Below are 55,871 nucleotides of genomic sequence, written 5' to 3'. Positions count from 1 at the left end.
TATCTGCGTGCGGTGCTGGACCCGGATGGGGAGGAACGCGATGAGCAGGCCGATTACGGGCGGCGGTTTTTGAGGGTCCGCCCCGGCAAGGGCGGCGGGCTGGAGGGGGAGTTCTACCTGCCCCGCGAGGCGGCCGCCCGGCTGCGTGCCCTGTTGGACGCCTATGCCAAACCCAGGGCCGAGGGCGATGACCGGTCGTTGCAGGTCCGCCAGGCCGACGCGCTGATCGCGCTGCTGGAGCAGAAGATCGCCGCCGAGCTTCTGGTCCTGGTCAACGCCGAGTCCCTCCCCGCCGATCCCGAGGACGCCACCCCCGCCGACAGCACCCACGCCGACAGCACCCACGCCGACGACACGAGCGACCCCGACACCAGCGACCCCGGCGACACCGGCAACACGGGAAGCGCCGCCGACCCCTGCGACATCGAGGACCCCGGCGACGCCGAGGACACCGGTGCCAGCGAGGACAGCGGTGCCAGCGCCCCTCACGACCCCCGCGACACGGGAAGCGCCGCCGACTCCTGCGACACCGAGGACCCCGGCGACGCCGAGGACAACGACGCCAGCGGTGATTGCGCCCCCCGCGACACCGGCGACACCGGCGACAGCGGCGATACCGAGGTCACCGGCGCCAGCGCCCCCGAAGACACCAGTGCCAGCGACCCCCGCGACACCGGTGACTGCACCCCCGAAGACAACGGTGACTGCGACCCCCGCGACACCGGAACCGCCGACAACCCTGGCGATGCCAGTGCAGAGGCCGGGGCCGGTGCGGCTGTGGACGCCGCTGCCGAGAGTGCCGACCTTGCTGCCGCCAGCCCCTGCGGTAAGGAGGCCGGCGGCTCCGGGGCCGGTCAGCAGCGGGCCGGTGGGCGCGGGCCGCGCGACACCGCGAGTGCCGCCTCTGCCGAGTGCGGCGACGCCGCACCCATAAAGGGCGAGGACTGCGCCCGTGCCGAGGGGCAGAACCGGGCCCCCGCGACGGGGAACGACCGCGCCCTCGCGACAGGGGACGATGGCGCCCTTGCGACGGGGGACGACGGCGCCCTCGCCGAGGCGGAGGACAGCGTCGCCGGTGAGGCGGAAGCCACCGGCCCTGGGTGTCTTGACCAGACGGCCGATGCCGAGTTTCCCGGCGGCGGTGGCGCGCGTCCGCAGGCAGCGCCTCCGCAGGCAGCGCCTCCGCATGCAGTGCAGCCGGATCCTCCTCCCGAGGACGCCGCTGTGCGTCACACCCACGCCGGGCACCGGCCTGCGGGGGACTGCCGGCATGCGCAGGACACGCCTGAGGACCACGACGACGTGCGCTGTGGACAGTCGCCGCCACGGACGCCACCAGGGACGCCACCGGGAGTGTCACCGGGGACGGCACAGGGAGCAGCGTCACCAGGATCGGCACCGGGGGCGTCACCAGGATCGGCACCGGGGACGGCACGGGAGGCGCTCCTCGGGTCGGCGGGGACGCTGCAGGGGGCGCTGCAGGGGGCGGTGCTGGGTGCGGCGCCGGGGTTGTTGCTGGCGACCGGGCAGATGCTGCCGGTCTCCAGCGTGCACCGCCTGGCCCGCACCAGCGCCCTGGTGCGCCTGGTGATGGACGCCGACGGGCAGGTGCTCGACATGGGCCGCAAGGTCCGCCTGGCCACCCCCGCCCAGCGGCGGGCGATCTTCGCCCGCTACGCCACCTGCTGGATCGACGGCTGCCCACTGCCCGCCACGATGTGCCAGATCGACCACGCCGACGACTGGAGCAGCGGCGGCCTGACCGACCTGAAACTGCTCGGCCCGGCCTGCCAGTTCCACAACCGCGACCGCTACCGCCACCCCGGCCGCTACACCCGCCGCAAGGAAGGCACCGACCGCTGGGCCTTCACCTACCACCGCCCCACCCGCATCAGGCCGCTGCGGATCTAGAGCCGTGGATCATCACCGGCTGTCACCGCGCTGCCGCCCAGGGCTCGGCCCTGACGCGGGCGCCCTCGGGGTCGTAGAGCGGCTCGCGGGTGACGGTGGCGCCCACCCAGCCGCCGTTGACGCCTACCTCGACGCGTCCGCCGGGCTCCAGGTCCGGCGACACGTCCAGCGGCAGGTACGCGTACGCGATCGACCGGCCGACCCGGTGGCCGAAGCCGCCGCTGGTCACGCGGGAGACCGGACGGCCGTCCAGCCGGACGGGCTCGCCGCCCAGGCAGACGTCGCGCTCGTCGTCGAGCACCAGGCAGCGCAGCGCCGTACGGGGACGCGGCAGGGCGGCCCGGCGCTCCGGCCGTACGGCGAAGCCGAGCCCGGCCTCCAGCGGGGTGGTCTCGGGTGTGACGTCGAGGCCCCAAACGCGGTAGCCCTTCTCCAGCCGCAGCGAGTCGAGCGCCCGGTAGCCCGCCGGCCGCATGCCGTACGGCAGGCCCGCCTCCATGAGGGAGTCCCACAACGTCAGCCCGTACTCGGACGGGCAGTAGAGCTCCCAGCCGAACTCGCCGACGAACGTGACCCGCTGGGCGAGCACCGGGACGTGCCCCACGCTGATCTCGGCGGCCCGCAGGTATCCGAAGGTCAGGTCGTCGTCCGTCAGCGACGCCAGGATCTCGTACGCGCGAGGCCCCCACAGGCAGTAGCACGCGTAGGCGGAGGTGACGTCGGCGACCGCCAGCCCGTGACGGCGCAGCAGCGCGGCGTCGTGAACCCCGAACGCGGTGCCGGTGACGAGGCGGAAGCGGTCCTCCGCCAGCCGGGTCACGGTCACGTCCGCCTCGATGCCGCCGCGTTCGTTGAGCAGTTGCGTGTAGACCACCGGGTAGACCCCTGCACCGGCCTCTGCACCGGCCTCTGCACCGGCGGGCCGGTCCAGAGCGTTGCCCGCGAGCCGCTCCAGGTCGGCGACAGATCCGGATATTTCCAGCTTGGCGAAGGATGTCTGATCGAACAGCCCGGCGGCGTCCCGCGTCGCCAGGCACTCCTCGCGGATCGCCGGAGACCAGACCCTGCCCGCCCAGCCCCTCGGCCGTCCAGTCCGTACCGTCTCGGCGTCCGAGACGGAACCGCGATACCAGTTGACCCGCTCCCAGCCGGCCTTCTCGCCGAAGGTCGCGCCCAGCGCCTCGTGCCGCACCCAAGCGGGCGAGCGGCGCAGCGGCCGGGCGGCGGTCCGCTCCTCACCGGGATAGACGATGTCGTAGTACTTGCTGTAGGAGTCCAGCGCCCTGGCGCGGGCCCAGCGGGCGGACCGGGCATGCGAGCCGAAACGGCGCACATCCATGCCGAAGACGTCGTACTCGGGAGCGCCCTCGACGATCCACTCGGCCATGACCTTGCCCACGCCGCCGGCCGCGGCAAGTCCGTGCACGCAGAAGCCGGCCGCCACCCACAGCCCGGCGACCCCGGTCTCCCCCAGCAGGAACTCCCCGTCCGGCGTGAACGCCTCCGGTCCGTGCACGACCTTGCGGAAGGCCGCCGGGTCGTCGCCGTCCCCGACCGGCTTCAGTGACGGCACCCGCCGGACCGCCGAGTCCCACGACTCGCGGAACTTCGGCATGTCGGGCGTGAACAGGGTCCGGGGCTCGGCCAAAGGCCGGCCGGTGTCCCAGACCTGCGGGCTCCTGATGTAGCCGCCGACGAGGATGCCGCCGTCCTCCTCACGGAAGTACACGATGTTGTCCGGGTCCCGGACGGTCGGCGTGTCCGCCGGGACACCGGACGCCGGGGTCACCACGTACTGGTGCTTGATCGGCACGATCGGGATGTCGGCCCCGGCCATCCGGCCGACCACCCCGGCCGCCGCCCCCGCCGCGTTGACGACGGTCTCCGTGCGCACGACGTGCTCACCGTCCCCACCGCGCAGCCGTACGGCGGTCACGCGGCCGTCGCGGACGTCGATGCCGGTGACCTCCACGCCGGTGAAGATCCGTACGCCGAGCGTGCGGGCGCCCTCGGCCAGGGCGTGACCGAGCCGGGCCGGGTCGAGCCAGCCGTCCCCGGGCAGCCACAGCGACCCGAGGACGTCGCCCACCTCCAGCAGCGGCAGCCGGTCGAGCGTGCCCTGTGGGTCGAGCAACTCCATGTCGAGGCCGTACGTCTCGGCGGCCCCGGCCTGGCGCAGCAGTTCCTCCATGCGCTCGGGGGTGGTGGCCAGGCGCAGGCCACCCACGCCGTGCCAGCCCGGATCGAGCCCGGTCAGCTCGCGCAACTCGGGGTAGAGACCGGCCGAGTACATGATCATCCGAGTCTGCGTCACAGTGGACCTGAGCTGGCCGACGAAGCCGGCGGAGTGCCAGGTCGTGCCCTCGGTGAGGTCGTGCCGCTCGACCAGGATCACGTCGGTCCAGCCGAGCCGGGCGAGGTGATAGGCGACACTGCATCCGGCCACTCCGCCGCCGATGACGACGGCGTGGGCGTCCGCGGGAAGTTGCGACATCGGTACCGTCCTGTAACACCCGGCCCAGACAATCGGATCAATGGTCTGAAGGTAGACCAAAAGGAGCCGGGCATGCCAGATCCCGTCGCAGACGCAATGGATCTCGTCACGGCCTGGGCCGGGCGGCCGCTGACCTTCACGACGATCAAGGGCGGGCTCAGCCACCACATATCGAGGGTCGACAGCGAGGACGGCGACCGCTGGCTCCTGCGCGTGCTCGACCCGCGCATCGCCGAGACCGGCCTCGGCATCCCGCTCGACCAGGAGATCGCCAACACGGTCGCCGCGGCGTCGTCCAGGGTCGGCCCCCGCGTCGTCCACGTGCTGCCGGGCGCCCTTCTCCTGGAGTACGTCGAGGGGGTCACCCTCGACGCCCCGGCCGTGACCGCGCGGATCGAAGAGGTGGCGGGCGCCTGCCGTCGCCTGCACGCCGGCCCCCGCTTCGGCAACGATTTCTCGATCTTCGACAAGCTCCGCGAGCTCATGGCGCGGTGCCGCACCCACGGCCTGGCCCTTCCCGCCGGGTATGAGGACGTGCTGCCGGTCGTGGCCGGCATGGAGGCGGCGCTGGCCCGGCGACCGCTTCCCACGGTCCCCTGCCACAACGACCTGCTGGCCGAGAACCTGATCGCCGCCGACGACGGCGTCCGCATCGTCGACTACCAGCTCTCCGGCAACAACGACCCCTGTTTCGAGCTGGGGGACGTCGCCGCCGAGTCCGACTTCGACCCCGACCAGGTCGTACGGCTCACGCGCGCCTATTTCGGCGACGACGAGCACGTCCCCCGGGTGCGGCTGAACCTGATCATGTCCAACCTCACCTGGACGCTCTGGTTCGTCGTCCACCAGGGGCTGGTCCGCAACCGTGCCCTGCCCGGATTCGACTACTCCGCCGAGGCCGCCGACAAGTTCGCCCAAGCCGTACGCGACCTCGGAGATCCCAGCTTCGGACGCCTGCTCGACGGCGTCCGGAAACTCCGCACCAGTTAGAGGAGGCCTCAGTGGCGCAAGCCCTCGACGACGACGCCAAACGCCTAGCGGAACTCGGCTACAAGCAGGAACTGGCCCGCACCTGGAGCGGGTTCTCCAACTTCGCGATCTCCTTCTCCATCATCTCGATCCTGGCCGGGTGTTTCACCACCTTCAGTCAGGCGTGGAACAACGGCGGGCCCCTTGCGATCTCCATCGGCTGGCCGCTGATCTCGGCGTTCATTCTGATCATCGGGTTCTGCATGGCGGAGCTGGTCTCCGCGTACCCCACGGCGGGCGGCATCTACTGGTGGGCCGCGAAGCTGGGCGGGCCGGTCCACGGCTGGTTCACCGGATGGCTGAACCTGATCGGCCTGATCGCGGTGACCGCGTCGGTCGACTACGGCTGCGCCACCTTCCTGAACATCGTGATCGGCCGGTTCAGCGACTCCTGGGCCAACGGCGACGCGCTGCGCCAGATCTTCCTGCTGTTCGCGATCGTCCTGGTGCTGCACGCGTTGATCAACATCTTCAGCCACCGCCTGATCTCGCTGCTGCAGAACGTCTCGGTGTGGTGGCACGTGTTCGGCGCGGCGGCCGTCGTGCTGATCCTGATCTTCGGCCCGTCGAAGCACCAGAGCGTGGGCTTCCTGTTCGAGACGTTCAACAACTCCGGCTTCGGCGACGGCGACTCGGGCCCGGCGTTCTGGCTGTACGTGCTGCCGCTGGGCTTCCTGCTCACGCAGTACACGATCACCGGCTTCGACGCCTGCGCCCACGTGTCGGAGGAGACCCACGGCGCCGCCCGCACCGCGGCCAAGGGACTGTGGCAGTCGATCTTCTACTCCGCGATCGGCGGCTGGATCCTGCTGCTGTCGTTCCTGTTCGCGGCCACGAACGTGGACGCCGTCAACGCCGAGGGCGGCTTCGTCGGAGCCATCTTCACCTCGTCGCTGTCGTCCACCCTCGCCACCGTCGTCTTCGGGATCTCGACGATCGGGCAGTTCTTCTGCGGCATGAGCTGCGTGACCTCGATGTCGCGGATGACGTACGCGTTCTCCCGGGACGGCGCGGTGCCGGGCTGGCGGCTGTGGTCGAAGGTCGACCGCAACCGCACGCCGGTCAACGCGATCATCGGTGGTTGCGGGGTCGCGCTGCTGATCACGCTGCCCGCGCTCTACGCGCCCGAGGGCACGGCGACTCCCGTCGCGTTCCTCGCCGTGGTGTCCATCGCGGTGATCGGGCTCTACCTCGCGTTCCTCATCCCGATCTGGCTACGCCTGCGCGCCGGCGACTCCTTCCAGCCCGGGCCGTGGACCCTCGGCCGCAAGTACAAGGCGCTGAGCTGGATCGCCGTGATCGAGATCGCGATCATCTCGATCTACTTCATCCTGCCCATCGCCCCGGCGGGTGTCCCGGGCAACAAGGACTTCACCTGGACGTCGGTGAACTACGCCCCCATCGCCGTCGGCGCCGTACTCATCGGCATCGCCCTGTGGTGGCACCTGTCCGCCAAGCACTGGTTCACCGGGCCCCGCCGTACGGTCGACGACATCGGCGAGCCCGAGCGCGTGGCCTGAGACTCGTAGAGCCCGGAGAAGACTCAGGAGGCCTCGAACGCCTCCGCGACGACTCGGCGGGTCTCCTCCATGGAGGCCCGTCCGAGCTCGTGGGCGATCGAGGTCATCTCCACGTCGGGCATGCCGCAGGGCACCGCGAGGTCCCACGGCGTGAGGTCGCCGTCCACGTTGAGCGCGAAGCCGTGGCTGGTGACCGACCGGCTCGACCGCATGCCGATCGAGACGATCTTCCGCCCGGTGTCCGTGGTCCACACGCCGGTGAGCAGCTCCGACCCCGGCGGGGTGTCGCGCCGCTCGGCCGGGACGCCGAGCTTGCCCAGCGCCTCGACCAACCGCAGCTCGACCTCGCGGATGTAGTCGACCACGCCCTCGCCGTCCCGCAGCTTCACGATGAGGTAGCCGACGAGCTGCCCGGGCCCGTGATAGGTGAGCTGGCCGCCGCGGCCGGTCGGCACCACGGGGATGCCGGCCGACGGGTCGGGCAGGTGGGTCTCCAGCGTCCGCTTGCCGATCGTGAAAACCGGCGGGTGACTGAGCAGCCACAACGTGTCGGGCCGCGCGTCACCCTGCCGTTCCTCGACCAGCGCGGCCATGCGCTCCATGGCCTTCTCGTAGTCGACCAGGTCGTCCTGGACCAGCGTCAGGGGCCGTTGCCGCATAATCGCTCACCTCTCCTGATGTGAGCATAAACGGGCCCGCGCGGCCTCGTGCCGCCTACCTGCGCCCGTACGAGTAGTCGTAGCCGGGCGACGCGGGGGCCGGGGCCTTGGGGAACAGCACCCACATGATGATGTAGGCCACGAACTGCGGGCCCGGCAGCAGGCAGGACAGCAGGAACAGCACCCGCACGACCGTCGGCGACATGCCGTACCGGTCCGCGATCCCTCCACAGACGCCAGCGATGATCTTGTGCTGCCTCGATCGGTACATCGATCGGCTCCTTTCGTCATCCGGTACAACGGACGGCCTCGGAAGCCACGTTCCGCGAGGAACCCTGAGAAAACCCCGATCCGCCGACCCTGACGTGACAGGGGTCTATCCGCGCTGCCAGGGCGCGCTCGGTACGACCAGCGGGCCGCCCGTGACCGGGTCCGGCACGACGACCGACGTGAGCCCGAAGACCTCGCGGACCAGATCGGCGGTGATGATGTCGCGCGGTGCGCCCTGGGCGACGATTCGTCCCGCCTTCATGGCGATGAGGTGGTCGGCGTAGCGGGCGGCCTGGTTGAGGTCGTGCAGGACGACGACGACGGTCCGGCCACGCTCGCGGTTGAGCTGCCGGACCAGGTCCAGCACCTCGACCTGGTGCGCGATGTCGAGGTATGTCGTCGGCTCGTCCAGCAGCAGGAGGCCGGTGTCCTGGGCGAGGGCCATCGCGATCCAGGCCCGCTGTCGCTGGCCGCCGGACAGCTCGTCGACCGGCCGCTCCGCGAGATCGCCGGTCCCGGTGCGGTCCATCGCCTCGCCGACGGCCTTCTCGTCCGCCTCCGTCCACTGCTGCCACCACTTGTGGTGTGGCTGCCGCCCGCGCGTGACGAGCTCGGAGACCGTGATCCCCTCCGGCGGCACCGGGGTCTGCGGCAGCAGCCCGATCTCCTGGGCGACCCGCTTGGTGGGGATGCGGGACAACTCGGCGCCGTCCAGCAGAACCGCGCCGCGCCGCGGCTTGAGCAGCCGGCCCAAGGCGCGCAGGAGAGTGGACTTGCCGCACGCGTTGGGCCCGATGATGACGGTGACCTGCCCGTCCGGGATCTCCAGGTCGAGGCCGTCGACGACCGTGCGGTCCTCGTACGTCAGCACGAGCCCTTCGGCCCTCAGGCGGTTGCCGGTCATGCGGCGCCTCCGAAACGGCTGCGAGTGCGGACGATCAGCCACATCAGGTACGGAGCGCCCACCGCCGCGGTGAGCACGCCGACCGGCAGCTCGATCGGGGAGAACAACTTGCGGGCCAGCAGATCCGCGACGGCCATGATCAGGGCACCGGTCAACGCGGAGCCGGCCAGCGGGATCTGTGCGGTGCGGGTGAGGCGGCGGGCGATCTGCGGGGCGAGCAGCGCGACGAAGTCGACGGGACCTGCCGCGCTCGTCGCCACCGACGCCAGGACGACGCCGAGGGCGGTCAGGCACAGGCGGACCCGGCCGAGCCGTACGCCGAGAGCGGTCGCCGTGTCGTCGTCGAACGACACGGTGCGCTGGGCCCGGGCCGCCCAGAACAGCGCCGGCGTCAGCACGAGCAGAATCGAGGCGAGTGGTAGGGCGTGGTCGTAGCCGCGGCCGTTGAGCGAACCGGTGAGCCAGACCTTGGCCTGCTGGGCCACCAGGTAGTCGCCCTTGGTGAGGAGCAGCTGCGTCAGGGAGCCGAGGGCGACCGAGATGCCGATGCCGATGAGCACGAAGCGGGCGGCGTGCAGTCCCCTGCGCCAGGCGAAGACGTAGACCAGCGAAGCGGCGGCGAGGCCGCCGAGGATCGAGACGTACGGCAGGGTGGTATGCGCGGTGAGGCCGAAGGTCATCGCGGCGACGGTGGCCGCGCCCGCGCCGTGTGTCACGCCGATCACATCCGGGCTGGCGAGCGGGTTGCGGGCCACGGTCTGGATGAGAGCTCCGGCGATGCCGAAGGCGGCGCCGGCCAGCAGGCCGACCACGAGGCGGGGCATCCGCAGGGTGCCGACCACGAACTCGTCGGGGCTCGGCTGCCCCCCTCCGACGGCAGAGGAGAGCACGCGGACGACCTCCACGGGGCTGACGAAGGACTCACCGACGCACAGATAGACCACGGCGGTCACCGCGAGCACCGCACCGAGCACGGCGGCGACGAGGGTCGCCCTGCGGTGCAGCAGGAAGCTGCCCCGCCCCGCGCGCAGGACGGAAAAGCCGGTGGGGCGTGTGGGGCTTTTGGGCACCGTCACGACGCCACCACCGCCCTCCTGCGCACCAGTGCGATCAGGAACGGTACGCCGAGCAGTGCGGTCATGACGGCCACCGGCACCTCCGAGGGCGGGAAGACGATGCGGCCGAGGACGTCCGCGACCAGGATCATCACGGGACCGAGCAGGGCGGCCGCGGGCAGGACCCAGCGGTGGTCCGTGCCGACGAGCACGCGCGCGATGTGGGGGACGGCCAGGCCGGTGAAGGCGATCGGGCCGGCGGCGGCGACCGCGACGCCGGTCAGGACGGTGGCGCCGAGACCTCCGAGGATCCGCAGCAGGGGCACGTTGTGACCGAGCCCTTTGGCCACGTCCTCACCGAGCGCGAGCGCGTCGAGCCCGCGGGCCATCGCGGCGACCAGCAGCAGCCCCGCGAGCAGGAACGGCCAGGTCTGACCGGCGATCTCACCGCTCCGTCCGCTGATCGAGCCGACATGCCAGAACCGGAACTCGTCCAGGGTGCGGGCGTCGGTCGTCGTTATGCCGGAGACGACGGAGGCGAGCAGGGCGTTCATCGCGGTGCCGGCCAGGGCGAGCTTGACCGGGGTGGCGCCGCCACGCCCGCCGCTGGCGATGATGTAGACCGCGACCGCCGCGATTCCCCCGCCCGCGAAGGCGAACCACACGTAACCGGTCAGTGAGTGCACTCCGAGGAACGCGATCGCGCAGACCACGCCCACCGAGGCGCCCTGGCTGACGCCCAGGATGCCGGGCTCGGCGATGGGGTTGCGGGTGACGCCCTGCATGACCGTCCCGGCCACGGCGAGGGCGACGCCGGCCATCACGCCGATGAGGGTGCGGGGCACCCGCAACGACCGTACGACCTGGGCGTCGTCGCTGCCGCCGCCGTGCACCCCACCGTGTATCAGGGCGTCCACCACCACGCTCGGCGCGATCTGGCGGCTGCCCACCGCGAGGCTGAGCAGTACGGCGAGGACCAGCAGCCCGGCGAGGACCAGCAGGAGCGCGCCCCCGGCCGTCGGGCCGATGCGGCGTCGGGTGGCACGGGACATTCGTTCGCTTTCTCGGAGCCGGGGAGGGACCGCGTGCGCCTATCCGGCGAGGTACCTGTCCAGATCCGCGACGACCTCCATGGCGGCGGTGACGCCGAGGCCGAGATACCAGGTCTCGTCCGGGACCTCGTAGGCGTGCCCGGCCTTGACCGCCTTGAGGTTCTTCCAGAGCGGGTTGCCCTGGACCGCGGCCTTGTCGGTGGCCTTCGGATCGCCGTAGACACCGGTGAAGACGACGTCCGCGTCCGCCTGGTCGATGTTCTCCGCGCTCACCTCGGTGGCGAGGTCGGGGATGTTCTGGTTGGCCGGGCGCGGGACGCCGGCGTCCTGGAGGATGGTGCCGATGAAGGAGGCGTTGGCGTAGAGGCGGATCACGCCGTCGGGCAGGAAACGAACCATCGAGACGACAGGCTTGTCGTCACCGAGCTTCGCGCCGAGGGCCTTCACCTTGCGCTCGTACTCCGCGAGTTTCGCCCTGGCCTCCTCGGTCTTGTCCAGGGCGGCCGCGTTGAGGAGGTAGTTCTCCTTCCAGGTGAAGCCGGGACGGATGGAGAACACGGTCGGGGCGATCTTCGAGAGCGCGTCGTACTGGTCGGCGGCGCGCAACTGGCTGCCGAGGATCAGGTCCGGGCGCAGCCCGGCGATCGCCTCCAGGTTGAGGTTGTTGATGGTGCCCACGTGCTTCGGGGTGCCGGCGTCCTGCTTCAGGTAGGACGGCAGTTCGGGAGACCCCTCGCTGGGCGCGAAGCCGACCGGCTTGATGCCCAGTGACACGACGTTGTCGAGCTCTCCGACATCCAGGACGACGACCCGCTGGGGAGGGGCCTTGATCTCGGTCGTGCCCATGGCGTGCGTGAGGGTGCGCGGCCATTCGCCCGGCTTGGCGTCGGTGCCCATCGCGGCGGTCTTCTCCGCGGCCGTGGAGAAATCCTCGCCGCCCTTGGCGACGGCCTTCTTGGCGGCCTCGGCGGCGGGCTTTCCGGCGCCGGAGCCGGTACCAGCGCCGGTACCAGCGCCGGTGCCGGAGGAGGTGCCGCAGGCAGCCAGGGAGAGTGCGACGGCGACGATACCGAGACCGATACCGCGGTGCCGGAGGAACATAGGGGGCTCCCTGCAGTAAAAAATTAGGCAAGCCTTACCTTACAGGAATCTTCCCTGATTCCATCAAGCCCGAAAAGTGTGGTTATGGTCACGGCAGATGTCCGGTGTGCCGGGCCGCCGATTCGGCGGCATCCCACTGGTGATCTTCCTCGGGAAGAGGGCATATAGGGAGGCAAAAGACCGTCCTTGGAGTCTCATATGGATATAGCGACCCTGCAGGCACAGACCCACCTGTACCTGCGCCAGAAGATCACCATGATGGTGAACAGGTACGTCGTCCATGTGGCTCTCCCCGACGGTTCCGAGGGCGAGGCCGTGGCCTTCGCCGAGCAGAAGCGGATGGCCCTCAAGGAGCAGGTGACGCTCTACACCGACGAGTCCCGGCAGGCGACGCTGGCCGGGTTCAAGGCGCGCAAGGTCCTGGACCTCGCCGGTGAGTACGACGTGGTCGACGACGCGGGGAACCCCCTCGGGATGTTCCGCAAGGACTTCGGCCTGTCGCTGCTCCGCTCGACGTGGCACCTCCAGCAGCCGGGACTGCCCACGCTGACCGGCCGGGAGCGGAACCTGGCGGTCGCCCTGTTACGCCGGTTCTCCGACTCGCTGGAGTGGCTGCCCTACCACTTCGACTTCAGCATCGGCGCCTCTATCGCGTTCTCCGTGGACCGCAGGTGGGGCCTGCGCGACCGGTACGCCATCGAGATCCGCGACCCGCGCCTCGACCGCCGCCTGGTCATCGCCATGGCCGTGGCGCTCGACGCCCTGCAGGCCCGGTAGATCTCAGGGGATTACGGCGACAGGTGAGCCTGTTATAGTCAGCGACAAGCCGTATGGTTCTGGCTCCGCGGTCTGGTGACCGCCAGTGAACACCGATGAGAACACTGATGAGCCCATACGCGCATCACATGTATTCCGCGAGCACCTCTCAGCCACCGGCCGAAGCACCACGGGCCGACATCCGCTGAGACGCTGCGCCTGCTCCGGCCGGACCGGCCATTTCCTCCATCAGCATGCACCGGCACATCCAGACCCAAGGAGTTCCATGACCACCACCGCTCTCCGCGTTCCCAAGCCGCGCAGCGTTTCCCGCACCACGCCGGCCCGTACGAAGAACACCCGGACCACCGAGGTCACCGGCCTGCTCGACCGGGCGGGCAGGAACACGGTGATCCGGACGAACGGCTACCTGCCCGGCCCGAAGGACGTGACCGTCCCGGCCGCGCTCGCGGACGCGCTCGACCTGCGCCGCGGCGACCACGTCCGCGGCATCGCCCAGAACGGCACGCTCACCGCCGTCACGGTCGTGAACGGCGGGCCCGTCGACGCGGCAGGGGACACCACGCGGCCTCACTTCGCCGACCTCGTGCCGATCCACCCCGACGAGCGGCTGCGCCTGGAGACGACGCGCAACGTGCTGGCCACGCGGGCCATCGACCTGTTCGCGCCGATCGGCAAGGGCCAGCGCGGCCTGATCGTCGCCCCGCCGAAGGCCGGCAAGACGATGCTTCTCAAGGCCGTTGCGAACGCGATCACGACCAACCACCCCGAATGCCACCTCATGGTCGTCCTGGTGGACGAGCGGCCCGAGGAGGTCACCGACATGCGCGAGTCGGTCCGGGCCGAGGTGATCGCCTCGACCTTCGACCGTGCGCCGCAGGACCACATCGCGGCGGCCGAACTCGCCGTCGAGCGGGCCAAGCGGCTCGTGGAGGCGGGCCGCGACGTCGTCGTGCTCATCGACTCGATCACCCGCCTCGGCCGGGCGTACAACATGGCCGCGCCGAGCGGCGGGCGTGTGCTCACGGGCGGCATGGACGCCCGCGCCCTGCACCAGCCCAAGAAGGTGCTCGGCGCCGCCCGCAACATCGAGGACGGCGGCTCGCTCACGATCCTCGCCACCGCGCTGGTCGAGACCGGCTCGAAGATGGACGACAACCTCTTCGAGGAGCTCAAGAGCACCGGCAACATGGAGCTGAAGCTGAGCCGGAGCCTGGCCGACCGCCGCGTCTTCCCCGCTGTCGACGTCGTCGCCTCCGGCACGCGGCGCGAGGAACTGCTGCTCCACACCGCGGAGCAGCCGCTGGTCTGGCGGCTGCGCCGGGCGTTGCAGGACCACGAGGCGTTCGAGCGCTTCCTCACCTCGATGAAGAACACCGGCTCGAACGCCGAGCTCCTCCTGGCCCTGGCGAAGGGCTAAATCCCGATCGGATGCCAGACGGTCTTGGTCTCCAGGAACGCCGTCATCCGCTCGATGCCGGGGTCGGCGAGCCAGTCCACGCGATCGGCCGGCGGCCGGAGCACCCGCTTGAGGTTCTCCGCGGCCAGTTCCTCACACGTGACGGCCAGCTCGGGGCCGGCGCCCGTCAGGTCGATGCCGTTGACGTCCATGTGGCCCGCCAGCCAGGGGGCGATCTCGGCGGCCGAGCCGGTGAGGATGTTCACCACCCCGCCCGGCAGATCGGAGGTCGCCAGCACCTCGGCCAGCGTGATCGCCGGCAGCGGCGCGCGCTCGGAGGCGACCACCACGCAGGTGTTGCCGGTCACGATCACCGGCGCGATCACGTTCACCAGTCCCAGCAGCGGTGCCGCAGGAGGGGCCACCACCGCGACCACGCCCGTCGGCTCCGGGCTCGACAGGTTGAAGTACGGCCCGGCCACCGGATTGGCCGACCCGAGGACCGCGCCGATCTTGTCGGACCAGCCCGCGTACCAGACCAGCCGGTCCACCGCGGCGTCCACCAGCTCGCCGGCCTTCTTGACCCCCACGCCGTCGGCGTCGCCGATCTCGGCGGCGAACTGGGCGCGGCGGCCCTCCAGCATCTCGGCGATCCGGTACAGGATCTGACCCCTGTTGTACGCGGTGGCGCCCGACCAGCCGGGGAACGCCTTCCGCGCGGCCGAGACCGCGTCCCTGGCGTCCTTGCGGGAGGCCCTGGCCGCGTTGGCGAGGAAGTCGCCCTTGGAGGAGGTCACGACATACGACCTTCCGCTCTCCGAACGCGGGAACGCGCCGCCGATGAACAGCTTGTACGTCTTGCGCACACTCAGGCGTTCGGTGCGCTCACTCATCGAAGGTTCCAATCTCCAGTGGGCGGGCCGGCTGGTAGGTCTGGCCGCACCGGCACACGCCGCCGCGGTGCGCGAACCAGCCGTGCCGTACGGCGAAGCGGGAGGAGCGGCGGCCCCGGGAGAAGCCCTCCCCGGCCCCCGCGCGGGCCCGCCGTACGAGGCGGCGGCGCTGCCCGTCATCGCACCTGCTGAACGACTGGCCGGACGGCCGGCCGGAGTGGTGATCACAGCGCAAGGTAGGCCTCCAGACCGTGCCGCCCGCCCTCGCGGCCGTAGCCCGACTCCTTGTAGCCGCCGAACGGCGAGGTGGGATCGAACCGGTTGAACGTGTTGGACCAGACGACGCCGGCCCGCAGCCGGGACGCCATCCACAGCATGCGCGAGCCCTTCTCGGTCCACACGCCCGCCGACAGCCCGTACGGCGTGTTGTTGGCCTTCTCCACCGCCTCGGCGGGGGTGCGGAAGGTCAGCACCGACAGCACCGGCCCGAAGATCTCCTCCCGGGCGATGCGGTGCGACTGGGCCACGCCGGTGAAGACGGTGGGCGGGAACCAGTAGCCGCGGTCGGGGATCGGGCAGGCGGGCGACCACCGCTCGGCGCCCTCGGCCTCCCCGGCCTCCGACAGCTCGCGGATCTTGGCAAGCTGCTCGGCCGAGTTGATCGCGCCGATGTCGGTGTTCTTGTCCAGCGGGTCGCCGAGCCTGAGCGTGCCGAGCCGCCGCTTGAGCGCCTCCAGCAGGTCGGCGGCGATCGACTCCTGCACCAGCAGCCGCGACCCGGCGCAGCAGACGTGGCCCTGGTTGAAGAAGATGCCGTTGACGATGCCCTCGACGGCCTGGTCCAGCGGCGCGTCCTCGAACACGATGTTGGCGGCCTTGCCGCCGAGCTCCAGCGTGAGCTTCTTGCGGGTCCCCGCGAGGCTCCTGGCGATGAGGCGGCCGACCTCGGTCGAGCCGGTGAAGGCGACCTTGTCCACGCCCGGGTGGTTCACGAGCGCCGCGCCCGTCTCGCCCGCGCCGGTGACGATGTTGACGACCCCCGGCGGCAGGTCGGCCTGGCGGCAGATGTCGGCGAACGCCAGCGCGGTCAGCGGCGTGGTCTCGGCCGGCTTGAGCACGACCGTGTTGCCGCAGGCCAGCGCGGGCGCGATCTTCCAGGCCAGCATGAGCAGCGGGAAGTTCCACGGGATGACCTGCCCGGCCACGCCCAGCGGACGCGGGTCAGGACCGAACCCGGCATAGGCCAGCTTGTCGGCCCAGCCGGCGTAGTAGAAGAAGTGGGCGGCGACCAGCGGGAGGTCCACGTCGCGGGACTCCCTGATCGGCTTGCCGTTGTCGAGCGTCTCCAGGACGGCCAGCTCACGCGCCCGTTCCTGGATGATCCGGGCGATCCGGAACAGGTACTTGGCCCGCTCGGCGCCCGGCATGGCCGACCACACGGGGAACGCCTTGGCCGCGGCCTGCACCGCGCGGTCGACGTCGGCCTCCCCCGCCCACGCGACCTCCGCCAGCACCTCCTCGGTGGCCGGGTTGACGGTCTTGTGGCGCTCCTCGCCCTGCGGCTCGACCCACTCGCCGTTGATGAACAGGCCGTACGACGGCCGGATGTCGACGATGTCCCGCGACTCGGGCGCGGGTGCGTATTCGAACATGGCTCAGTCCAGCCCTCAGTCCAGCGTGAAGTAGTCGGGACCGGCGTACCGGCCGGTGGCCATCTTCTGCCGCTGCATGAGCAGGTCGTTCAGCAGCGAGGAGGCGCCGAGGCGGAACCAGTCGGGGTGCAGCCAGTCCGGCCCGGCGGTCTCGTTGACCAGCACCAGGTACTTGATCGCGTCCTTGGTGGTGCGGATGCCGCCCGCGGGCTTCACGCCCACCTTGCGGCCGGTCGCGGCCAGGAAGTCGCGCACGGCCTCCAGCATGACGAGCGTCACCGGGAGGGTCGCGGCCGGCGAGACCTTGCCGGTCGAGGTCTTGATGAAGTCCGCCCCGGCGATCATCGCGAGCCAGGAGGCCCGCCGCACGTTGTCGTACGTCGCGAGCTCGCCGGTCTCCAGGATCACCTTCAGATGCGCGTCGGCGCAGGCTTCCTTGGTGGCGACGATCTCCTCGTACACCTTGAGGTAGTCGCCGGCGAGGAACGCGCCGCGGTCGATCACCATGTCGATCTCGGCCGCTCCGGCGGCCACGGCGAGGGACGTCTCGGCGACCTTCACCTCCAGGGAGGACCGGCCGCTGGGGAACGACGTGGCGACGGAGGCCACCTTCACGCCGGACCCGGCGAGGGCCTCGACGGCGGTCGCGACCAGATCGGGGTACACGCAGACGGCGGCGACCGGCGGCACCGACGCGTCGGTGGGGTCGGGCCGCACCGCCTTGGCGCACATCGCCCTGACCTTGCCGGGGGTGTCCGCGCCTTCCAGGGTGGTGAGGTCGACCATCCCGATGGCCATGTCGATGGCCTGCTTCTTGGCGGTCGTCTTGATGGATCGCGTGCCCAGCATCGCGGCCCGGGCGTCCGCCCCGACCCGGTCGACCCCGGGCAGTCCGTGCAGGAACGCCCGCAGCGTCGAGGGTGAGGAGGCGACCTCCGCGAGCGGAGTAGTCATAGTTGGCACGAGACCAGCATCCCCGACCAGTCGGAATGATTCCAAACCCGGGGATCCCGGCCTCCCTAAGGCATCGCCTTACCCGCCTTAGAAGCCCTACGCCACCGGGCCATGCCAGAGATAGGGCATCCGCCCGATGTGCCGCACCACGCCTTAGACCGAACCTTGAGGAGTACGGAAAGAGACCCCGAAACAAGGAGACCACGATGGGTCCCGAACTCCACTACCAGGTAATGATCAGCCGGGTTGCCGAGCTCCAGGAGGAGGCCGCCAGCCACCGCCGCGCCCGCCAGGCGCAGGCGGACAGGAAGGCTCAGCAGCGCTCCGGCCAGCGCCGGCTGCGTGCCGCCTTCGGCAAGCTCCGCACCTCATGAGACGCGTACGAAGGCCCGGCCGGACCCTCCCTCCCGGCCGGGCCTTTAAGCCGCCGTGACATGAGGCAGCAAAAATCATGCGAAGCCACGCAAAGGGTCATGACATGCTTGACGACATGACACGCCGGGCGGTGAGCCCCGTCTTCGTCGGGCGGGGCGTGGAGCTTGAAACCCTGGGCGAGGCCTACGACCAGGCCGGAAAGCAGATCACCGCGGCGGTGCTCATCGGCGGCGAGGCGGGCGTGGGGAAGACCCGCCTCGCCGGCCGGTTCGCCGAGCAGGCCGCGCAGGACGGCGCCCACGTGCTCGTCGGGGGCTGCGTGGAGCTGTCCGCCGAGGGCCTGGCCTACGCGCCGTTCACCGCCGCGCTGCGGCAGCTCGTCAGGGAGTGCGGCGCGGCCGAGGTCGCCGCCCTGCTGCCCGACGGCGCCGCCCGCGACCTGGCCAGGCTGCTGCCCGAGTTCGGCGAGCCGAGTGGCGACGGGGAGACCGAGTCGGCCCGCGCCCGGCTGTTCGAGCTGATCCTCGCCCTGCTGGAGCGCCTCGCCGAGCGGCGGCCGGTGGTGCTCGTCATCGAGGACATCCACTGGGCGGACCGCTCCAGCCGGGACCTCATCGCGTTCCTCAGCCGCAACCTCAAGTCGGCTCCCGTCCTGATGGTCATGACGTACCGCTCGGACGAGTTGCACCGCACCCATCCCCTGCGGCCGGTGCTGGCCGAGCTGGGGCGGGTCGACGGCGTGGTCCGGGTGGACCTGCCCCGCTTCACCCAGGACGAGGTCGCCGCGCAGATGGCCGGGATCCTCGGGGTGACCCCCGAGTTCGCCAAGGTGGACCGGGTCTTCGAACGCAGCGGCGGCATCCCGCTGTTCGTGGAGGCGCTGCTCGACTGCGGCGACGAGCGCTCGTTCCCCGACTCGCTGCACGATTTGATCATCGGCTCGGTGGAGCGGCTGCCCGAGGAGACCCAGCGGGTGCTCCGGGTCGCCGCCGCCGGGGGCGTACGCGTCGGGCACGACCTGCTCGCGGCGGTCAGCGGCCTGTCCGACGTGGACCTGGAGGACGCGCTGCGGCCGGCCATCGCGGCCAACGTGCTGCAGGTGGCCGACGGCGGGGCGTACGCGTTCCGGCACGCCCTGATCCGCGAGGCGGTCCACGACGAGTTGCTGCCCGGCGAGCACGCGCGGATGCACGCGCGGTACGCCGAGGAGATCGACCGCGACCGGACCAGGGTGCCCCCGGGCCGGGCGGCCATCGAGATCGCCCATCACTGGTACTCCGCCCGCGACGACCTGTGGGCGCTGATCGCAGCCTGGGAGGCGGCCGAGAAGGCGGCCAAGTCGTTCGCCTACACCGAGCAGATCCAACTGCTCGAACGCGTGCTGACGCTGTGGGACAAGGTCCCCGACGCCGCCGAGCGCATCGGCCACGACCACTGCACGGTGCTGGAGCGGGCCTCGGAGGCGGCCTTCCTCAGCGGCGAGATGGAGCAGAGCCAGAAGTACGTGCGCGGCGCGCTCGCCGAGCTGGACGAGCGCACCTCCCCCGAGCGGGTGGCCGAACTGCTGGTCCGCATGGCCAACGTGAAGGCGCACAAGGGCAAGCCGGGGAGTCTGGAGGACCTGCGGCGTGCCGAGCGGCTGGTCCCTCAGCCGGGCGACGTCCGCGCGCTCGTGCTGACCCGGCTGGGCCAGGGACTGATGTGCGCCGACGGGGTCGCCGAGGGCACCGCGCTCACCGAGGAGGCGCTGCGCATCGCCCGCGAGATGGGCGACGAGGTGCAGGAGGCCGACCTCCTGATCAACCTCGCGCTCGGCCACTCCATCAACGGCGACCTGGAGACCACGTTCGCGACCAACGAGCAGGCGCTGGCGATGGGCACCCGCCTGAACTCGCCCCGCATCATCCTGCGCGCCCTGGCGAACAACGTCGACGCTCTCGACAACCTCGGCCGTTCGGAGGAGGCCGTGGCGCTCGCGCTGGAGGGCGAGAAGCTCGCCCGGCGGTACGGCAGGTTCCGCCACCAGGGCACGTTCATCGCCAACAACCGGGCGGAGGCGCTGGAGTCGCTCGGCCGGTGGGACGAGGCCGTCGAGATCATCGAACGGTCGCTGACGATGGGGCCGACCCTGCGCAACCGGTGGCACATGCTGCGCGTCCGGGCGGACATCGCGATCGCGCGCGGCGAGGAGGACCTGGCGCAGGACATCCTCACCGAGGTCGGCGCCTTCTCCCCGCACCGGGACGAGCAGACGCAGGAGTGGACGAACAACGCCCGCCTGCGTCTCGCGTGGCACCTGCTGCGCGGCGAGCCGCTGGCGGCCCTCGACGTGCTGGAGGCGGCGCTGGACGACCCGCCGCTGGCCCGCAAGGCCATGCTCGCCGGGCGGCTGCTCGCCTCGGTCCGGTACGTCTGCGACGCGGCGGCTCCGGTCGCCCCCGACCGGGTGGCGCATGTGCGGGAGCTGGGCGACCGTCTGGCCGTCAAGTTGGGCGACGGGCCGGTGAACGAGGCGTTCGGGCTGGTCTACCGGGGCGAGTTCGACGCCGCGGCCGAGGCGTGGCGGCGGCTGGGCCGTCCGTACGTCCGGGCCAAGGCGCTGCTGCACGGCGCCATGGCCGCCGCCGCGGGTGGCGACCGCGAGGGGGCCTCGGCGCGCCTGCGTGAGGCCTGCCCGCTCGCGGTCGCGCTGCGCGCCACCCCCCTGGTCACCCAGATCGAGACGCTGGCCCGCCGCGTCGGCTCACCGCTCTCAGACGCCGCGCCGTCCGAGCCCGTACGGCAGGCCGAACTGACCCCCCGCGAGCTGGAGGTGCTGCGCCTGGTGGCGGCCGGGCGCAGCAACCGGGACATCGCGGCCGAGCTGTTCATCTCGGCCAAGACCGTCAGCGTGCACGTGTCGAACATCCTGCCCAAGCTGGGCGTGTCGACCCGCGGCGAGGCCGCCGCCGCAGCCCACCGCCTGTCCCTGCTCGACTAGGCGAGCAGGGGTCAGGCGAACAGGGATCAGGCGAACAGGGGCTCGGCCAGCAGGAGCACACCGAAGACGGCGAACGCCGCGGCCGCGCCGTACTTGATCCACTTCTCGGGCAGGCGCGCGCCGAGGAACCGGCCGACCAGGATGGCCAGCGCGTCGGCGGCGACCATGCCCACGGTCGAACCGACCCACGTGCCGAACCAGCCGTGCTGAGTGGCCAGCGTGATGGTGGCGAGCATGGTCTTGTCGCCCAGCTCGCTGAGGAAGAACGCCACGGCGACGGCGATGAACGCGTTGCGGGTGGTCTTCGCCGCCTTGCCCTTCTCCTCCTCGGTGAGTTCGTCGCCGCGCAGCGTCCACGCCGCGAAGGCGAGGAACGCGAGCCCGGCGATGATCGAGATGGCGGTGGTGGGGAGGGCGTCGCCGACGACCCTGCCGAGGCCGACGCTGACGAGGTGGACGAGCGCGGTCGCGGCGGTGATGCCGGCCAGCACCGGCCCCGTCTTGAACCGGGTCGCGAAGGTCAGGGCCATGAGCTGGCTCTTGTCGCCCAGCTCGGCCACGAAGATGACGACGAGGGAGATCCAGAGGGCTTGCACGGGTCGCCTTCCTAGAGGGGAGGTGCGACCGGGCCGCCGTACGACACCCGGGGAGTTCGGGCACGACTTCGGCCCGGCAGCATGTGATCATGACTGTCGGGCCGAAGGTCTCGTCCGCCACGGGGGCTCCACGACCGGGCGTACGAATCGCCAGTGTGTCGATCAGTGGATTTCGGACTACTCCCCTCCGGTGTTCTCCCAGTCTAAGGGAGCTAAAGACGCGCTCCCACCAGTACGGGCTCGTTGACGAGCCACACCCCGAACTTCTCGTGCACGCCGTCGCGCACCTCGCGGGCCAGCGCCAGCAACTCGGCCGCGCCCGCCTCGCCTGAGGGGTTGGTGAGGGCCAGCGTGTGCTTGGTCGAGATACGGACCCGGCCCTTCTCGTAGCCCTTGGGGAACCCGGCGTTCTCGATCAGCCAGGCCGCCGGCACCTTGACCATGCCGTCGGGCAGGTCCCAGCGCGGGTGGCCGGGGGCCCGCAGCGCCAGGGCCGCCGCCTCCTCCGGGCCGAGCACGGGGTTGGTGAAGAACGACCCCGCGCTGCGCGTGTCCGGGTCGTCGGGGTCGAGGACCATGCCCTTGCCCCGCCGCAGCTCCAGCACCGCCTCCCGCGCGTCGGCCAGCGGCACCCGCGCGCCGATCTCCACGCCGAGCCGGACGGCCAGCTCCCGGTACGCCACGGGCCCCGACAGCGGGGAGCACTCCAGGGCGTAGGTGACGGCCAGCACCATGTGCCGGCCGGGGTCGTGCTTGAACGCGCTGTGCCGGTAGGCGAAGCCGCAGTCGGCCGCCGTGAGGTCCCCCACCTCTCCGGTCATCCGGTCGTACACCCGGACGCCGGCGACGGTCTGCGAGACGTCCTGCCCGTACGCGCCGACGTTCTGGATCGGGGTGGAACCCACCAGCCCGGGAACGCCCGACAGGCACTCGACCCCCGACCAGCCCTCGGCCACGCAGCGGGCGACCAGGGCGTCCCAGTCCTCCCCCGCCTGCACGGTGACCAGCGCACGCCCGTCCTCGACCGTGACGTCCACACCCCGGGTGGCGACGCGCACCACGAGCCCGTCGAACCCGTCGTCGGACACGACCAGATTGCTGCCGCCGCCGAGCACCAGCACGGGCTCGCCCGCACGGTCGGCCTCGGCCACGATCGCGACCAGCTCGTCCTGCGTCTCCGCCTGCGTGAACGCCCGGGCCGGTCCGCCCGTCCGCAGCGTGGTGTACGGGGCGAGCGGCACCCCAGCCAACCGGTCAGCCATCGGTCTCCTCGCACGTCCGGTCCCGGCTCGACGCGGCCGGGAAGGGGACGCCGAGGCGAGCCGCGGACCGTGACAGGCGCAATCCGGAACGTCCCGACGAACAGGATAGTCGGGACCTGCTCTTCGATCCGCGCAGCCGGCGCGGGGCGGTTATCCGCGGTCCTCGCGCTCCGCCTCGGCGATCGACTCGTCGATCCTCGACGTGGCCGAGCTGCCGTCCCACAGGAGCTGGGAGGCGACCATCGACGCCTCCCCCGAGGGGGTCAGCGCGGTCTCGATGGTCCCGCCGGGCGCGACGTCCCGCTCGACCTCGGTGATCTCTTCCCGGCCCGCGGCTCCGGCGGCCTCCCTGGCGTTCTCCACCCGCGGGCGTGGCATCGCGCCGCCGTGGGCGTCGCCGGCCTTGCCGGGGTCCTGGGTCTCCGCGGCGACGCCCGCGACGTCGCCGGTGCGGTCGGCTGCACTGTCTCGCTCGCTCACGATCCGACCGCTACCCAGCACCGCCACGGCCAATCGGGCCCGACCGAGAGAGGCCGGTCAGGAGAGACCCGTCAGGAGAGCTGGACCACCGCGCGAGCCTTGGACAGGACGCGGGCGTCGCCGGACTTCGCGGTCAGCGCGACGACGACGCGCTTGTCCTCGCGCTTGTCCTCGACGATCCCGCTGATCGTGATCGTCGCGCCGTTGTCGTCGTCCGGCACCACGACCATGGACGAGAACCGGACGCCGTACTCGACCACCGCGCCGGGGTCGCCCGCCCAGTCCGTCACGAACCGGCCGCCCTGCGCCATCGTGTACATGCCGTGCGCGATGACGTCGGGCAGGCCGACCGCCTTGGCGTGCCGCTCGTTCCAGTGGATGGGGTTGAAGTCGCCCGAGGCGCCGGCGTACCTCACCAGGTCCACCCGGCGGACCCGGTACTCGACGGCCGGGATCTCCTGGCCGGTCTCCACCTCGTCGTACTTGACCGTCGCCGCCATGATCAGGCCGCCCCTCCCCGCTCCACGATGATGTTGTACGTCCGGCAGACCAGCTCGCCCGAGGTGGTCGAGACGTCGCTGCGCAGGGTCAGGAACTCGTTGCGGCCGACGCTGCGGATCTCCGCGATGGTCGAGGCGCACACCAGCTCGTCGCCCGCGTGGATGGGCCGCTCGTACTCGAACCTCTGCTCGCCGTGCACGACCATCGCGAAGTTCAGCCCGAGGTCGGGGTCGGCGAGCGCGTCACCGGTCCCGAGAAGGCTGAACACGATGGGGAACGTGGGCGGCGCGACGACGTCCGGGTGCCCCGCGGCCACGGCGGCCTGCCTGTCGTGGTAGATCGGGTTGGGGTCGCCGATCGCGGTGGCGAACTCGCTGATCTTCACGCGGCTGACCTCGTAGGGCGCGGACGACTCGTACGTCCGCCCGACGAAATCGCGGTTCAAGGGCATCGGCCGGGCTCCTTCGGATGAGCTGGGTGAGCCGTACCGTAACAGAACGATCGTCGATGGGCGTGCTCCGGACACGACAAACCGGCGCCCCAGGAGGGGAACGCCGGTGTCGGAAGTGCGTGCGGTTCGTGCCGGAACCTAGCGGGTCTCGCGGTGCGCCCGGTGCGTCTTGCAGTTCGGGCAGTACTTCTTCAGCTCAAGCCGATCCGGGTCGTTGCGCCGGTTCTTCCGCGTGATGTAGTTGCGGTGCTTGCACTCCTGGCAGGCCAGCGTGATCTTCGGCCTAACGTCTGCGGCAGCCACGTGGGAGTGCCTTTCTGCGTTCGGGACTACTGGACAACCCACGCCGGGGCCGCCTTCATCGAGGTGACCCGGCAGGGTAGTAGCGGAGGCCGGACTTGAACCGGCGACACAGCGATTATGAGCCGCTTGCTCTGCCTGACTGAGCTACTCCGCCTTGGCCGGAAACTGCATCCGGCCACGCAAGGATACCCGACCTGTACGGCTATTCGCGCATCGGGATCAGCCATGATCGAGGTCGGTCTTCCGGCGAGGACGAGGAGTCCCCACCAAGCCGAAAGCCCCACCCTGCAGCGCTCAGTCAGAAACACTGCTTGGATAGGACTTCCCGACTAGAGCCCCCAAACGGAATCGAACCGTTGACCTTCTCCTTACCATGGAGACGCTCTGCCGACTGAGCTATAGGGGCGGGTCCGCCTGCCGCTCTCGCGCTGCGGACAGGTGTAACCATACACGGCCACGGCGGTGTGTGCGAATTCGAATCTCCTCCGGCGCACGGTTCAGGGGCACGGTTCAGGGCGTCGGCAGCACGCCGGACAGATCGGCCTCGGGACGGTGCCGGACAGGCACGTCGGCGGTGACCGCGTACCGGCTGAAGTAGCCCTTGCCCTTGACCGGGATCACGCTGCTCAGCGTCACCGTGGCGGCGTAGGGCGCGTCCGCGCACTCGGGCAGGCACCAGGTGCCGCTGAGCCTGCCCGCGCCGGTCGCCCGGGTCGGCCCCCAGGTCCGCCAGGTGACCCCGCTCATCGTGCTGAACTCCGAGAGCACGAGGTTCGCCGGCCGCTGCTCGGCCCTGCCCCGCTCGGAGTTCTGGAGGTTGAGCACGTACACCGGCGTCTCGGCCGCCGAGCCCGTGGGCGCCGAGCCGCAGCCGCCGACGGCGACGGCGACGCAGAGCGCGGTGACAGCGACAGACAGGCTGACGGGCACACAGACAGGCAGGCGCATCGATTCCCCCTCGGCACTCTGAGTGCCCAGGCCCCGCCGCTGTTACGCCTGTGACCGGCCTACTTGGCGGCCGTGCGGGCGTCGCCGGCCCTGGCGGGCAGCGGGATCACCTCGCACAGGTCGGCGAGGTCGACATATCGGGCGACCTCCTCGACCGAGAGGCAGTCGGCGACCACCTGACCATGGCGCCGCACCCGCAGCACCTGGCGGTCGCAGCGGTACGCGGGGACGATCTCGTAACCGTCCGGTCCCACCCATCGGCTGTCCATAGGGGAACAAGCTATCGGGTCTTCCCCACGCCTATCTCCCGTCCCATGGGAATCGCCTTAAGTAGGGTCTTAATCGACCCCAAGTGCCGGGCCGCACAGTGAGCGTGACGCACCACCGTTCCCACGTTCACGAAGGGCCCTTCGATGTCCGACACCCCCAACCTGCTGGGCTTCCGCATCGCGCACCGGGCGATGCGCACCGACTCCCGGCGCCTCGCCGACGTCACCGCCGAGATCGCCGCGGGCCGGCGGCCGTGCGGCCCGGAGCGCGCCGCCGCCATCCGCGAGTACGCGACCAAGCTGTGCCGCGGCATCCACCATCACCACAAGGCGGAGGACGACCATCTGTGGCCCCTGCTCGTCCGCTCGGCGGGCGCCGAGATCGACCTGAGCGAGCTGAGCGAGGACCACTCCGAGCTCGACCCGCTGCTGGAGGAGATCCAGGCGGTCGCGGGCGACCCGGCCGAGCTGGCCAAGCCGCTGCGCCGGCTGGCCGACCTGCTCGACGAGCACATCCAGGAGGAGGAGCGGACGATCTTCCCGATCATCATGCGGCACGTCTCCGGCAAGGACTGGGAGGAGATGGAGCAGCATGTGCGCAAGGGCGGCGACGTGCGCTTCGAGCTGCCCAGGATCGAGCAGCACGCGCGGCCGGAGGAGCTGGCGGAGCTGCGCAAGCTGGCCGGGCCCGTCCTGGTCGTCATGCTGGCGCTGATGCGCCGCGCCCACCGCCGCCGCGAGCGGCTCATCTTCGGCGCCGCGTGAGCGCCCGGCGGGCGGCCTCCTCCCAGTGCGGGGAGCCGACCTGCCGGGCGACCTCGGCTGCCCGCAGGTAGTGGGCCTCGGCGTCGCCGGACCGGCCGAGGAACACCGCCAGGTCGCCGAGCGTCCGCGCGACCGGCCCGAGCGTGACCGAGCCCGAGTGCAGGCCGGCCAGCTCGCCGTCGGACGACAGCAGCAGGCGGTAGCACTCCTCGGCCGCCGCCCGGTGGCCGAGCGCGATCGCGTTGTCCGCGCGGAGAGCCATCAGCACCAGCCAGTAGTAGTCCCGGCGCGGAAGGCGTCCGGGCGACCAGACCACGCGGGCCTCCTCCAGACGGCCGGCGCCGACGAGCGCCCGCGTGTACAGCTCGCACAGGTCCTGCGGCTGGCGTTCCCAGAGAGCGGCGAGCTCCTCCACCGACTCGTGGATCCGCCCAGCCGCCAGCTTGACCACGAAGCGGCCGACCGTTCCCACGATCGCGCCGTTGGCGTCGCCGGTGCGGGCCAGCCGCTCCCCGAGCTGCGTGTAGACGCTCTCCGCCCGCTCGAACTCGCCCCTGACCAGCAGGTGCAGGGCGTCGAGGAAGGCGAGGATGCCGAGCGCCAGGCCGAGCTGGCCACTCGTCGACAGCTTCATGGCCTGATCGGCGTGCCGGCGCGCCGTGGTCCAGTCGTTGCGGCTGAGCGCGACCATGAGCAGCGAGAAGTGGCCGAGCGTCTGGTAGCCGAGGAGCCCGGCGGCGGCCGAGGCGGCCAGCAGGTCGTGCCCGAGCGTCTCCAGGTCGTCCCGCCTGTCCGGGGTCAGGCAGACCCAGTAGCGGGCGTTGAGCGCCATGCACCGCAGGCGGAGGTCGCCGAGGCCGTCGGCGATCGCCAGTGCCTCCGCGCTGGCCGCCTCGATGCGTTCCGGGTCGTGTCCTTCCAGCGTGTGGCAGAGGGCGACGAGCATCCGGCAGCGCAGCTTCCCGGCCTCCGCGGGCAGCGACTCCTCGATCGCCGCGGCGAGATCGGCGTCGAGCGCGCGGCCCGGCTGGATGGTCCAGATGACCGGCGCGTCGAGCGAGGACACCGCCCGCGCCACCGCGCCACGGTCACCCATCTGGCGGGCCGTCGCGAGCGCCTTCGTCCGGTTGCCCACCGCCGTGATCACGTCGCCCGCGTGCGCCTGCGCGGACACCAGGCGGCACAGGAGGTCGAGGCGAACGTCCCGGGGCGCGTCGCTCGCCCCTTCGCTCAGCAGGTCGAGCGCGCCCAGCGCGCCCTCCAGCAGCGCCGCCGCCTCCCTGTGCGCGTACAGCGCGGTCGCCTGCCCGGCGGCCCGCGCCGCGTACTCGGCCGCCGTGCGGGCGGTCGCGGTCGTCGCGGCGGCGAGCGCGTGGTGCCCGAGCGCCCCCACGTCGCCCGGGCGCACCCGCTCCAGCGCCGCGAGGACCTTGCCGTGCATGCGCGTACGGCGCAGCCGCGGGATGTCCTCGTACAGCGTCTCGCGGACGAGCACGTGGGCGAACCGGACGCGGCCGGGGCGCGGCTCCTCCAGCAGGCCGGACAGCACGCCGGCCTCCAGGCCGTCGAGCACGGTCTCCTCGTCGGCCCCCGGCATGGCGATCAGCACGTCGGCGTCGGCCTCCCGGCCGAGAACGGCCGCGTTGCGCAGCGTCGTCTGGGCCGTCGCGGGCAGCCGGGCGAGACGCCGGCGGATGAGGTCGCGCACGCCGGGCGGCAGCGCGTGGGCCGCCGACGGGCCGTCCACCGCGAGCAGCCGGGCCGTCTCGGTCACGAACAGCGGGTTGCCCCCGGTCCGCTCGGTGACCGTGCGCACGGTGGCCTCGTCGACCTCCGTGCCGGAGCGGTCCGCGAGCAGGCGGGCCACCTCGCGTTCGCCGAGACCGCCCAGGGTGATGTTCTCCGCCGCCTGCACGGCGAGCGCCGCGCCGGTGGCCGTGAGGTCGTCGCCCGCCTCGGCCGGCCGGTGCGTCAGCAGGACGAGGACAGACGTCCGCGCCAGGCGGCCGGCCAGGTGGCGCAGGAGCTGGAGGGTCTCCTCGTCGGCGCGGTGCACGTCCTCCAGCACGATCAGCAGCGGTCCCGGCACGCCCTCCAGGTAGTCGCCGGCCGCCCGCGCCAGCCAGAACTGGCCCACGGGCGCGGCGTGGTCGGTCAGCAGGGGCGCCAGCCGGGCCGCGGTCCCGGGTTCGGGCGGGCAGGTCGCGGACAGGTCGCGCAGCACCTCGCTCCACGCCCACGCGGGCGGCACGCCGCCGGTCGTCTCGGGGCAGCGGCCGACCACGGTCTGCCAGCCGCCGGCCGCCAGGCGGCGCACGAGCGCGTCGGCCAGCGTGCTCTTGCCCGAGCCCGCCTCGCCGCCGAGCCAGGCGATGCGGAAACCGGCCCTGGCCTGCTCGGCCGCGGCGGCCAGCCGGGACAGCTCCGCCGTACGGCCGACCATGCGGACGGGCTCGGGCTCGGGCTCGGGCTCGGGGTCGGGTGTGGGTGCGGGAGCCGGGACCACAGGGGCCCGGACCACGGGGGCCCGGACGGCAGGGGGCACGTCGAGCGACGCGGCCTGCCCGAGGATGTCCGTCTCCACCGCGCGCAGGGCGGGCCCGGGATCGACGCCGAGCTGGTCGGCCAGCAGGTCGCGGGTCCGGCGCAGGACCGCCAGCGCCTCCCCCTGCCGACCGGCCCGGTAGTAGGCGAGCGCGAGCAGCCGTACGGCGTTCTCGCGCAGGGGATGGGCGGTGAGGTGGCGCTCCAGCTCGGGGACGACCTCGGCGTGGCGGCCGAGCGCGAGCCCGGCCTCGGCGCGATACTCCACGGCGACCGCCCGGAGCTCGTCCAGGTGGACCACCTCGGGAACGGCCCACTCCTCCTCGGTGAACTCCGCGTACGCCGGGCCGGTCCACAGCGCCAGGGCCTCGTCCACGACCTCCAGCGCTCGCGCGGGCCGCCCTTCGGCGAGCAGGCCGGCGGCGGACTCGACCAGCCGGGGGAAGCGCCAGGCGTCCACGTCGCCGGGTTCGAGCGCCAGCCGATAGCCGGGTGGAGCGCTGACCAGCACGCGGGCGGCGGCGCGGGGGGCGCGGCCCGGCTCCAGCACCCGCCGCAGGTTCGAGACGTAGACCTGGAGCGCGCCCAGCGCGCGCGGCGGCGGCTGGCCCCGCCACAGGTCGTCGACGAACCGGTCGGTCGACACCACGTGTCCCTGGGCGCAGACCAGCCGGGCCAGCACGGCGCGCTGGAGCGAGGTCCCGAGGTCCGCGGGGCGCCCGTCGACCTCCGCCGCGATCCGCCCCAGAACCCGCAGTCTCAGGTCCACGGTCATGATCAGGCCGGATAGTGGTAGTAACCGAGCAGGTCGTCCAGCACGGACACGTCGTCCATGCGGATGCGCGTCCCGGTGGCGAACGCGTTGATCATCTTTCCTCCGCCGACGTACACCCCGACGTGGTGGGTTCTGCCGGGTCTGCCGTAGAAGACCAGGTCGCCGGGTTGCGGCACGTCCACCCGGCGCAGCCTGCCGATGTGGTCGTCGGTGTTGCCCGGGCCGAGCACGTCGCCGCCGAACGCCCGGCCGTACACCCATCGGGTGAACCCCGAGCAGTCGAAGCCGCGCGTCCGGCGAGCCGGGCAGGGCTTGACCGAGCCGGTGTACCCCCGGCACGTCCCCTTCGACGGTCCGGGCCGCGCCGCGTGCCCGCCGCCCCACGAGTATGGCAGGGCGCCCTGCGCGGCGTACGCGACGGTGACGGCCCTGGTCAGTTCCTCGTTGAGCGGCGCCGATCCCGCGGCGGCCAGCGCGACGATTCCCCCGATCACAACCAGCCGGCGCTTCAGGGCCCGCTTAACCCCCATGGATCGTGACAATAGTCACTCATCCCTTTCTTGACCATGGAAGCTTTACTTCACCCGATCGACGCCCCGGAGGGGGATTGTTACCCTGAGTACGGCTCATCTCGTACGTTCATCGGCGTGTCGGTCGAAGCGCTTCGTCTGTCGCCCCGGACCTCCCCGTCCCGCTCCCCCGGTGGTCCCCGGCGCCAAGGAGAGCGAAGGGAACCACCGTGGAGACGTGGACGGCACAACCCCCTTCCCCCACCCGCTGGTGGGTGCTCGGGCTGCGCGGAGAGCTGGATCTCCACTCGGTGCGGCACCTGCGCGAACCGCTGCTCACCCAGATCGAGGCCCGCGGCCCGTGGCTGGCCCTCGACCTGAGCGAGGTCCGGTTCATCGACACCACGGGCGTGGGGCTGCTCGTGCGCCTGGTGCACAACCTGCGCGACAGGGACGGCGACCTGGCGCTCATCGCGCCAGGCGGCCAGGTGCTGCGAATCCTGCGCTGGACGAACCTCACCCGGCTGTTCCGCGTCCTCGACACCGCCGACGCGCTGGACGACTGATCGGGCAGGATCAGTCGGGCAGGATCAGTCGGGCAGGATCGTCACCGGCATGTCGCCGCCTCCCGTCGGGGGCGTCACGGTCACCACGTCTCCCGTCGGAGGCGTGGTGGTCTCCACCCGCCGGCAGCTCTCGCCGCAGCCGCCGTACCGCTCGCCGTCGACCGGCGTGAACTCCGTCGGCGGCACGCCGCGCAGCGCCCGCAGCATGGTGTCCTTCCAGATCGGGCCGGGGATGCTGGCGCCGAACACCGAGCCGTAGTAACGGCCGCCGATCGTGACGCCGTTCAGCTTGTACTTCTGGGCGCCGCGCGGATCGCCGACGCTGACCGCACCCGCCAGGTCGGGGGTGAACCCGGCGAACCAGGCGGAGGAGGAGTTGTCGTTGGTGCCGGTCTTGCCCGCCGCGTCGCGCCCGATGCCGCCGACCGCCGCCATCGTGCCCTTGGTCAGGACGCCCGACAGCACGTGCGCCGCCGCGTCCGCCACCTCGGGGTCGAGGACCTGGCGGCACTTGGGCTTGTAGTCGGTGGTCTTGCCGGTGCTGTCGGTGATCTGGGTGATCGCCATCGGCGCGCAGTACTTGCCGCGCGCGCCGATCGCGGCGTAGGCGTTGGCGACCGTCACCGGGTCCATCTCGTTGATGCCGAGCGTGAACGTCTCGAACTCCTGGAGCGGGGCGCCGTCGGAGCGGTGGATGCCCAGCGACTTGGCCGTCTTGACCACCTCGCAGAGCCCGACCCGCTGCTCCAGCAGCATGAAGAACGTGTTGACCGAGTGCCAGGTGCCGGTCTGCAGGGTCAGCCAGCCGGGCGCTCCCTCGTCGTTGGTGACCGTGAAGCCGGTCTCGCCCACGTTCGTGCCGTCACAACTCTTGAACGCCGTGGAGGCCGGTGCGGTGTAACCGGCGCCCGCGCTGAACCCGTCGTTGATCTTCATGCCCTGCTTCAGCGCGGTGAGCAGGGTGAACGTCTTGAAGGTCGAACCGGCCTGGAAGCCCATGCCACCACCGTGCGCGGCGTCCGCCACGAGGTTGTAGGACATCTCGTTCTTGCTCCTGCGCGTTCCGTACGGGCGGCTCGCGGCCATCGCCTTGATCGCCCCGGTGCCGGGCTGGACCAGCGCCTCGGCGGCCACGGGGTTGTCGGACGGGTGGACCCACTTCCTGATCGCCCTGTCCGCGGCGGCCTGCATCGTGGGGTCGATCGTGGTCTTGATCGTCAGGCCGCCGCGGTTGAGGAACGCCAGGCGCTGCTTGGCCGTCTTGCCGAAGTCGGGGTTGCTGAGGATCTCGTTGCGCACGTAGACGCAGAAGTACGGATACGTGCTCGACTCGCAGCCGCCGGGCAGCGGGGTCCCCTTGTAGCCGAGCTTGGCCTTCTTCGCCTCGGCCGCCTGGGCCTCGGTGATCTTGCCCAGCTCGGCCATCCGGTCCAGCACGACGTTGCGCCGCTTCAGCAGCCGGTCGCGGCTGGTCTTGCCCAGGTTGGGGTCGGTGGCGTTGGGGTCCTGCACCGCTCCCGCCAGCGTCGCCGCCTGCGGCAGCGTCAGCTCGCTCGCGCTGATCCCGAAGAACCGCTTGGCCGCCGCCTCGACGCCGTACGCGCCCGCGCCGAAGTAGGCGATGTTGAGGTACTTCTCCAGGATCTGGTCCTTGGAGTACTTCTTCTCCACGCCCATCGCGTACCGCAGCTCGTTGAGCTTGCGGGCGTAGCTGGCCTCCAGGGCCTTGTTCTTCTCCGCCTCGGTCTGGGCGGCGTTGAGCAGCACCTGCTTGACGTACTGCTGGGTGATCGACGAGCCACCCTGGGCCACCCTGTCCGACTGCAGGTTCCTCGCCAGGGCGCGCAAAGTGCCCTCGATGTCGATCGGGCCGTGCTGGTAGAACCGGTAGTCCTCGATCGAGATGATGGCCGTCTTCATGATGTCGGCCATCTGGTCGAGCGGGACGACCTCGCGATACTGCTCGTAGAACCGCGCGATCTCGTGGCCCTTCACGTCCTGGACGACCGAGACCTGCGCCAGCGGGGGCTCGGCGAGGTCCCGGGGCTCGATGCCCACGTCCTCGACGGCCGACACCAGCCCGACGCCCGCGCCTCCCACCGCCGGCAGCGCGATCCCCGCGACCAGCACGCCCGCCGCCGCTCCCATGGCGGCCAGACGCAGCACCTTCCCCGCAGCGTTCACCGGATCCTCCCCCAAATGGCTATAGACAAGGTTATGGGGCCGTAAAGCGCGGTCGGCCCCATAACGCGCTGTTACGGCAGCGCGTTACGGCAGCCGGCCGAGACCGCGCGCGAGCACGGTCGCCGTCTGGGCGACGACCTTGTCGTCGCTGGAACCATCGGCCGCCAGGCGGTTGGTGTAGATCGCCATGACGATCGGCGCGGCGTCCTCGGCCGGCCAGACCACGGCGATGTCGTTGGCGGTGCCGTACGTGCCGCCGGTGCCGGTCTTGTCGCCGACGATCCACGTCGTGGGCAGCCCGGCGCGGATGCGCGCGTCCCCGGTCGTGTTGTCGCGCAGCCACCCGATCAGCCGGGAGCGGTCCTTCGCGCCGAGCGCGTCGCCCACCGTGAGCGCGCGCAGGTCGCCGGCGATCGACGCGGGCGTGGTGGTGTTGCGCTTCTGCTTGGGCGACCACGCGTTCAGCTCGGTCTCCCAGGCGTCCAGCCGGGAGATCGGGTCCTTGAGCGTGCGGAAGTAGCGGGTGAGCCCCTCGGGACCGCCGATCCGCTTCAGCAGCATGTTCCCGGCGGTGTTGTCGCTGTGGATGATCGCCGCCCGGCACAGCTCTGCGAGGGTCATGCCGTCTTTCACGTGCTTGCCGGTCTCCGGCGAGTTCGGCTTCACCTCGCCGGCCGTCCAGTGGACGACCTTCCGCGTCAGCTCGCGGTCGGTGGTGCGGGCCAGCACCGCGCCTGCGGCCATCGCCTTGAAGGTGGACGCCAGCGCGAACCGCTCGCCCGCCCGGTAGCCGATCGTCTTCCCGGTCGCCGTGTCGATCGCGTACGCGCCGATGCGGCCCTTGAACGACGCCTCCAGGGCGCGAAGCGCCGTGGACACGTCCGTCCGGGGCGCGGCGGCGGCCGGGGTCGCCGCGGGAACGGCGCCGACCAGGATGGAGACCGTGATCATGGCGGCTTTCAGCGTAACCGGCAGCGTCCGTGTCATCAGGTGTCCTTGCTCTCGTCCGTCACAGGTGCGTTAGACGCAGGAGCAAAGCAAAGTGTTCGGAACATGTCCAATATTCATATGGACAACCAACCGATATCGGTTCACCTATGCACCAAGCTCAGGGGCGAGCCGGGGAAGCACGGAGCGAATGGACGGCGTATCCGACGGCGGCGCCCACCGCGTACCAGAACAGGTCGGGAGCGTTGAACGTCGTGCCGAGCACCAGCCGGGCCAGCGTGCTGTGCGCCGACAGCTCGGCCGGCACTCCGGTGAGCTGGGCGAACTCGACCAGCCAGCTCACACCGAGCGCCACGGCCGCCACCGCGAACGGCCGGGCGCGCGGCGCGGCCACGACGACCAGCGCGTACACGAGGAGGGTGTAGAGGAGGTCGCCCGCGTACTTGGCGACCGCGCCCGGCAGCAGCGCCCGGACCGCCAGGCCGGCGGCCACGACCACCACGGCGGCGGCCAGGGCGGCGAGTCGGCGATGCGGCATCCGGGCACCCTATCGGGAATCCGGCGTTTCTCGGCCGTCAGCGGATCCGGTGGTAGCGCACCCAGATGTCGCCGCCGATGTTCCCGGACAACCGCAGCACGACGCCGTCCGGATCGGGCGGCACGGGAGAGGTGTTGTGCACGCGCTTGGGCCGGATCCACCCGGCGGAGGTCACCTCGTCGGCGACCACCCGCCAGCCGACCGGCACCCGGATGACGACGTCCCCGAACATCGAGTCGCACCGGACGGTCATGTCGATCTCGCGGTGCGGGCATTCCGCGTGCCGGAAGTCCACCACGGCCGTCCGCCAGGTGCAGTCGAGCGTGATGCGCGGCGGCACCGTCCAGCGTCCGGTCTTCCTGACGGCCCGCGCGCCGCGGGTGAACAGCAGCAGCTCGTCCGCCCGCTTCGGCAGCCGCTCCCCCGCCGGGGTCGGGGGCAGGTCCGCGACCAGGGCGTCCAGTTCGCCGTACGTGCGCGCGGCGTACGCGCGGTCGAGCCGGTCGGTCAGCTCGTCCAGGGTGATACGGCCCTCGCCGACGGCGGCGCGCAGCCTCTCGGCGATACGGTCCCTGTCCCGATCTCCGGCGCGTAATTCCGCCTGGTCGTTCACAAATTCAGCAGTTTAGTAATCGGCATTAGACGCACGCCAGGCACGAATATCCGTTATCGGAGTGTTCGTCAGCCCGAAATACCCGAGCACGCGGATCTCCTATGCTGACCGGCCATGGACGGCATTCCGGCCACGCTCGGCACCGCCTGCGCGGTCTTCGCGGGCACCAACGTCGACGACGTCGTCATCCTGACCGTGCTGTTCCTGTCCGCCCGCGCGAAGGGCCGGCCGCGCCCCTGGCAGATCGTCGCCGGTCAGTACGCCGGCATCGCGGCACTCGTCGTCGTGTCGGGCGTCGCCGCCCTCGGCCTCGCGGTCGTCCCGGACCAGTGGGTCGGCCTGCTCGGCCTGGTCCCGCTCGCCCTCGGCGTACGCGGACTGGTCGCGGCGCTGCGGGCGTCCGGCGGGGACGGGGCGCCCGCGACGCCGGTGGCCACGGGCGTCCTGTCGGTCGCGAGCGTCACCGTCGCCAACGGCGCGGACAACATCTCCGTCTACACGCCGCTGTTCCGCACCATCGGGCCCGGCGCCACCCTGCTCACCGTCGCCGTGTTCGCCGTACTCGTGGCCGTCTGGTGCGCGGCCGGGTCCTGGCTGGGCTCGCACAAGAAGGTCGTCGAGTTCGCCGAGCGGTTCGGGCACTGGCTCGTCCCGCTCGTCTTCGCCGGGATCGGCACGCTGATCGTGCTCGAATCCGGGGTCGTCGGCCGCCTGATCGCCCTTCTCTGAACTTCACGGCCACTTCGTCGGCTGCGCCCCTGACCGGCCACCACACAACGCGAAAAATCACCCCATGGAACGATCTAGCCGGAAAAACGATCGCTAGTTAAACTCCGAGTCAGCTTCGGCCACCCGTCTCGGGTGGCCGTTCGCTCGTCGCCCAACGGGGAGGGCCGCACCCTCCCATGCCCGTGGGCGGCACGGCTCCTCCACGCCTGGACGGCGAGGCCTCACAGGTCTCCATGGAGGTGTCGTGTCGAAGAAGCCCCCACCTGCCTACGTACGGACCACAGCGATCGTCGCCGGCCTCGGCCTCGTGACAGCGATGATCCCGGCGGCCTCCGCCGCCGCGGACCCGACCCCCAGCCCGTCGCGGTCCTGGAGCGCCACGGCCCTGACGGGCGCCGAGCGCGTGCAGGGCGCCAAGTCGGCCAGCGGCCGGCTCGCCAAGAGCGACGCGGCGCTGCTCGCCTCGAAGTCGCCGGAACGGACGAGCGTCGTCGTGAAGCTCGACTACGACTCGCTCGCGGCCTACAAGGGCGGCCTGCCGGGGCTTCCCGGCACCAGCCCGTCGGTCACCGGCAGGTCGCTCAACCTGAAGAGCGGCGACGCGGCGAAATACCAGAAGCACATCGAGGGCATCGAGAACACCTTCCTCAGCGAGCTGGGCAAGAAGATCCCCGGCGTCAAGGTGGGGCAGAAGCTCCGCACGGTCTACGGCGGCGTCGCCCTGACCCTGCCCGCCGACAAGGCCGCCGACCTGCTCAAGCTGCCCGGTGTGGCGGCCGTGCAGGAGGACAAACGGGAGCAGCCGCTCACCGACTCCAGCGCGGAGTTCATCGGCGCGACCACGATCTACAACCAGCTCGGCGGCGCGAAGTCGTCGGGCAAGGGCGTCATCGTCGGCATCCTGGACACCGGCGCGTGGCCGGAGCATCCCTCGTTCGCCGACCCGGGCACCCTTCCGGCTCCCCCGCCGAAGGCGGACGGCACCCCGCGTACCTGTAACTTCGGCGACAACCCGCTCACGCCGGCGGCCGACCCCTTCCCGTGCAACAACAAGCTGATCTCCGGCCAGCCGTTCCTGGAGACGTACAACGCGGTGGTGGGCGGAGAGGTGTACGGGGACAGCGCCCGTGACTCCAACGGCCACGGGACGCACACCGCCACCACGTCCGCGGGCGGGCCGGTCGACCACGCCAACCCGCTCGGCATCGACCGCGGCGCGATCCACGGCATCGCGCCCGCGGCCCACGTCGCGGTCTACAAGGTCTGCGGTGCGGAGGGCTGCTACCAGTCCGACTCGGCGGCCGCGGTCGCGCAGGCGATCGCCGACGGCGTCAAAGTGATCAACTTCTCGGTCGGCGGCGGCGCCGACCCCTACAGCGACCCGGTCGAGCTCGCCTTCCTCGACGCGTACGCGGCGGGCGTGTTCGTGTCGGCCTCGGCGGGCAACTCGGGCCCGGGCGCCGGGACGACCGACCACCGCGGCCCGTGGGTGACCACCGTGGCGGCCTCGACGCAGACGCGCACCTACCAGTCGACGATCACGCTGACCGGCGGGCCGTCGATCAAGGGCGCGTCGATCACCCACGGCATCTCCTCGCCGCTGCCCGTGGTGCTCGCGTCGGCCCCGCCGTACAGCGACCCGCTGTGCGTCAACCCCGCGCCTCCAGGGCTGTTCGCCGGGAAGATCGTCGCCTGTCAGCGCGGCCCGAACCGGGTGCTCAAGGGATATTCGGTCAAGCAGGGCGGCGCCGCGGGGATGATCCTCTACAACTCCTCGCCGCTCGACGTCATGACCGACAACCACTGGCTGCCGACGGTCCACATCGACAAGCCGGAGACCGACGTGCTGCTCGCCTGGCTGAGCACGCACCCGGGCGGCACGGCGAGCTTCACCCAGGGTGAGAAGACCACCTGGCAGGGCGACGCGATGACCACGTTCTCCTCGCGCGGCCCGGGCGGCGACTTCCTCAAGCCGGACGTCACCGCGCCCGGCCTGCACATCCTGGCGGGCAACACCCCGACCCCCGAGTCGCCGCTGGAAGGCCCCCCGGGCAACCTCTACCAGGTGATCGCCGGCACCTCGATGTCGTCGCCGCACGTCGCGGGCGCGGGCGCGCTCGTGTTCGCGCTGCACCCCGACTGGACGCCGGGTCAGGTCAAGTCGGCCCTGGAGACCACCGCGACGACGAAGGTCACCAAGCAGGACCGGACCACCCCGGCCGACCCGTTCGACTACGGCGGTGGCCGCATCGACCTGACCAAGGCGGGCGACCCCGGGCTGACCCTCGACGAGACCGCGGCGAACTACGCCGCCTCGGCCGCCGACCCGATGAACCGGATCGACCTCAACCTCCCGTCGGTCAACGCGCCCGTCATGCCGGGCGTGATCAGCGCCAAGCGCACGCTCGTCAACGCGACCGGCAAGACGCTGACCTACGCCGCGTCGGGCACCACCGTCAGCGGGGCGAACATCACCGTGCTGCCGCCGCTGTTCACAGTGAAGCCGGGCAAGAGCCAGAAGATCACTGTCGTCATCACCGCGCCGGACCTGCCCGACGGGCAGTACTTCGGCCAGGTGAACCTCAAGCAGGTCGGCGGCAAGCGGGAGCAGCACCTCCCGGTGGCCTTCTACCGGCAGGAGGGCGCGGTGCCGGTCGACCAGACCTGCGCCCCGAGCACCATCGCCAAGAACACCGGCGAGTCCACCTGCACGGTCACGGTCCAGAACAACACTCTGGAGGACGCCGACGTCACCGCGCTCAGCACGCTGAACACCAAGCTGCGGCTCAACGGCGTCACCGGCGCGACCAAGATCGGCAGCCAGATCGTGACGGCCAAGGGCACGCTCGCGGGCAGGCAGCCGGACAAGCCGACCATCGCTCCCGGCGAGACCCCGGCGGGCTACCTGCCGCTCTCGGCCTTCGGCATCGCCCCGACGCCCATCGGCGACGAGGAGGCGCTCAACTTCAACGTCCCGGCGTTCACCTACGCCGGCCGTACGTACAACAGGATCGGCATCGTCTCCGACGGCTACACGGTCGCGGGCGGCACGAACGGCTCGGCGGACATCCAGTTCGCCCCGCAGACGCTCCCCGACGCCACGCCGCCGAACGGCGTCCTCGCGTCGTACTGGACCGACCTGAACGGCGAGGGAGCCCCCGGCGTCTACGTCGCCAGCCTGACCGACGGGGTGAACAGGTGGCTCGTCGTCGAATGGCGCGTCTACCTGTACGGCACGAACAGCCTCAAGGTCTTCCAGCAGTGGATCGGGCTCAACGGCACCGAGGACATCTCGTACGCCTACGACCCGGGCAACCTGCCCGGTGACCCGGGGGCGACCTACGGCCTGACCGTCGGCGCCGAGAACGCGGACGGCACCGCAGGCAGCCAGATCAGCGGCCCGCCCACGCAGGACTACCGGATCACCAGCACGCCGGGCGCCCCCGGCGGCGCGCTCACCTACTCCTTCACGGTCAAGGGCGTGTCCTCGGGCACCGGCACCGTCACGACCGCCACCTCCACCCCCCAGGTGAAGGGCATCACGGTCGAGGTCGACAAGATCACCGTTCAGTAGGTTTTCCGGAGCTTGTGGAGAGGCCCGGCGGACATGCAGTGTCCGCCGGGCCCTTGCCACGGCGGGCGAGATCAGCCCACGGTCACGGTGGCGTACTGGTAAAGGGTCGAGCCGTTCTCGTCCCCGGTGTGCTTACGGCCGGTCATGACCTGGTTGTAGCCCGCCTTCGACGTGTGCTTGCTTTCCTTGTAGGCATAGGTCCACCCCGCCCCGGTCAGCCCCACCAGCCGCCCCTGCCAGAACAGCTGAGCGGGGCGGTATCTCGTCAGGCCGTTCTCGTCGCCCTGGTGCCACCTGCCGACAAGCGCCTGGCCCGCCGGGGCCATATAGACATGGCTGCTCTCCCTCTGCGCGTAGCTCCAGTCGAGCACGCGCACCTGGACCCGTTCGCCGTTGATCCAGATCGAGCTGCAGTAGTAGGTGGTCTGCTTGTTCTCGTCCCCGTAGTGCGAGCGGCCGGTGAGCACCTGGTCCGTCGGACAGGTGAACTGGACGCCGTCGGGCTCCCACACGGTCTGGGAGTAGTTCTCATCGACGCTGATCGTCACCGTCTCGGCGGACGCCGCGGGGGCGGGAGAAGCCATGGTCGCCGCCGTGACAGCGGCCAGGCCGGCGAGTACCGCCTTGGGGTATGTCTTCATCTTCTGCGGTTCCTCTTCACTTTCGATCGACTTCCACACGGTCGCCATCGGCGGAGGAGCATCGCCCGCTCCTTGCTGTGGCGGCAGGCGAGATCAGCTCTCGAAGGTCACGGTGGCGTACTGGTATCGGGTCTTGCCGTTCTCGTCCCCGGTGTGCGAGCGGCCGGTCATGACGCGGTTGTAGCCCGCCTGGGTGCCGTGGCTGCTTTCCTTGTACTCACCGGTCCAATAAGCGCCGGTCAACCGCACCTGCCGCCCCTGCCAGTACAGCGCGGCGGTGCGGTACCTCGTCGGGCCGTTCTCATCGTCCTGGTGCCACCTGCCGACGAGCACCTGGTCCAGCGGGGCGATATAGCTGGATCGGCTCTCCTTCTGCGCGGAGGTCCAGTCACCCATGTGCACCTGGACCTGCTCGCCGTTGATGAAGATCCAGCTGCAGTAGTAGGTGGTCGGCGCGTTCTCGTCCCCGTAGTGCGAGCGGCCGGTGAGTACCTGGTTCGTCGGACAGGTGAAGGCGTCCGCCCACTCCCGCACGGTCTCGGAGTAGCCCTGCCTGACGCTGATCGTCACCGCTGCGGCGGAGGCGGGAGAAGCCACGGTCACGGCCGCCGTAGCGGCCAGGGCAGCCATCACAGCAGGCGCTGCTTTGAGGAGGAATGTCCTCATCTTCTTCGATTCCTTCCACTTGCGGTCGGGTGCGCGAGACGGGAGTGCCAGGCCGCATCGAGATCGCCTTCTTCGACACGGTTGCCACAGCCCAGGAGCATCGCGGCGCTCCCTAGTGATCGGCTAAAAGCGATGGGCTTGTGATGCCTTGTGGCGAAGGTGGCGGTCGGTCTCCTCCGGCACATCGATGGCCCCCGCGACCCCTTGGGCCGCCCGCATAGTGGGTTCAGTCGGCGATGGCGATCTGGGCGCGTACGGCGGGGCTGAGCCCGGCCAGAAGGCGATCGGCGCGGCCGTCCGTGGTCGCCCTGAGCAGGGCCGCGGTGACAGCCGGCGGCACGTACTCCAGCACCCGCCGGGCCCGCCGGGTCGTCATCGCCTCGACTAACCGGACCGCGGCGGGTGTGGCGCCGAGCGCGTTGAGGATGTCCGCGGCGACCCGGTCGGCGACGTCCGCCAGGATGCTCGCGCCCCGGCTCGCGGGCAGCTGCCGCAGCAGCGCGGCCGCTCCCCCGGCGGTCATGTGACCGACCACCCGCCCGGCCTGATCGGCCGGCAGCAGGGCCAGCACGCCGGCCGCCCGGGACGGGTCGCCGGCCATGGCGTCCAACGCCTGCCCGGCCGCACCGGGCGCCATCGCGGCGAGCGCCGCGGCGGCGCTGTGTAGAGAAGAGCCGTGCAGGCCTGGCGGCGTTTGTGGCGGCTGGGGTGGTCGCGACCGCGGCCTCTCGACCGGCGGCTCAGGACGCCGCGGGGCGGCGATCGCCGCCAACCGGCGGTCGAGTTCGGCCGCCCCCATCCGCAGGGCGGGGTCCTTCCTGAGCAGCCCGGCGATCACGTCGTACAGCGGCCCGCGGCGGCGAGGCGGCGGAAGGTCGTCGTTGCAGACGGCGTACACGGTCGCGTAGGGGCTTTCCCGCCGGAAGGGCGAGTAGCCTTCCAGCGCGCAGAAGAACGTGATTCCGAGCGACCACAGGTCGGCGGCGGGTCCCACCGCACGCCCGTCGATCCGCTCCGGCGCCATGAACTCCGTGGTGCCGAGCATGATGCTGTGGGAGGTGAGTCCGCTCTCGCCGGCGATGTGAGCGATGCCGAAGTCGACCAGGACCACGTTTCCGTCGCGGCCCACGAGGATGTTGGCCGGCTTGACGTCGCGGTGCAGCACATGCGCGGCGTGCGCGGCCGTTAGCCCGGCCAGCACGTCGCGTCCCACGGCGGCGATCTCGGGCTCCGGCAACGGCCGCCGCCGCATCAGGTCGTCCAGGGAGCCGCCCTCCACGTAGACCATGACGATCCACGGCGAGCCGTCCTCCTCGAAGACGTCGTAGATCTCGGCGATCGCGGGGTGTCTGATCCGGGCCAGCGACCGGGCCTCGCGCAGAGCCCTCGCCCGCTGGACCTCGACTCTCTCCCCGTACGGCGTCAGGGAGATTTCCTTGAGCGCGACGAGCCGGCCGAGCGTCCTGTCCATCGCAAGCCAGACCGTGCCCATGCCGCCGCGGCCGAGCTGGGACCTCAGCTCGTAGCGGTCCCTGATCACCCGCCCCGGGTGCGCCATCGGAGCCTCAGTCGTCATCGGGCAGCAGCTCGACTCCTCCGGGGCGCTCGGCACCGGTCCGCGGCACCCGCATGGTCCTGGCGTCCGGCATCCGCCTCAGCTCCTCGTCCTCCAGCGAGTCGTACGCGTCGGTCTCGCCGACGGTCTCCGCGCGGGTGCCCGTCGGTCCCCGGTACGCCGCGCCGTCCTCGGGAACCGTGACGACCGGTTGCGGGCCGGTGTCGCCCGTACGGGACCAGATGCGCCACATGTCCTGTGAACGGCCCGCGGACGGGGCAGGCGTCCCGGGGCCGGCCATGGCGTGCGAGGTGAAGGTGCCCCGCGCGTCCCGGAACTCGTGTTTCTCGGCCAGCGCGAGGACCTTCTCGTAGTTGCCCGGCCGCTGCATCAGCTTGACGGTGACCGGCAGGCACTCGATGAGGAGGAACAGCAGGAACAGCAGCAGGCGGGTGACGCTGAGGCTGGTGTCCTTGCCCGTCACCTCGTTGAGCGCCTGGATGCGGATGAGCAGGCCGTTGGTCGCCATGTTCTCCGCGTCGAAGGACGCCTGCAGGTCCGCCTGCCGTCTGATCCCGGCGTCGAGCTGCGCCTTCGCCTTGGGCAGGGCGTCCTGCGCGCTCGCGAGGCGGGCCTGCTTGGCCTCCTCGCTGCTCGCGCTCAGCTCCCGCTTCCGGTCCTCGATCTGCCGGTTGATCAGGTCGATCCGCCGCTTGTCCTTCTCGTACGCGCGCCGGCTGTCCTGGGCGAGAGGGCCGTCGCCCTTCTTCGGGCACGACGGCCCTCCGTACAGCTGGCACTGCCACTCGTCGTAGTGCTTGTCGGCCAGCTTCTGCTGCCTGGCGCGCTCGGCGGTCAGCGCCTTGACATTCGGGTCCTGCTCGGTGTCGATGGGCACGTCACCACCGGAGGAAATGACTTTTTCCAGGTCCGCCACCTCCTTGCGGAGCTGGCCGACGTCCTTGCCGACGTTGCCCTGCTCCTGCTGCACGAGGAACGCGTCCGCGCGCCGCTGCTTGATCTGAACGATTTGGGCATCGATCTCGGACCGGAAAATCTGGAGCACCAATGGCGTGGAGATGACGAAGCCGAGCAGGAGTGCCATGAGAATGCGCGGAACGGCCAGCGGCCAGCGGCGCGGGGCGTCCGCCTTCATCGTGCTGACCAGCCAGCGGTCGAGGCTGAGGATCATGAGGCCCCACGCCAGCGCGATGAGGACGGCCAGGACGACGTTGACGCCCAGAGCGCTGTTCAGTGCGAAGGTCATCGAGACGACCGCGAGGACGGCCGTGGTGAGCACGGCGCCGCCGATGCCCTCGAACTTCCCGTACTCGGTGGGGCACCGTTCGAGCACCTCGGGCCGCGCTCCGGACAGCGCAATCAGAAACCGCCTCATGTTTCTCCTCGCCTACGCGCACCATATTGGAACGTGGCATAACGCTCGAGACTCGGGCTATCGTAGATCCCCGCCGTAAGATTGCGGGTAACCGATAATCATTCGACGCAACGACACAACAAGAAGCATAGCGTTATGACAAGTCGTCTTTTTATAGTTACCAACTAGTTCGGATATGAGGGGACGGGGGCGACGAATAGGACATCAGACGGAGGATCCGTGTCAGAGCCCGACAAGGCTCTGCTTCGCAAGGCCGTCGCCCGGGCCGTTGCGGGGCTCACCGCCACCGGCCGCCTCACGATCGTGGAGGTCGCCGCCGACGGCATGACCGTCTTCCGAATCCACCGGGACGACAACGGCAGGCCTCGCTGCCACTACTGGTCGTTGTCATGGGAGGAGCTGACCTCCGAGCAGGCCGTGCTCCGGGCCGCCGACCCGCTCTCCGCCGACGAGGTCGTCCTCGTCTGCTCCTTTCCTGACGGCGCGGAGGCGAACCAGGCGCTCGGCTGGCTGAGCGAGGCGCGGCCCGCCGCCGTCTTCCCCTTCACCGGGCCGGTCACCGCGGTCGTCGAGGACGTCCTGGCCTCCGACCCGCTGTCACGGTCGTACGACCTGGTCGTGATGCGCGCCGACCCCGCGACCGGGCGGCTGCGGCTGGGGAGCAAGCAGCTGTTCCCGATCGGCGCCCTCCCCGGGACCCGGTCCGAGGTGGCCGTCCGCTGCGAGCCCGGAGACGAGTACGGCACGGCGTTCGCCGTGGTCACCTGGCAGGGCCGGGAGCCCAGACTGCTGTCGGTGCACAGCGCCGGGCTCACCCCCGGGCGTTACCTGCTGACGGCCGAACTGGTGCGACCGGGGAAGGTGCGCTTCACCGGCGTGCCCGAGCTGACCCGGGACCCGCGCGGCTGGGCCGACCTCGTCGCGGCGGCGCCGTCACAGTTGCCGCCCAGGGCCGCACCGGCGCATCTGATCTGCGCGGTCGAGGTGTGCGGGCCGGACGCCAAGGTGGAGGAGCGACTGAGCCGAGTGCGGCAGGTGGTCAGCTTCCTGTCCGCCGAGCTCTCCGGCCTTCTGCGGGTCTCTCTCGTGGCCTACGGCGCGCACTCCTACGACGACCGGTCAACCGGAGAGCATCCGGTGGAGGTCGCCGCGTGGCAGGTCGCGCCCGAGCGCGCGCTGGCCGCCCTCGAACTGCTGGAGGAGCGCGGCGCGATCACCGAGGGATACCCCTACTACCCCCACGCCGCCCAAGTGGAGGACATGCTGGACGCGGTGACCCGGCGGCTCGCGGCGTCGGAGCACGTGCGCACGGTCCTGCTCACGGTCGGCGACCGCCCGCCGCACCCGGCGCGTACGAACCGGTCGCTGATCCTGCCCTGCCCGCACCCGCACGACTGGCGGTTACTCGTGGGCCGTGTCCAGAGCCGGCCGGACACCGTGCTCGCCGCGATCTGCGACCGCCGGGACGCCTCCGCGCACCCGGCCTGGCGCCGCCTCGGCGCGGACGCGCTCGCGCATCTCGACGCCCTCGACATCCGGGGGCTGGCCGCCGACCTGGGGCTGGCCGCGCCCGCCGCCCTCCCCATCCCGTTCCCCCTCCTCGACGAGACGGAGTGAGACCAGGCATGCAGTCCGACCCGACACCGGGACCACCGGCCCACGACATCGCCATGTGGGGCGCCCCCGGCAGCGGCAAGACCACGCTGCTGGCCGCCCTGAACATCGCGCTGATGCGGCGGAAGGACGACTGGAAGATCATCGGATCCGACGCCGCCTCGTCCGACTACCTCATCGAGAGAACGAGCGCGCTGTCGAGCGGGAAGATCTTCCCGGAGGCGAGCCAGAGCCTGGAGCACTACCGCTGGACGCTGATCGGGCCGGCCGAGCGGCAGGAGCGCCGCTGGCTGCGCAGAGCCCGGCCCGCCCCGCCGCTGAAGATCGGCATCAGCATGTTCGACGCGCCGGGAGGTCTGTTCAGCGCCGGCCCCCTCCGGCCCGGGAACGGCCCCGAGATCGTCGACGACCTGCGCCGGCGCATGATGGACAATCTGGCGAAGAGCCGAGGCCTGGTCTTCCTCTTCGACCCCATCCGGGAGTTCGAGCTCGGTGACGCCTTCGACCACCTGCACCCGCCGCTCACCCGCCTCGCCGAGAAGATGCTGGAGACCGGCGAGCTGCGGGACGGGATGCTCCCCCATCACGTCGCGGTCTGCATCACGAAGTTCGACGACCCCCGGGTGCTGGAGACCGCGGAGAAGCTGCACCTGCTCGACTCCGCGCCGGACGACGAGTACGGATTCCCCCGGGTGAGCAGCGAGGACGCCCGTGACCTGTTCCGGGCGCTGTGCGAGGTGTCCGCGAGCGGCAACGCGGACATGGTCGTCAACGCCCTGGACCAGTTCTTCCACCGCACCCGCGTCGAGTTCTTCGTCACCTCGTCGATCGGCTTCTACGTACGGCCGCAGACCAAGACGTTCGACTGGAACGACTACCAGAACCTGCTGCCCGAGGCGGGCAGGGACCTGCGGATCCGGGGACAGGTCCATCCCATCAACGTCGTCGAGCCCATGCTGTGGCTCGGACGGCGCCTCGCCGCGGGCGGGCCCCGGTGATCGGTTTCGAGTGGGCCCTGGAAGGCAAGCGGCCCGGCAGTTACGACGAATACGGCCTGTTGGAGTGGAGCGACGGGCGGCTCGATCGCGAGGTGTTCGACAAGCTCAGGCACCGCTACACCGCGGGCACCGCCGGCGACCTGCCCCAGGTGACGATCGGGACCGCGAGGATCAGCGAGAACGGAGAGATCTCCCACTACCTGGTCCTGGCGATCAGGGAGTGGTCGGGTCACCACGACTTCGCCAACCGCAAGATCGCCTACACCCGGTGGTTCTACGTGCCGTACGAGCAGCTCGTCGACCGGCCCGTGTCGTACAGCTCGCTCTACACCGCCTTCGCCGCGTTGCCGCCGGCGCCGCGGCCTCCGCTGACCGTGGACGTGCCGCCGTACGACCCGGAGGCGGTGTCGCCCGGGCCGGACACGCTCTCGGCCGCGGCGCTGCTGCTGAACGGCCGGCCCGTGTGCGTCATCGGCGCCGACAACGTCCCCATGATCGATCGGCTGCGGTTCGCGGACACCGTCGCGGCGCTGCTGCCGTACGGAACGCGGACCAGGTTCACCGCGGCCACCTGGACCAGCAGCACGAGCGAGCACACCATCAAGCTGTCGTTCGCGCGGCACGCCCCCGAGGGGGCACAGGCGGTGGTCTGGGGACGCCCGGCCGAGAGCGTCCACGACCAGACGCCGTCGAAACTCTGCTACCGGTTCTACACACGGTCCGACGTCCCGGTGACGGAAATGATCGCAAGGCTCGCCCGGGAGACCGAACCGCTGTCGATCGAGAAGGACCGGCCCAAGGTGCTCCACCTGGTCGAACAGTCCGGTTGCGCGGCGCCGGAGACCGAACCCGAACCGGCCCCCTCTCCGCCTGACCCTCCTCCCACCCCGCCCGTGAGCCCCACGGACACCACTGACACCACGGACACCACCGACACCACGGTGGCGTACCGGAACGGCTCGGGAAACGCCTTCACCGAGGCGCTGGCCGACGCGCTCACGTACGCCGCGGACGTCCGGGCCGCGGTCGAGGATCTGGCTCGCTCGGGCACCGACCCCACCAGGCGGCAGCACCTCCAGAGGGTCCTGCTCCAGCGCAACTGCTTCCGAAGTGTGATCGATCCCCGGAGTGACGCGGACCAGCTATACGCACGCCTCGTGGACGCGGCCTTTCCGCCCGAGGAGATGCGGAGGCAGCCCAGCCAGGACGTCGCCGACCTTCTCATCTGCTCGCCGAGCACGCCGAAGACCGTCCGGCGGATGCTCGTTCCCCTCCTCGACGCTGTGGACGCGCCCCCGGCCGGACGCCGGTGGACCTGGCGGGCCCTGGACCGGCGGGTGCGCCTGGCGGTGACCCTGACGGGCACGGCCGCGCTCGTCGCGGCGGCCGTCGTGGCCGTCTTCCTGACTCTGGGCGACGCGAGGGAATCTCCCCCGGAGGTCTTCTCCCCGCCGCCGGCGAAAGTGGTCGTCCAGGCGCCCGCCGACCAGCGGTACGCCGCCCAGGTCTTCGCCGAGAGACTCCGCCGCGACGGCTATGCCCCGGCCATCGAGCCGATCGACCCCGCGACCGTCACGCCGCCCGTTGGCATGCCGGCCGTGACCATCGCGTACGACCTCGACGTCCTCGGGGCGGTCAGCGGCGGTCAGTACACCGGCAGGGACGTACGGGAGGACCTGCGGGCGTGGGGCCTCAGCGAGCTGGCGGACCTTCGCGTGACGAACCCCGACGTCCTGCTCGTCAAGGACGGCATCAAGCCGGAAAGATTCCTCGACCGTCCCGGCGAGGGCGACGACATCCTCGTCCGCAACACGATCGGCGGGGAGCAGCTGCGCGCGCTGACCGAGCGTGGCGTCCGGCTGACCACCGTCCCGGCCCAGGAGATCTCCCGTCGGCTGGCCGAGGGCTCCGCCGCCGCCGCGATCGTTCCCGAGAACGCGAGCGTCTTCGAGGGCTACCGGCGCCTGGCTCCGCGAGACCTGCCGCTACCGCAGCGCAGGCTGGTCGTGCTCGTCAACAACGCGGTGGGCGAGCCGATGCGGCAGGACCTGCTCCAGGTCATCGGAGCAGCGGATCTCGGGCACGCGCCGCAGGGCGACCCCACGCTGAAGGCGAAGGCCCTCGTCGACCAGATCGCCCCGGTGGTGGACCCGACGCCCCAGGAAGAGCCGGAAGGGACGACTTCCTTCCCGTACGCCCTCTTCTTGGTGGTGGTCGCCCTCGCCTTCGTGGCGGTGGTGCTGTTGATGTGGCGGCCCGCCCGGCTCGGCGGAACGGTCAGCCGGCACCGCCGGTGAGCGTGTCGGTGGCGCAGCAGGCGGAGCCGGCCTCCTTCTGGACGGTGCCGATCGTGAGGCTGCCGGCCGTGGGGCTGTCGGCCTTGACCACGTACACCTCCCAGGGCTCGCCGCCGGGGCCGTGCACCCACACCTTGTCCTGGAGGGCGTAGCAGCAGGTGGTGTCGTTCTCCTCGAAGGTCGCCAGGCCGGCCTCCTTCAGGCGTTCGGTCGCCGCCGTGACCTGGGCGTCGTCCTCGACCTCGACGCCCAGGTGGTCCATCCGGGTCGGCTCCCCCGGCTCGCCCTCCAGGAGGACCAGCTTGAGCGGCGGCTCGGCGATGGCGAAGTTGGCGTACCCGGGCCGGCGCTTGGCGGGCTCGACGCCGAAGAGAGTGGAGTAGAACGCGATCGAGCCTTCCAGGTCGGCGACGCGCAGAGCGAGCTGAACACGGGACACGGGCCCTCCTTCTGATCAGAGAATGACCGCAGTTTGCGCTCTTGCCTAGATAAGTGTCAAATTAGACACATGTCGAAACAAGGGCTGCCAACCGTCGACGCTTGTTGCGCACCGCTGACCCGCGAACCGCTGCCCGAGAGCGAGGCGACCGAACTGGCGCCGCTGTTCAAGGCGATCGCCGATCCCGTACGGCTGCGCCTGCTGTCGCTGATCGCCTGCCACGAAGGCGGCGAGGCGTGCGTGTGCGACCTGACGGGGGCCTTCGACCTCACCCCGCCGACGATCAGCCATCATCTGAAGGTGCTCAGGCAGGCCGGGCTCGTCGAGTCCGAGCGCCGGGGCACCTGGGTCTACTACTGGCTCAACCCGGCCGTACTGGCCCGGATGTCGGCCCTGCTCACGCCCGCGTCGAAGGCCTTCGCCGAGACAGCGTGACGCCGATTGGAGGAGCACGTGTCCGAGCATGTCGACAAGGTGAGAGCCGGTGTGGTCGCCGACCTCCAGCCCGGCGTCATCATTCGCCCCATGCGGGAGACCGACGCCACGCAGGTTCTTGCGATCTACCAGGCCGGTCTCGACGGCGGAAACGCCAGCTTCGAGACCACGGCGCCGACCTGGCACGCGTTCGACGCCGCGAGGCTGCCGCTCCACCGGCACGTCGCCGTCGACGCCGCCAGCGGGCAGGTCATCGGCTGGGTCGCGGTCAGCGCCGTCTCCTCCCGCTGCGTCTACGCCGGAGTGGTCGAGCACTCCGTGTACGTCCACCCCGACCACGGTGGCCGCGGAGTCGGGCTGGCGCTCCTGAAAGCCCTTATTCAGTCCACCGAGGCCGAGGGCGTCTGGACAATCCAGTCGGGCGTCTTTCCCGAGAACACCGCCAGCCTGCGTCTGCACGAGAAGGCCGGCTTCCGCGTCGTCGGCACCCGCCACCGCATCGGCCGCCACCACGACCGCTGGCGCGACGTCGTCCTCCTCGAACGCCGCAGCACCGTCACGGGTCTTTGACCCTCCTCCCGTCCAGGTTGATCGTTGTAGCCTCCTTCGTGACCGCCGACCGTGAGGAGCACCGTGCCCGGCAAGATGACCGAGGACGAGGTGGCTGAGTGGCTCAGGTCGCGGGCGATACCGCTCAATGGCCTGCATCCGGGCGCCGGAACCGCCGACCTGGCACCGTTCCGCGCCGTCCTGGAGGGGGGTGCGGGTCGTGGCGCTCGGCGAGGCCACGCACGGCAGCCGGGAGTTCTTCCTGATCAGGCACCGGTTGCTGGAGTTCCTGGTCGAGGATCTGGGCTTCACGACGCTCGCGGTGGAGGCCAGTGCCTCGGCGTCGCGAGCGGTGGACGACTACGTGCAGGGCGGCTCCGGCGATCCGGTTCAGGCCCTCGCCGGTCTGGGCTTCTGGACGTTGCACACGGCGGAGATGCTGTCGGTCGTCCAATGGCTGCGCGACCACAACCGCACCGCCTCGCGGAAGGTACGGTTCGCGGGGATCGACCCGCAGTGTCCGGCGGCGTCGCTGGATGCCCTGCGTACCCACCTCGGCGATGACGCGCCGGGCCTGCTCGGCCCCCTCGCTCCCCTTGCCGGAAAGCGCCTGGGCGTCGGCCCACCGCTCGACCGGCAGATCGAAGCCCACGCCCGCCGCGTGGAGGACTTCCTGGCCGGCCGGGCCGCCGTCTCCGACCCGGATGACGCACTGGAGCATGCGCGGATCGTGCGGCAGAACGCCGATCTCGCGAGCCGGCCGTTCCGGCATCCAGACCCCGCCCAGACCGTCAGCGTCGCTCGCGACCGCTATCTCGCCGACAACCTGGACCTGCTCCTGGCCGACCCGAACGCCAAGGTCGCCCTCTGGGCGCACAACGGCCACATCATGAAGGGCAGCCACAGCGGCGGCTCGGTGCCCGCGATGGGTTGGCATCTCAGCCGGCGCCATGGTGAGGCGTACTACGCACTCGGTGTGCTCTTCGGAGAGGGCCGGTTCCGGGCCCGCCGGCCACGATTCGGAAAGGTGAACCCGGCCAAGCCCCCGGTCACCTTCCACGCCCCGCTCGTCCAGAGGCCGATGATCGTGGAGGCCCACCTGGCGACCGCTCATCCGGGTGAGCATGTGATCGACCTGCGGGGCGGACCACGGCCGGAGACCGTGAATCAATGGCTCGGCGAACCCCTCCAGATGCGTAGCTACGGCGCGGTGGCGCGGCGGTTCACCTACAAACTCAGCTACATGCCCACAGTGCTCGCCGAGCACTTCGACGGCATCGCCTTCGTGCCCGAGACCACCGCCTCAACCCCTCTGTGAATTCCGGCACTGTCGATTGTGCGGCTGCTTCGGGGCCGCACCCGGGGCCTCCGGAGGAAGGGCGTGGCGATGACCCCGTACAGGACGGATGCGCGTGCCAGGCGTAAGGGAGGAAGAAGGGCCGGCCTCTGGGGTCCCGTTCTGGTAAATCTCGGACTGGGTCTGCCCGCGAGTGTGCCGCTCTATCTGGCGTGGTGGCTGCTGACCGAGTACCTGCCGATGGACTGCAAGAGCACGGAAGACCTCGCCAGGCCGGGTCTCGTCAACTGCGACTACACGACTCTCGATCACGCGTACCCCGTCATGCTTCTCCTGACGGTGACCGGCGCCTTCATGGTGGCATCGGTGGTTGTGATCGACGTGATTCTCCCGCTCCGGCGCGGACGAAGGCGGGCGGCATGGCTTGGCGCGGCCGTGCTCATCCCCGTCCCGTTCGCGGTGTGCCTGGCGCTGGCCTGAGTACGGCGGCGAGCTGGGCAAGTCAGGTCCGATCCACCTCGGAATCTTGCTGTGACCCCCAACCGTGGATCAGCAGGTCGAACACCGTCTCCACCACCGCGCGCGGATCGTGTCGGCCATTGGCCAGGATCGGGATCTCCAGGACGAACCGCGCGAGTGCCGAGCATGCGAGATCATCCCTCTCCCGGCCGAGTTCCTCCGCGATCACGGCGCCGAGGGCGCCCGCATGTCGCATCCACATACGCTCCGCGTACTCACGAAGCGCGGGCGTCTGGTCCACCAGCGCATTGTGCTGATGCAGACGGGGATCCGACGTGATCGACACCCAGGCCTTCAGCGCGTGGACGCGGAGCGCCTCGACCACGCTCTGGCCCTCGGGCCGTTCGCGGACGGCGGCGGTCAGCTCTGCCTCGACTTCCTCCTCGCGGTCGAAGACCAGCGCCTCCTTGCTCGGGAAGTGCGCGAACAGGGTCGTCGTCGACACGTCGGCTTTTTCGGCGATGTCGCGGACGCTCACTCGTTCGAAACCGTGCTCCAGGAAGAGCTCCAGGGCGGCGTCGGCGATGGCCTGCCTCGTCGCGGCCTTCTTACGCTCGCGACGGCCAACGGTCGGAGAGTCGGGCATGACGTCACTGTACTCCACAACTGAACTGAAGCAGAAACTGGAACAGTTGCACTTGTGGACTCATTTCTGCTTTCGTGGTCTCCGCAGGGGTTGCCGCCCATCGTGGTCGCGGCACCGGTCCTCGCCGCGCCATGGCGGCGCCGGGAACCCCACCGACGAAAGGAATCCACCATGGGCTCTCCGACCCCCGTGAACGCGCGGATCAGCATCATCGGCGCCGGCCCGGGAGGCCTCACGTGCGCACGCATCCTGCAGCGGCACGGCATTCCGGTGACGGTGTACGACCGTGATCCGGATGCGAACTCCCGCAACCAGGGAGGTTCGCTCGACCTGCACGAGGAAGACGGCCAGCTCGCACTCCGTGAAGCGGGCCTGCTGGAGGAGTTCTTCGCGCTCGCCAGGTTCGAGGGGCAGGAAATGCGCCGGATGGACCCGGCGGGGCGCGTCCTGGCCCACCATGTGCCGGACGAGGGCGAAACGGTCAGCCCCGAGATCGACCGCGGACAGCTTCGCCATCTCCTGCTGCGTTCACTCGCTGCGGGGACCGTTCAGTGGGGACGCACTCTCGAATCGGTGAGCGGACCGGCCGACGGGCCGCGAACACTGACGTTCACCGACGGGACGGCCGTCGAGGCGGATCTCGTGATCGGCGCGGACGGCGCCTTCTCCCGCGTCCGCACCGCCGTGTCGCCCGCGACACCGCTTTACACGGGAGTCAGCTTCCTCGAGGCATGGTTCGACGACATGGAGACCGCGCACCCCGAGCTTTCCGAACTGGTCGGGAAAGGCAGCGCCCACGCCGGTGACGGGGAGCGTGGCCTCTTCGCGCAGCGGAACAGCGGCGGCCACATGCGCGTCTACATCATGCAGCGCGTCCCCGTGGACTGGATCGCGGCGAACGGGCTTCGCGCCGACGACACCGAGGGCATCCGCGCCCATCTACTCCGCGAGTACGCGGCCTGGTCACCGCAGATGCTCCGGATGATCACCGACAACGACGGCGCCTACGTCGATCGGCCGCTCTTCGCCCTGCCGGTGCCGCACACATGGGAGCACTCGCCCAGCGTGACGCTCCTCGGAGATGCCGCACACCTCATGCCACCGCTGGGCGTCGGCGTCAACCTCGCCATGCTCGACGCCGCCGAACTCGCGCTCGCACTCGTCCGCTCCGCCACGATCGACGACGCCGTACGCAACTACGAGAAATCGATGCTTCCGCGCTCGACCGAAACAGCCCAGATGCTCGAACACGGCGCCGAGGCCCTTCTGGCCGTGCCCGACCCAGACGAGACCGGGCCGTTGGGTCACGCCCAGCACTGACGTGTCCGGATGCATTGCGGGGCGGGGCCGCTTTGCTGATCTTGGTGATCGAGGGCGCTCGCGTGCGATGCCGGGGCGCACGGCGGTGACCGCATGGTGCCTCAAGTGGATGCATGGGTTCTGTTAGCATCACGCCGATGCTCCACCCTCGTGCCTGAAGAGCGGCCACGCGTCGCCCCCCTTCACCATTGGGCTTGATGCGGAAGCGGTCCCCTTAGGTCCGCAGCGTTCACCGCCGAACACCGGCCTGACGCTGCCTTTTCGAGGTCTCCTCATGTCGTCGCAATCCGCAGCGTCCTACTACGCCGTTCTTCGCACCCCTCTCGCCGGACGCACCTTCGTCGCAGCGCTGGTCGGACGGTTGTCCTACGGAATCGTCTTTCTTCTCCCTGGTCCTGGCATTCACTCAGGCCACCGGCTCCTACACCCTGGCCGGCCTGGTGACCATCGGCTCACTGGCGCTGGCGTTTTCGCCCGCCGCAGGTCCAGCCGCTCGCGGAAGCTCTCGGGCTGCCGGGGTGCCAAGCCGTCGTCCAACGAGCGCACCAACGGCTGGCGGAGTCTGCTCGCGACCACCGCCGGCCTGCGCCAGCCCATCCTGGTCGCCGGCGGCGTAGGCATGGCGCTGGGCGCGCTGAACCTCCTCGTCGTGGCTTTCGCCGAGCAATACGCGGGACTTGCCGCGGTCGCCTGGGTCGAGGCCGCACTGGCCGCCGGAAGCGCTGCCGGCGGCCTGGCCTATGGCGCCGTGTCGTGGCGGCTGAACCTGGAACGTCGGCTGCCCCTGTTGGTGACGCGTTGGCCGTGCCTCTGGCCGCCGCCGGGTTCGTATCGAACTTGGTCGCGCTGTGCTTGCTGGTCGGCGTCGCAGGGCTGTTCGTCGCTCCGGTCCTCACCACGGCCTACATGCTGGCGGACAGGGCCGCGGCTCCCGACTCGAAGACGCAGGCCGGCGCGTGGGTCAATACGGCGTTCAATACCGGAAACGCCGCGGGCTCGGCTTCCGTGGGACTCCTCATAGGACACCTCACCCTGGCCGCATGCTTCGCGGTCGGCGCGCTACCGTCCCTCCTCGGCGCACTCGCGGGACTGAGGAGGCGCCGTCCCACCGAGCTCTCCAAAAGGGATGCTTCGCTGCATGACGGCGCCCCGGAGAAAGTCGTTGATCTCTCGCTGCTGGGCCGCGTCGAATACCCTCTTCGGGATAATGACGGCAAACCGTTGGTGCGTGTAAAGAAGCCAGAACTCCCGGGTTTCGCGGATCTTCAGGAATGACGCCCATAATCTTATGGAGGTGTACTGGGCCGTCTTCGCGTGGTATGCCTCGTTCGTCAGGCGGATCGCTGTGGGAAGGCAGAACTGTGGGGCCTGAAGGCGGGCTGTCCGGGTGACCCGCCAGGTCGCCAAGGGCCCGCAGAGAAGCCCGCAGGTGAGCAGGAAGGTGCCGAATCCGGCATCCCCGCTGGTCACCCTCATGAGTCCCATGGCCGCCAGCACCGGTGTCATCATCCAGAAGATGATCAACCGCTGTCGGCCGATGATCGCGCTCACGGCGCGCTTGAACTCATCTCGGGTCAGCTCGTAGTCGCCGCTGATGTCCATGGGACCATCTTTCCGATCGAGCAACCCCGACGCCATGGGCTGGCCTCCTGACGCGCTACGCCCTCAAACGAGGCATGCCAGAGCGACCGAAAACGGCATCTGTCAAACATGTCCTGGGACTGACATGTCAAGCATGTCGCGGGACAGGACAGGTTGCACTGCCGAATTACCGCCCGCAGCTCGGGCTGCCCGCCGCGCGCCCAATTCAAGGCCCTCGCCGACCGAATCGCCGCGCCGTCACCTCAGCAGCCAGTCGCCATTCGCTAACCGTTCGGTCCTCTTGAGCAATCGTCAAGACCTGTGGATCACGAGTTCCTAAGCAGCTGCTGGTGAGGGCTGATCGTCGGGGCGTTCGAGGAGCTTGCCGTTGATGAAGG

51 protein-coding genes, 2 tRNA genes and 1 pseudogene are annotated in these 55,871 nt (G+C 70.7%); 20 read left to right on the top strand and 34 right to left on the bottom strand.

Features of this window, described 5'->3' with window-relative positions; genetic code table 11:
* Window positions 1–1,911 (top strand): DUF222 domain-containing protein (locus ABZ857_RS40545; protein WP_357055031.1); only part of this gene is annotated, 1,911 nt, incomplete at its 5' end.
* Window positions 1,912–1,933: 22 nt separating this feature from the next.
* Here the strand turns inward: ABZ857_RS40545 and ABZ857_RS40540 are convergent.
* Complete coding sequence (locus tag ABZ857_RS40540; protein WP_357055028.1) at window positions 1,934–4,405, bottom strand: FAD-dependent oxidoreductase; 2,472 nt, start codon at window positions 4,403–4,405, stop codon at window positions 1,934–1,936.
* A gap of 72 nt (window positions 4,406–4,477) precedes the next feature.
* Here ABZ857_RS40540 and ABZ857_RS40535 point away from each other — a divergent pair, with 72 nt between their 5' ends.
* Together ABZ857_RS40535 and ABZ857_RS40530 are read left to right on the top strand one after the other, a co-directional pair.
* The gene (locus ABZ857_RS40535) at window positions 4,478–5,395 is read left to right on the top strand and encodes a phosphotransferase (protein WP_357055025.1); all 918 of its coding nucleotides are present in this window, start codon (window positions 4,478–4,480) and stop codon (window positions 5,393–5,395) included.
* Window positions 5,396–5,406: 11 nt separating this feature from the next.
* A complete protein-coding gene (locus ABZ857_RS40530) occupies window positions 5,407–6,954 on the top strand; it encodes an amino acid permease (RefSeq protein WP_357055022.1) in 1,548 nt (515 codons plus the stop codon).
* Window positions 6,955–6,977: 23 nt separating this feature from the next.
* Here the strand turns inward: ABZ857_RS40530 and lipB are convergent, their stop codons facing one another.
* The 6 genes from lipB to ABZ857_RS40500 form a co-directional block, all read right to left on the bottom strand.
* Window positions 6,978–7,613 (bottom strand): lipoyl(octanoyl) transferase LipB, encoded by a 636-nt coding sequence (gene lipB / locus ABZ857_RS40525; protein WP_357055019.1) that lies wholly within the window; start codon window positions 7,611–7,613, stop codon window positions 6,978–6,980.
* A gap of 55 nt (window positions 7,614–7,668) precedes the next feature.
* Entirely contained in the window at window positions 7,669–7,884 is a 216-nt protein-coding gene (locus tag ABZ857_RS40520; protein ID WP_357055016.1) for a PspC domain-containing protein, read from the bottom strand.
* A gap of 105 nt (window positions 7,885–7,989) precedes the next feature.
* Window positions 7,990–8,787, bottom strand: a complete 798-nt coding sequence (locus ABZ857_RS40515; protein WP_357055013.1) for an ABC transporter ATP-binding protein — start codon at window positions 8,785–8,787, stop codon at window positions 7,990–7,992.
* On the bottom strand, window positions 8,784–9,863 hold the full coding sequence (locus ABZ857_RS40510) for an iron chelate uptake ABC transporter family permease subunit (protein ID WP_357055010.1): 1,080 nt from the start codon (window positions 9,861–9,863) through the stop codon (window positions 8,784–8,786). The genes ABZ857_RS40515 and ABZ857_RS40510 overlap by 4 nt, the downstream gene beginning before the upstream one ends.
* Window positions 9,860–10,894: an iron ABC transporter permease gene (locus ABZ857_RS40505; RefSeq protein WP_357055008.1), complete on the bottom strand. Its 1,035-nt coding sequence runs from the start codon at window positions 10,892–10,894 to the stop codon at window positions 9,860–9,862. Before ABZ857_RS40505 ends, ABZ857_RS40510 begins: the two co-directional genes overlap by 4 nt.
* A gap of 39 nt (window positions 10,895–10,933) precedes the next feature.
* Window positions 10,934–11,995, bottom strand: coding sequence for an iron-siderophore ABC transporter substrate-binding protein (locus ABZ857_RS40500; RefSeq protein ID WP_357055005.1), 1,062 nt, complete (start codon window positions 11,993–11,995; stop codon window positions 10,934–10,936).
* Window positions 11,996–12,193: 198 nt separating this feature from the next.
* Here ABZ857_RS40500 and ABZ857_RS40495 point away from each other — a divergent pair, with 198 nt between their 5' ends.
* Window positions 12,194–12,772 carry a hypothetical protein gene (locus tag ABZ857_RS40495; RefSeq protein WP_357055002.1) on the top strand — a complete coding sequence of 193 codons (579 nt, stop codon included), beginning with the start codon at window positions 12,194–12,196 and terminating at the stop codon, window positions 12,770–12,772.
* A 265-nt stretch (window positions 12,773–13,037) separates the two neighbouring features.
* A complete protein-coding gene (gene rho / locus ABZ857_RS40490; protein WP_357055000.1) occupies window positions 13,038–14,192 on the top strand; it encodes a transcription termination factor Rho in 1,155 nt (384 codons plus the stop codon).
* Here rho and ABZ857_RS40485 read toward each other — a convergent pair.
* The 4 genes from ABZ857_RS40485 to deoC are packed head-to-tail and all read right to left on the bottom strand — an operon-like array spanning window position 14,189 to window position 17,670.
* Window positions 14,189–15,064: an aldehyde dehydrogenase family protein gene (locus ABZ857_RS40485; protein WP_357054997.1), complete on the bottom strand. Its 876-nt coding sequence runs from the start codon at window positions 15,062–15,064 to the stop codon at window positions 14,189–14,191. The two genes, rho and ABZ857_RS40485, sit on opposite strands and share 4 nt — an antisense overlap.
* Window positions 15,057–15,299 carry a hypothetical protein gene (locus ABZ857_RS40480; RefSeq protein WP_357054994.1) on the bottom strand — a complete coding sequence of 81 codons (243 nt, stop codon included), beginning with the start codon at window positions 15,297–15,299 and terminating at the stop codon, window positions 15,057–15,059. Before ABZ857_RS40480 ends, ABZ857_RS40485 begins: the two co-directional genes overlap by 8 nt.
* Entirely contained in the window at window positions 15,289–16,716 is a 1,428-nt protein-coding gene (locus ABZ857_RS40475) for an aldehyde dehydrogenase family protein (RefSeq protein WP_357054991.1), read from the bottom strand. Before ABZ857_RS40475 ends, ABZ857_RS40480 begins: the two co-directional genes overlap by 11 nt.
* Before the next feature lie 15 nt (window positions 16,717–16,731).
* Window positions 16,732–17,670, bottom strand: a complete 939-nt coding sequence (gene deoC / locus ABZ857_RS40470) for a deoxyribose-phosphate aldolase (protein ID WP_357054988.1) — start codon at window positions 17,668–17,670, stop codon at window positions 16,732–16,734.
* Window positions 17,671–17,876: 206 nt separating this feature from the next.
* On the opposite strand from deoC, the gene ABZ857_RS40465 reads away from it, so the two are divergent.
* Both ABZ857_RS40465 and ABZ857_RS40460 read left to right on the top strand, forming a co-directional pair.
* Window positions 17,877–18,044, top strand: a complete 168-nt coding sequence (locus ABZ857_RS40465) for a hypothetical protein (protein ID WP_357054986.1) — start codon at window positions 17,877–17,879, stop codon at window positions 18,042–18,044.
* A 116-nt stretch (window positions 18,045–18,160) separates the two neighbouring features.
* Window positions 18,161–21,025 (top strand): AAA family ATPase, encoded by a 2,865-nt coding sequence (locus tag ABZ857_RS40460; protein WP_357054983.1) that lies wholly within the window; start codon window positions 18,161–18,163, stop codon window positions 21,023–21,025.
* 26 nt (window positions 21,026–21,051) lie between these two features.
* Here ABZ857_RS40460 and ABZ857_RS40455 read toward each other — a convergent pair whose 3' ends face one another.
* From ABZ857_RS40455 to ABZ857_RS40410, 10 genes are all read right to left on the bottom strand, one after another.
* Window positions 21,052–21,621, bottom strand: coding sequence for a TMEM165/GDT1 family protein (locus ABZ857_RS40455; RefSeq protein WP_357054980.1), 570 nt, complete (start codon window positions 21,619–21,621; stop codon window positions 21,052–21,054).
* Between the two features lie 212 nt (window positions 21,622–21,833).
* Complete coding sequence (locus ABZ857_RS40450; protein WP_357054977.1) at window positions 21,834–22,883, bottom strand: UDP-N-acetylmuramate dehydrogenase; 1,050 nt, start codon at window positions 22,881–22,883, stop codon at window positions 21,834–21,836.
* 150 nt (window positions 22,884–23,033) lie between these two features.
* Window positions 23,034–23,363 carry a hypothetical protein gene (locus tag ABZ857_RS40445; protein ID WP_357054974.1) on the bottom strand — a complete coding sequence of 110 codons (330 nt, stop codon included), beginning with the start codon at window positions 23,361–23,363 and terminating at the stop codon, window positions 23,034–23,036.
* 71 nt (window positions 23,364–23,434) lie between these two features.
* Entirely contained in the window at window positions 23,435–23,863 is a 429-nt protein-coding gene (locus ABZ857_RS40440; protein ID WP_357054972.1) for a MaoC family dehydratase, read from the bottom strand.
* Window positions 23,864–23,865: 2 nt separating this feature from the next.
* On the bottom strand, window positions 23,866–24,315 hold the full coding sequence (locus ABZ857_RS40435) for a MaoC family dehydratase N-terminal domain-containing protein (protein ID WP_357054969.1): 450 nt from the start codon (window positions 24,313–24,315) through the stop codon (window positions 23,866–23,868).
* Between the two features lie 138 nt (window positions 24,316–24,453).
* A complete protein-coding gene (rpmG, locus tag ABZ857_RS40430; RefSeq protein ID WP_030510782.1) occupies window positions 24,454–24,618 on the bottom strand; it encodes a 50S ribosomal protein L33 in 165 nt (54 codons plus the stop codon).
* Between the two features lie 80 nt (window positions 24,619–24,698).
* Window positions 24,699–24,772, bottom strand: a tRNA-Met gene (locus tag ABZ857_RS40425).
* A gap of 179 nt (window positions 24,773–24,951) precedes the next feature.
* A tRNA-Thr gene (locus tag ABZ857_RS40420) sits at window positions 24,952–25,024 on the bottom strand.
* Between the two features lie 104 nt (window positions 25,025–25,128).
* Complete coding sequence (locus ABZ857_RS40415) at window positions 25,129–25,566, bottom strand: hypothetical protein (protein ID WP_357054967.1); 438 nt, start codon at window positions 25,564–25,566, stop codon at window positions 25,129–25,131.
* A gap of 59 nt (window positions 25,567–25,625) precedes the next feature.
* Entirely contained in the window at window positions 25,626–25,835 is a 210-nt protein-coding gene (locus ABZ857_RS40410; protein WP_357054964.1) for a transposase, read from the bottom strand.
* Window positions 25,836–25,979: 144 nt separating this feature from the next.
* Here ABZ857_RS40410 and ABZ857_RS40405 point away from each other — a divergent pair, with 144 nt between their 5' ends.
* Window positions 25,980–26,600: a hemerythrin domain-containing protein gene (locus tag ABZ857_RS40405; RefSeq protein ID WP_357054961.1), complete on the top strand. Its 621-nt coding sequence runs from the start codon at window positions 25,980–25,982 to the stop codon at window positions 26,598–26,600.
* Here ABZ857_RS40405 and ABZ857_RS40400 read toward each other — a convergent pair.
* Together ABZ857_RS40400 and ABZ857_RS40395 are read right to left on the bottom strand one after the other, a co-directional pair.
* A complete protein-coding gene (locus ABZ857_RS40400) occupies window positions 26,581–29,919 on the bottom strand; it encodes a BTAD domain-containing putative transcriptional regulator (RefSeq protein WP_357054958.1) in 3,339 nt (1,112 codons plus the stop codon). The genes ABZ857_RS40405 and ABZ857_RS40400 overlap by 20 nt on opposite strands.
* Before the next feature lie 2 nt (window positions 29,920–29,921).
* The gene (locus ABZ857_RS40395; protein WP_357054955.1) at window positions 29,922–30,449 is read right to left on the bottom strand and encodes an NlpC/P60 family protein; all 528 of its coding nucleotides are present in this window, start codon (window positions 30,447–30,449) and stop codon (window positions 29,922–29,924) included.
* A 209-nt stretch (window positions 30,450–30,658) separates the two neighbouring features.
* Between ABZ857_RS40395 and ABZ857_RS40390 the strand changes: the two genes are divergently transcribed.
* The gene (locus ABZ857_RS40390; RefSeq protein ID WP_357054952.1) at window positions 30,659–30,994 is read left to right on the top strand and encodes an STAS domain-containing protein; all 336 of its coding nucleotides are present in this window, start codon (window positions 30,659–30,661) and stop codon (window positions 30,992–30,994) included.
* Between the two features lie 24 nt (window positions 30,995–31,018).
* Here ABZ857_RS40390 and ABZ857_RS40385 read toward each other — a convergent pair whose 3' ends face one another.
* The 4 genes from ABZ857_RS40385 to ABZ857_RS40370 all read right to left on the bottom strand — a co-directional run bounded on the left by ABZ857_RS40385 (window position 31,019) and on the right by ABZ857_RS40370 (window position 35,277).
* A complete protein-coding gene (locus ABZ857_RS40385) occupies window positions 31,019–33,178 on the bottom strand; it encodes a transglycosylase domain-containing protein (RefSeq protein WP_357054949.1) in 2,160 nt (719 codons plus the stop codon).
* 84 nt (window positions 33,179–33,262) lie between these two features.
* Complete coding sequence (bla, locus tag ABZ857_RS40380) at window positions 33,263–34,165, bottom strand: class A beta-lactamase (RefSeq protein WP_357054946.1); 903 nt, start codon at window positions 34,163–34,165, stop codon at window positions 33,263–33,265.
* A 121-nt stretch (window positions 34,166–34,286) separates the two neighbouring features.
* On the bottom strand, window positions 34,287–34,664 hold the full coding sequence (locus ABZ857_RS40375) for a DUF2809 domain-containing protein (RefSeq protein ID WP_357054943.1): 378 nt from the start codon (window positions 34,662–34,664) through the stop codon (window positions 34,287–34,289).
* A 37-nt stretch (window positions 34,665–34,701) separates the two neighbouring features.
* Window positions 34,702–35,277, bottom strand: coding sequence for a DUF1707 domain-containing protein (locus ABZ857_RS40370; RefSeq protein ID WP_357054940.1), 576 nt, complete (start codon window positions 35,275–35,277; stop codon window positions 34,702–34,704).
* A 114-nt stretch (window positions 35,278–35,391) separates the two neighbouring features.
* Here ABZ857_RS40370 and ABZ857_RS40365 point away from each other — a divergent pair, with 114 nt between their 5' ends.
* Together ABZ857_RS40365 and ABZ857_RS40360 are read left to right on the top strand one after the other, a co-directional pair.
* On the top strand, window positions 35,392–36,006 hold the full coding sequence (locus ABZ857_RS40365) for a cadmium resistance transporter (protein WP_357054937.1): 615 nt from the start codon (window positions 35,392–35,394) through the stop codon (window positions 36,004–36,006).
* A 244-nt stretch (window positions 36,007–36,250) separates the two neighbouring features.
* Complete coding sequence (locus ABZ857_RS40360) at window positions 36,251–39,580, top strand: S8 family serine peptidase (RefSeq protein WP_357054935.1); 3,330 nt, start codon at window positions 36,251–36,253, stop codon at window positions 39,578–39,580.
* A 71-nt stretch (window positions 39,581–39,651) separates the two neighbouring features.
* On the opposite strand, the gene ABZ857_RS40355 is transcribed toward ABZ857_RS40360, so the two are convergent.
* From ABZ857_RS40355 to ABZ857_RS40340, 4 genes are all read right to left on the bottom strand, one after another.
* Entirely contained in the window at window positions 39,652–40,221 is a 570-nt protein-coding gene (locus ABZ857_RS40355; protein WP_357054932.1) for a hypothetical protein, read from the bottom strand.
* Window positions 40,222–40,314: 93 nt separating this feature from the next.
* A complete protein-coding gene (locus ABZ857_RS40350) occupies window positions 40,315–40,887 on the bottom strand; it encodes a hypothetical protein (RefSeq protein WP_357054929.1) in 573 nt (190 codons plus the stop codon).
* 226 nt (window positions 40,888–41,113) lie between these two features.
* Entirely contained in the window at window positions 41,114–42,463 is a 1,350-nt protein-coding gene (locus ABZ857_RS40345; protein ID WP_357054926.1) for a protein kinase, read from the bottom strand.
* Window positions 42,453–43,838, bottom strand: coding sequence for a DUF4407 domain-containing protein (locus ABZ857_RS40340; protein WP_357054923.1), 1,386 nt, complete (start codon window positions 43,836–43,838; stop codon window positions 42,453–42,455). Before ABZ857_RS40340 ends, ABZ857_RS40345 begins: the two co-directional genes overlap by 11 nt.
* A 219-nt stretch (window positions 43,839–44,057) precedes the next feature.
* Here ABZ857_RS40340 and ABZ857_RS40335 point away from each other — a divergent pair, with 219 nt between their 5' ends.
* Genes ABZ857_RS40335 through ABZ857_RS40325 form a run of 3 tightly spaced genes read left to right on the top strand, consistent with a single transcriptional unit; the run spans window position 44,058 to window position 48,747 of the window.
* Window positions 44,058–45,455: a hypothetical protein gene (locus tag ABZ857_RS40335; RefSeq protein WP_357054920.1), complete on the top strand. Its 1,398-nt coding sequence runs from the start codon at window positions 44,058–44,060 to the stop codon at window positions 45,453–45,455.
* 8 nt (window positions 45,456–45,463) lie between these two features.
* Window positions 45,464–46,450, top strand: coding sequence for a hypothetical protein (locus tag ABZ857_RS40330; RefSeq protein WP_357054918.1), 987 nt, complete (start codon window positions 45,464–45,466; stop codon window positions 46,448–46,450).
* A complete protein-coding gene (locus ABZ857_RS40325) occupies window positions 46,447–48,747 on the top strand; it encodes a hypothetical protein (RefSeq protein ID WP_357054915.1) in 2,301 nt (766 codons plus the stop codon). Before ABZ857_RS40330 ends, ABZ857_RS40325 begins: the two co-directional genes overlap by 4 nt.
* On the opposite strand, the gene ABZ857_RS40320 is transcribed toward ABZ857_RS40325, so the two are convergent.
* Window positions 48,728–49,186 (bottom strand): ArsI/CadI family heavy metal resistance metalloenzyme, encoded by a 459-nt coding sequence (locus ABZ857_RS40320; RefSeq protein WP_357054913.1) that lies wholly within the window; start codon window positions 49,184–49,186, stop codon window positions 48,728–48,730. The genes ABZ857_RS40325 and ABZ857_RS40320 overlap by 20 nt on opposite strands.
* 69 nt (window positions 49,187–49,255) lie before the next feature.
* Here ABZ857_RS40320 and ABZ857_RS40315 point away from each other — a divergent pair, with 69 nt between their 5' ends.
* The 4 genes from ABZ857_RS40315 to ABZ857_RS40300 all read left to right on the top strand — a co-directional run bounded on the left by ABZ857_RS40315 (window position 49,256) and on the right by ABZ857_RS40300 (window position 51,947).
* On the top strand, window positions 49,256–49,621 hold the full coding sequence (locus ABZ857_RS40315) for a metalloregulator ArsR/SmtB family transcription factor (RefSeq protein WP_357054910.1): 366 nt from the start codon (window positions 49,256–49,258) through the stop codon (window positions 49,619–49,621).
* A gap of 18 nt (window positions 49,622–49,639) precedes the next feature.
* Complete coding sequence (locus ABZ857_RS40310) at window positions 49,640–50,191, top strand: N-acetyltransferase family protein (protein WP_357054908.1); 552 nt, start codon at window positions 49,640–49,642, stop codon at window positions 50,189–50,191.
* Window positions 50,192–50,381: 190 nt separating this feature from the next.
* Window positions 50,382–51,488, top strand: a complete 1,107-nt coding sequence (locus ABZ857_RS40305; protein WP_357054905.1) for an erythromycin esterase family protein — start codon at window positions 50,382–50,384, stop codon at window positions 51,486–51,488.
* Window positions 51,489–51,662: 174 nt separating this feature from the next.
* The gene (locus ABZ857_RS40300; RefSeq protein ID WP_357054902.1) at window positions 51,663–51,947 is read left to right on the top strand and encodes a hypothetical protein; all 285 of its coding nucleotides are present in this window, start codon (window positions 51,663–51,665) and stop codon (window positions 51,945–51,947) included.
* A 22-nt stretch (window positions 51,948–51,969) separates the two neighbouring features.
* On the opposite strand, the gene ABZ857_RS40295 is transcribed toward ABZ857_RS40300, so the two are convergent.
* The gene (locus ABZ857_RS40295; RefSeq protein ID WP_357054899.1) at window positions 51,970–52,572 is read right to left on the bottom strand and encodes a TetR/AcrR family transcriptional regulator; all 603 of its coding nucleotides are present in this window, start codon (window positions 52,570–52,572) and stop codon (window positions 51,970–51,972) included.
* Between the two features lie 171 nt (window positions 52,573–52,743).
* Here ABZ857_RS40295 and ABZ857_RS40290 point away from each other — a divergent pair, with 171 nt between their 5' ends.
* Both ABZ857_RS40290 and ABZ857_RS40285 read left to right on the top strand, forming a co-directional pair.
* Window positions 52,744–53,892 carry an NAD(P)/FAD-dependent oxidoreductase gene (locus tag ABZ857_RS40290; protein WP_357054896.1) on the top strand — a complete coding sequence of 383 codons (1,149 nt, stop codon included), beginning with the start codon at window positions 52,744–52,746 and terminating at the stop codon, window positions 53,890–53,892.
* Between the two features lie 753 nt (window positions 53,893–54,645).
* Window positions 54,646–54,957 (top strand): annotated as a pseudogene (locus ABZ857_RS40285) (hypothetical protein); the annotation flags it as partial.
* On the opposite strand, the gene ABZ857_RS40280 reads toward ABZ857_RS40285, so the two are convergent.
* Window positions 54,952–55,368, bottom strand: coding sequence for a YcxB family protein (locus ABZ857_RS40280; protein ID WP_357055034.1), 417 nt, complete (start codon window positions 55,366–55,368; stop codon window positions 54,952–54,954). The pseudogene ABZ857_RS40285 and the gene ABZ857_RS40280 overlap by 6 nt on opposite strands.
* Window positions 55,369–55,871 lie beyond the last annotated feature (503 nt).

It is taken from the genome of Microbispora sp. NPDC046933, from assembly GCF_040644635.1.
Classification (GTDB): Bacteria; Actinomycetota; Actinomycetes; order Streptosporangiales; family Streptosporangiaceae; genus Microbispora.
The sequence above is the reverse complement of the archived record's forward strand: the minus strand, read 5'-3'. Positions and strand labels throughout refer to the sequence as shown.

Bases quoted from the DNA above. Each gene is read 5' to 3' on its own strand.
- lipB (WP_357055019.1), bottom strand. From the start codon at position 7,613: ATGCGGCAACGGCCCCTGACGCTGGTCCAGGACGACCTGGTCGACTAC.
- ABZ857_RS40280 (WP_357055034.1), bottom strand. From the start codon at position 55,368: ATGAGGGTGACCAGCGGGGATGCCGGATTCGGCACCTTCCTGCTCACC.
- rho (WP_357055000.1), top strand. From the start codon at position 13,038: ATGACCACCACCGCTCTCCGCGTTCCCAAGCCGCGCAGCGTTTCCCGC.
- ABZ857_RS40295 (WP_357054899.1), bottom strand. From the start codon at position 52,572: ATGCCCGACTCTCCGACCGTTGGCCGTCGCGAGCGTAAGAAGGCCGCG.
- ABZ857_RS40345 (WP_357054926.1), bottom strand. From the start codon at position 42,463: ATGACGACTGAGGCTCCGATGGCGCACCCGGGGCGGGTGATCAGGGAC.
- ABZ857_RS40410 (WP_357054964.1), bottom strand. From the start codon at position 25,835: ATGGACAGCCGATGGGTGGGACCGGACGGTTACGAGATCGTCCCCGCG.
- ABZ857_RS40500 (WP_357055005.1), bottom strand. From the start codon at position 11,995: ATGTTCCTCCGGCACCGCGGTATCGGTCTCGGTATCGTCGCCGTCGCA.
- ABZ857_RS40400 (WP_357054958.1), bottom strand. From the start codon at position 29,919: ATGACCGTGGACCTGAGACTGCGGGTTCTGGGGCGGATCGCGGCGGAG.
- ABZ857_RS40535 (WP_357055025.1), top strand. From the start codon at position 4,478: ATGCCAGATCCCGTCGCAGACGCAATGGATCTCGTCACGGCCTGGGCC.
- ABZ857_RS40365 (WP_357054937.1), top strand. From the start codon at position 35,392: ATGGACGGCATTCCGGCCACGCTCGGCACCGCCTGCGCGGTCTTCGCG.
- ABZ857_RS40460 (WP_357054983.1), top strand. From the start codon at position 18,161: ATGACACGCCGGGCGGTGAGCCCCGTCTTCGTCGGGCGGGGCGTGGAG.
- ABZ857_RS40540 (WP_357055028.1), bottom strand. From the start codon at position 4,405: ATGTCGCAACTTCCCGCGGACGCCCACGCCGTCGTCATCGGCGGCGGA.
- ABZ857_RS40475 (WP_357054991.1), bottom strand. From the start codon at position 16,716: ATGTTCGAATACGCACCCGCGCCCGAGTCGCGGGACATCGTCGACATC.
- ABZ857_RS40340 (WP_357054923.1), bottom strand. From the start codon at position 43,838: ATGAGGCGGTTTCTGATTGCGCTGTCCGGAGCGCGGCCCGAGGTGCTC.
- ABZ857_RS40405 (WP_357054961.1), top strand. From the start codon at position 25,980: ATGTCCGACACCCCCAACCTGCTGGGCTTCCGCATCGCGCACCGGGCG.
- ABZ857_RS40375 (WP_357054943.1), bottom strand. From the start codon at position 34,664: ATGCCGCATCGCCGACTCGCCGCCCTGGCCGCCGCCGTGGTGGTCGTG.
- ABZ857_RS40520 (WP_357055016.1), bottom strand. From the start codon at position 7,884: ATGTACCGATCGAGGCAGCACAAGATCATCGCTGGCGTCTGTGGAGGG.
- ABZ857_RS40485 (WP_357054997.1), bottom strand. From the start codon at position 15,064: ATGAGTGAGCGCACCGAACGCCTGAGTGTGCGCAAGACGTACAAGCTG.
- ABZ857_RS40515 (WP_357055013.1), bottom strand. From the start codon at position 8,787: ATGACCGGCAACCGCCTGAGGGCCGAAGGGCTCGTGCTGACGTACGAG.
- ABZ857_RS40290 (WP_357054896.1), top strand. From the start codon at position 52,744: ATGGGCTCTCCGACCCCCGTGAACGCGCGGATCAGCATCATCGGCGCC.
- ABZ857_RS40505 (WP_357055008.1), bottom strand. From the start codon at position 10,894: ATGTCCCGTGCCACCCGACGCCGCATCGGCCCGACGGCCGGGGGCGCG.
- ABZ857_RS40395 (WP_357054955.1), bottom strand. From the start codon at position 30,449: ATGGGGGTTAAGCGGGCCCTGAAGCGCCGGCTGGTTGTGATCGGGGGA.
- ABZ857_RS40315 (WP_357054910.1), top strand. From the start codon at position 49,256: ATGTCGAAACAAGGGCTGCCAACCGTCGACGCTTGTTGCGCACCGCTG.
- bla (WP_357054946.1), bottom strand. From the start codon at position 34,165: ATGACACGGACGCTGCCGGTTACGCTGAAAGCCGCCATGATCACGGTC.
- ABZ857_RS40330 (WP_357054918.1), top strand. From the start codon at position 45,464: ATGCAGTCCGACCCGACACCGGGACCACCGGCCCACGACATCGCCATG.
- ABZ857_RS40450 (WP_357054977.1), bottom strand. From the start codon at position 22,883: ATGGCTGACCGGTTGGCTGGGGTGCCGCTCGCCCCGTACACCACGCTG.
- deoC (WP_357054988.1), bottom strand. From the start codon at position 17,670: ATGACTACTCCGCTCGCGGAGGTCGCCTCCTCACCCTCGACGCTGCGG.
- ABZ857_RS40355 (WP_357054932.1), bottom strand. From the start codon at position 40,221: ATGAAGACATACCCCAAGGCGGTACTCGCCGGCCTGGCCGCTGTCACG.
- ABZ857_RS40415 (WP_357054967.1), bottom strand. From the start codon at position 25,566: ATGCGCCTGCCTGTCTGTGTGCCCGTCAGCCTGTCTGTCGCTGTCACC.
- ABZ857_RS40495 (WP_357055002.1), top strand. From the start codon at position 12,194: ATGGATATAGCGACCCTGCAGGCACAGACCCACCTGTACCTGCGCCAG.
- ABZ857_RS40440 (WP_357054972.1), bottom strand. From the start codon at position 23,863: ATGGCGGCGACGGTCAAGTACGACGAGGTGGAGACCGGCCAGGAGATC.
- ABZ857_RS40350 (WP_357054929.1), bottom strand. From the start codon at position 40,887: ATGAGGACATTCCTCCTCAAAGCAGCGCCTGCTGTGATGGCTGCCCTG.
- ABZ857_RS40435 (WP_357054969.1), bottom strand. From the start codon at position 24,315: ATGCCCTTGAACCGCGATTTCGTCGGGCGGACGTACGAGTCGTCCGCG.
- ABZ857_RS40465 (WP_357054986.1), top strand. From the start codon at position 17,877: ATGGGTCCCGAACTCCACTACCAGGTAATGATCAGCCGGGTTGCCGAG.